The sequence below is a fragment of the Bacillus sp. CCNWLW194 genome, assembly GCF_037120585.1.
Taxonomy (GTDB): domain Bacteria; phylum Bacillota; class Bacilli; order Bacillales; family Bacillaceae_G; genus Bacillus_A; species Bacillus_A basilensis.
In genome coordinates this window covers 57,672-115,342 of record NZ_JBBBBL010000004.1, presented here as the reverse complement: position 1 = coordinate 115,342, position 57,671 = coordinate 57,672, and the positions used below count along the sequence as shown (strand labels likewise).

General features: G+C 32.9%; 60 protein-coding genes (2 of these 60 cut by a window edge). 23 read left to right on the top strand and 37 right to left on the bottom strand.

All coding sequences use genetic code 11. From position 1 onward, the window contains the following. The 5 genes from V7S50_RS09765 to V7S50_RS09745 form a co-directional block, all read right to left on the bottom strand. Window positions 1-34: the beginning of an AIM24 family protein gene (locus V7S50_RS09765; RefSeq protein WP_336376160.1), read on the bottom strand. Its footprint begins 773 nt before the window's first position; 34 of the gene's 807 nt are visible here — the first part of the coding sequence; the start codon lies at window positions 32-34; its stop codon lies off the left edge, out of view. A gap of 95 nt (window positions 35-129) precedes the next feature. After that, the gene (locus tag V7S50_RS09760) at window positions 130-1,710 is read right to left on the bottom strand and encodes an RNA-binding protein (RefSeq protein ID WP_336376161.1); all 1,581 of its coding nucleotides are present in this window, start codon (window positions 1,708-1,710) and stop codon (window positions 130-132) included. A 1,270-nt stretch (window positions 1,711-2,980) separates the two neighbouring features. Then, window positions 2,981-3,745 carry an SDR family NAD(P)-dependent oxidoreductase gene (locus V7S50_RS09755; RefSeq protein ID WP_336376162.1) on the bottom strand — a complete coding sequence of 255 codons (765 nt, stop codon included), beginning with the start codon at window positions 3,743-3,745 and terminating at the stop codon, window positions 2,981-2,983. A gap of 110 nt (window positions 3,746-3,855) precedes the next feature. Next, window positions 3,856-5,190: an APC family permease gene (locus V7S50_RS09750; protein ID WP_061662687.1), complete on the bottom strand. Its 1,335-nt coding sequence runs from the start codon at window positions 5,188-5,190 to the stop codon at window positions 3,856-3,858. A gap of 337 nt (window positions 5,191-5,527) precedes the next feature. Continuing rightward, window positions 5,528-7,495 carry an ATP-dependent DNA helicase RecG gene (locus V7S50_RS09745; protein ID WP_336376905.1) on the bottom strand — a complete coding sequence of 656 codons (1,968 nt, stop codon included), beginning with the start codon at window positions 7,493-7,495 and terminating at the stop codon, window positions 5,528-5,530. Between the two features lie 176 nt (window positions 7,496-7,671). Between V7S50_RS09745 and V7S50_RS09740 the strand changes: the two genes are divergently transcribed. From V7S50_RS09740 to V7S50_RS09695, 10 genes are all read left to right on the top strand, one after another. Beyond that, window positions 7,672-8,637 (top strand): hypothetical protein, encoded by a 966-nt coding sequence (locus V7S50_RS09740; RefSeq protein ID WP_336376163.1) that lies wholly within the window; start codon window positions 7,672-7,674, stop codon window positions 8,635-8,637. Window positions 8,638-8,880: 243 nt separating this feature from the next. Further along, window positions 8,881-10,005, top strand: a complete 1,125-nt coding sequence (locus V7S50_RS09735; protein ID WP_061662689.1) for a ParM/StbA family protein — start codon at window positions 8,881-8,883, stop codon at window positions 10,003-10,005. 44 nt (window positions 10,006-10,049) lie between these two features. After that, window positions 10,050-10,820 (top strand): hypothetical protein, encoded by a 771-nt coding sequence (locus V7S50_RS09730; RefSeq protein WP_336376164.1) that lies wholly within the window; start codon window positions 10,050-10,052, stop codon window positions 10,818-10,820. Window positions 10,821-10,958: 138 nt separating this feature from the next. Beyond that, complete coding sequence (locus V7S50_RS09725; RefSeq protein WP_242299205.1) at window positions 10,959-11,507, top strand: type II toxin-antitoxin system PemK/MazF family toxin; 549 nt, start codon at window positions 10,959-10,961, stop codon at window positions 11,505-11,507. A 49-nt stretch (window positions 11,508-11,556) separates the two neighbouring features. Next, a complete protein-coding gene (locus tag V7S50_RS09720; RefSeq protein WP_336376165.1) occupies window positions 11,557-11,730 on the top strand; it encodes a hypothetical protein in 174 nt (57 codons plus the stop codon). A gap of 207 nt (window positions 11,731-11,937) precedes the next feature. Then, window positions 11,938-12,294 (top strand): hypothetical protein, encoded by a 357-nt coding sequence (locus V7S50_RS09715; protein ID WP_086877521.1) that lies wholly within the window; start codon window positions 11,938-11,940, stop codon window positions 12,292-12,294. Window positions 12,295-12,328: 34 nt separating this feature from the next. Further along, window positions 12,329-12,700 (top strand): hypothetical protein, encoded by a 372-nt coding sequence (locus V7S50_RS09710; RefSeq protein ID WP_319790662.1) that lies wholly within the window; start codon window positions 12,329-12,331, stop codon window positions 12,698-12,700. Window positions 12,701-12,746: 46 nt separating this feature from the next. Further along, window positions 12,747-12,926, top strand: coding sequence for a hypothetical protein (locus V7S50_RS09705; protein WP_061662694.1), 180 nt, complete (start codon window positions 12,747-12,749; stop codon window positions 12,924-12,926). Between the two features lie 82 nt (window positions 12,927-13,008). Beyond that, a complete protein-coding gene (locus V7S50_RS09700; protein WP_242299157.1) occupies window positions 13,009-13,485 on the top strand; it encodes a hypothetical protein in 477 nt (158 codons plus the stop codon). Between the two features lie 27 nt (window positions 13,486-13,512). Beyond that, complete coding sequence (locus V7S50_RS09695; RefSeq protein ID WP_319790660.1) at window positions 13,513-13,686, top strand: hypothetical protein; 174 nt, start codon at window positions 13,513-13,515, stop codon at window positions 13,684-13,686. An 82-nt stretch (window positions 13,687-13,768) separates the two neighbouring features. Here the strand turns inward: V7S50_RS09695 and V7S50_RS09690 are convergent, their stop codons facing one another. The 3 genes from V7S50_RS09690 to V7S50_RS09680 form a co-directional block, all read right to left on the bottom strand. Continuing rightward, on the bottom strand, window positions 13,769-14,314 hold the full coding sequence (locus V7S50_RS09690; protein WP_336376166.1) for a guanylate kinase: 546 nt from the start codon (window positions 14,312-14,314) through the stop codon (window positions 13,769-13,771). A 22-nt stretch (window positions 14,315-14,336) separates the two neighbouring features. Continuing rightward, on the bottom strand, window positions 14,337-14,555 hold the full coding sequence (locus V7S50_RS09685) for a hypothetical protein (protein WP_336376167.1): 219 nt from the start codon (window positions 14,553-14,555) through the stop codon (window positions 14,337-14,339). 82 nt (window positions 14,556-14,637) lie between these two features. Beyond that, the gene (locus V7S50_RS09680) at window positions 14,638-15,216 is read right to left on the bottom strand and encodes an HD-GYP domain-containing protein (protein WP_336376168.1); all 579 of its coding nucleotides are present in this window, start codon (window positions 15,214-15,216) and stop codon (window positions 14,638-14,640) included. Between the two features lie 222 nt (window positions 15,217-15,438). On the opposite strand from V7S50_RS09680, the gene V7S50_RS09675 reads away from it, so the two are divergent. The 7 genes from V7S50_RS09675 to V7S50_RS09645 all read left to right on the top strand — a co-directional run bounded on the left by V7S50_RS09675 (window position 15,439) and on the right by V7S50_RS09645 (window position 19,471). After that, window positions 15,439-15,786, top strand: coding sequence for a hypothetical protein (locus V7S50_RS09675; RefSeq protein WP_336376169.1), 348 nt, complete (start codon window positions 15,439-15,441; stop codon window positions 15,784-15,786). A gap of 98 nt (window positions 15,787-15,884) precedes the next feature. Continuing rightward, a complete protein-coding gene (locus V7S50_RS09670) occupies window positions 15,885-16,421 on the top strand; it encodes an SLOG family protein (protein ID WP_336376170.1) in 537 nt (178 codons plus the stop codon). 63 nt (window positions 16,422-16,484) lie between these two features. Further along, window positions 16,485-16,658, top strand: a complete 174-nt coding sequence (locus tag V7S50_RS09665; RefSeq protein WP_176523841.1) for a hypothetical protein — start codon at window positions 16,485-16,487, stop codon at window positions 16,656-16,658. A 26-nt stretch (window positions 16,659-16,684) separates the two neighbouring features. Continuing rightward, a complete protein-coding gene (locus tag V7S50_RS09660) occupies window positions 16,685-17,050 on the top strand; it encodes a cyclic-phosphate processing receiver domain-containing protein (RefSeq protein WP_336376171.1) in 366 nt (121 codons plus the stop codon). A gap of 89 nt (window positions 17,051-17,139) precedes the next feature. After that, window positions 17,140-17,421 (top strand): hypothetical protein, encoded by a 282-nt coding sequence (locus tag V7S50_RS09655; protein ID WP_242298419.1) that lies wholly within the window; start codon window positions 17,140-17,142, stop codon window positions 17,419-17,421. A gap of 154 nt (window positions 17,422-17,575) precedes the next feature. Beyond that, a complete protein-coding gene (locus V7S50_RS09650; RefSeq protein ID WP_336376172.1) occupies window positions 17,576-18,436 on the top strand; it encodes a hypothetical protein in 861 nt (286 codons plus the stop codon). A gap of 174 nt (window positions 18,437-18,610) precedes the next feature. Continuing rightward, a complete protein-coding gene (locus V7S50_RS09645; RefSeq protein ID WP_336376173.1) occupies window positions 18,611-19,471 on the top strand; it encodes a hypothetical protein in 861 nt (286 codons plus the stop codon). A gap of 55 nt (window positions 19,472-19,526) precedes the next feature. Here V7S50_RS09645 and V7S50_RS09640 read toward each other — a convergent pair whose 3' ends face one another. The 11 genes from V7S50_RS09640 to secA form a co-directional block, all read right to left on the bottom strand. After that, window positions 19,527-20,270, bottom strand: a complete 744-nt coding sequence (locus tag V7S50_RS09640; protein ID WP_176527259.1) for a metallophosphoesterase — start codon at window positions 20,268-20,270, stop codon at window positions 19,527-19,529. A 40-nt stretch (window positions 20,271-20,310) separates the two neighbouring features. Then, window positions 20,311-21,117, bottom strand: coding sequence for an ATP-grasp domain-containing protein (locus tag V7S50_RS09635; protein WP_336376174.1), 807 nt, complete (start codon window positions 21,115-21,117; stop codon window positions 20,311-20,313). Between the two features lie 75 nt (window positions 21,118-21,192). Beyond that, window positions 21,193-21,891 carry a metallophosphoesterase family protein gene (locus V7S50_RS09630; RefSeq protein ID WP_098368942.1) on the bottom strand — a complete coding sequence of 233 codons (699 nt, stop codon included), beginning with the start codon at window positions 21,889-21,891 and terminating at the stop codon, window positions 21,193-21,195. Between the two features lie 51 nt (window positions 21,892-21,942). Beyond that, on the bottom strand, window positions 21,943-22,182 hold the full coding sequence (locus tag V7S50_RS09625; RefSeq protein WP_000700015.1) for a hypothetical protein: 240 nt from the start codon (window positions 22,180-22,182) through the stop codon (window positions 21,943-21,945). A 50-nt stretch (window positions 22,183-22,232) separates the two neighbouring features. Next, entirely contained in the window at window positions 22,233-25,946 is a 3,714-nt protein-coding gene (gene dnaE / locus V7S50_RS09620) for a DNA polymerase III subunit alpha (protein WP_336376175.1), read from the bottom strand. Window positions 25,947-26,093: 147 nt separating this feature from the next. Continuing rightward, a complete protein-coding gene (locus tag V7S50_RS09615) occupies window positions 26,094-28,232 on the bottom strand; it encodes a hypothetical protein (protein WP_336376176.1) in 2,139 nt (712 codons plus the stop codon). Window positions 28,233-28,311: 79 nt separating this feature from the next. Then, window positions 28,312-29,976, bottom strand: coding sequence for an AAA family ATPase (locus tag V7S50_RS09610; RefSeq protein WP_336376177.1), 1,665 nt, complete (start codon window positions 29,974-29,976; stop codon window positions 28,312-28,314). A gap of 137 nt (window positions 29,977-30,113) precedes the next feature. Continuing rightward, window positions 30,114-31,979 (bottom strand): ATP-binding protein, encoded by a 1,866-nt coding sequence (locus tag V7S50_RS09605; protein WP_336376178.1) that lies wholly within the window; start codon window positions 31,977-31,979, stop codon window positions 30,114-30,116. Between the two features lie 76 nt (window positions 31,980-32,055). Next, window positions 32,056-32,706 (bottom strand): hypothetical protein, encoded by a 651-nt coding sequence (locus tag V7S50_RS09600; protein WP_001109581.1) that lies wholly within the window; start codon window positions 32,704-32,706, stop codon window positions 32,056-32,058. A 192-nt stretch (window positions 32,707-32,898) separates the two neighbouring features. Then, window positions 32,899-33,486 (bottom strand): hypothetical protein, encoded by a 588-nt coding sequence (locus tag V7S50_RS09595; protein WP_242298394.1) that lies wholly within the window; start codon window positions 33,484-33,486, stop codon window positions 32,899-32,901. Between the two features lie 105 nt (window positions 33,487-33,591). Then, window positions 33,592-35,988 (bottom strand): preprotein translocase subunit SecA, encoded by a 2,397-nt coding sequence (gene secA / locus V7S50_RS09590; RefSeq protein WP_336376179.1) that lies wholly within the window; start codon window positions 35,986-35,988, stop codon window positions 33,592-33,594. Between the two features lie 155 nt (window positions 35,989-36,143). Between secA and V7S50_RS09585 the strand changes: the two genes are divergently transcribed. Genes V7S50_RS09585 through V7S50_RS09565 form a run of 5 tightly spaced genes read left to right on the top strand, consistent with a single transcriptional unit; the run spans window position 36,144 to window position 37,858 of the window. Next, entirely contained in the window at window positions 36,144-36,356 is a 213-nt protein-coding gene (locus tag V7S50_RS09585) for a hypothetical protein (protein WP_336376180.1), read from the top strand. A gap of 14 nt (window positions 36,357-36,370) precedes the next feature. Beyond that, window positions 36,371-36,622: a hypothetical protein gene (locus V7S50_RS09580; RefSeq protein WP_336376181.1), complete on the top strand. Its 252-nt coding sequence runs from the start codon at window positions 36,371-36,373 to the stop codon at window positions 36,620-36,622. 15 nt (window positions 36,623-36,637) lie between these two features. Continuing rightward, on the top strand, window positions 36,638-36,967 hold the full coding sequence (locus V7S50_RS09575) for a hypothetical protein (RefSeq protein WP_336376182.1): 330 nt from the start codon (window positions 36,638-36,640) through the stop codon (window positions 36,965-36,967). Beyond that, window positions 36,967-37,410, top strand: a complete 444-nt coding sequence (locus V7S50_RS09570) for a YopX family protein (RefSeq protein ID WP_336376183.1) — start codon at window positions 36,967-36,969, stop codon at window positions 37,408-37,410. The genes V7S50_RS09575 and V7S50_RS09570 overlap by 1 nt, the downstream gene beginning before the upstream one ends. Before the next feature lie 22 nt (window positions 37,411-37,432). Then, complete coding sequence (locus V7S50_RS09565) at window positions 37,433-37,858, top strand: hypothetical protein (RefSeq protein ID WP_336376184.1); 426 nt, start codon at window positions 37,433-37,435, stop codon at window positions 37,856-37,858. A gap of 113 nt (window positions 37,859-37,971) precedes the next feature. On the opposite strand, the gene V7S50_RS09560 is transcribed toward V7S50_RS09565, so the two are convergent. From V7S50_RS09560 to V7S50_RS09490, 15 genes are all read right to left on the bottom strand, one after another. Continuing rightward, complete coding sequence (locus V7S50_RS09560) at window positions 37,972-38,250, bottom strand: hypothetical protein (protein ID WP_336376185.1); 279 nt, start codon at window positions 38,248-38,250, stop codon at window positions 37,972-37,974. A gap of 185 nt (window positions 38,251-38,435) precedes the next feature. Further along, entirely contained in the window at window positions 38,436-39,812 is a 1,377-nt protein-coding gene (locus V7S50_RS09555) for a C40 family peptidase (protein WP_336376186.1), read from the bottom strand. Between the two features lie 232 nt (window positions 39,813-40,044). Next, window positions 40,045-40,476 (bottom strand): hypothetical protein, encoded by a 432-nt coding sequence (locus tag V7S50_RS09550; protein WP_242248220.1) that lies wholly within the window; start codon window positions 40,474-40,476, stop codon window positions 40,045-40,047. 133 nt (window positions 40,477-40,609) lie between these two features. Further along, a complete protein-coding gene (locus tag V7S50_RS09545) occupies window positions 40,610-40,927 on the bottom strand; it encodes a hypothetical protein (RefSeq protein ID WP_336376187.1) in 318 nt (105 codons plus the stop codon). 238 nt (window positions 40,928-41,165) lie between these two features. Further along, on the bottom strand, window positions 41,166-41,420 hold the full coding sequence (locus tag V7S50_RS09540) for a hypothetical protein (protein WP_336376188.1): 255 nt from the start codon (window positions 41,418-41,420) through the stop codon (window positions 41,166-41,168). Next, window positions 41,417-41,560 (bottom strand): hypothetical protein, encoded by a 144-nt coding sequence (locus V7S50_RS09535; RefSeq protein WP_242299129.1) that lies wholly within the window; start codon window positions 41,558-41,560, stop codon window positions 41,417-41,419. The genes V7S50_RS09540 and V7S50_RS09535 overlap by 4 nt, the downstream gene beginning before the upstream one ends. A gap of 330 nt (window positions 41,561-41,890) precedes the next feature. After that, a complete protein-coding gene (locus V7S50_RS09530) occupies window positions 41,891-42,091 on the bottom strand; it encodes a hypothetical protein (RefSeq protein ID WP_336376189.1) in 201 nt (66 codons plus the stop codon). A 164-nt stretch (window positions 42,092-42,255) separates the two neighbouring features. Then, window positions 42,256-42,636 carry a hypothetical protein gene (locus V7S50_RS09525; RefSeq protein ID WP_336376190.1) on the bottom strand — a complete coding sequence of 127 codons (381 nt, stop codon included), beginning with the start codon at window positions 42,634-42,636 and terminating at the stop codon, window positions 42,256-42,258. Between the two features lie 47 nt (window positions 42,637-42,683). Then, window positions 42,684-43,136: a hypothetical protein gene (locus V7S50_RS09520; RefSeq protein ID WP_242288892.1), complete on the bottom strand. Its 453-nt coding sequence runs from the start codon at window positions 43,134-43,136 to the stop codon at window positions 42,684-42,686. 273 nt (window positions 43,137-43,409) lie between these two features. Beyond that, a complete protein-coding gene (locus V7S50_RS09515) occupies window positions 43,410-46,787 on the bottom strand; it encodes an NlpC/P60 family protein (RefSeq protein WP_336376191.1) in 3,378 nt (1,125 codons plus the stop codon). A 262-nt stretch (window positions 46,788-47,049) separates the two neighbouring features. Next, a complete protein-coding gene (locus V7S50_RS09510; RefSeq protein ID WP_170951680.1) occupies window positions 47,050-47,205 on the bottom strand; it encodes a hypothetical protein in 156 nt (51 codons plus the stop codon). A 200-nt stretch (window positions 47,206-47,405) separates the two neighbouring features. Then, window positions 47,406-50,162, bottom strand: a complete 2,757-nt coding sequence (locus V7S50_RS09505; RefSeq protein ID WP_336376192.1) for a hypothetical protein — start codon at window positions 50,160-50,162, stop codon at window positions 47,406-47,408. A gap of 17 nt (window positions 50,163-50,179) precedes the next feature. Beyond that, window positions 50,180-52,165, bottom strand: coding sequence for a VirB4 family type IV secretion system protein (locus V7S50_RS09500; protein ID WP_283747726.1), 1,986 nt, complete (start codon window positions 52,163-52,165; stop codon window positions 50,180-50,182). Continuing rightward, window positions 52,152-53,138 carry a hypothetical protein gene (locus tag V7S50_RS09495; protein WP_336376193.1) on the bottom strand — a complete coding sequence of 329 codons (987 nt, stop codon included), beginning with the start codon at window positions 53,136-53,138 and terminating at the stop codon, window positions 52,152-52,154. Before V7S50_RS09495 ends, V7S50_RS09500 begins: the two co-directional genes overlap by 14 nt. Before the next feature lie 2 nt (window positions 53,139-53,140). Further along, on the bottom strand, window positions 53,141-53,446 hold the full coding sequence (locus tag V7S50_RS09490) for a PrgI family mobile element protein (protein ID WP_336376194.1): 306 nt from the start codon (window positions 53,444-53,446) through the stop codon (window positions 53,141-53,143). 181 nt (window positions 53,447-53,627) lie between these two features. Between V7S50_RS09490 and V7S50_RS09485 the strand changes: the two genes are divergently transcribed. Then, a complete protein-coding gene (locus tag V7S50_RS09485) occupies window positions 53,628-53,945 on the top strand; it encodes a hypothetical protein (RefSeq protein WP_336376195.1) in 318 nt (105 codons plus the stop codon). A gap of 26 nt (window positions 53,946-53,971) precedes the next feature. Here V7S50_RS09485 and V7S50_RS09480 read toward each other — a convergent pair whose 3' ends face one another. From V7S50_RS09480 to clpX, 3 genes are all read right to left on the bottom strand, one after another. After that, a complete protein-coding gene (locus V7S50_RS09480) occupies window positions 53,972-55,114 on the bottom strand; it encodes a hypothetical protein (RefSeq protein ID WP_336376196.1) in 1,143 nt (380 codons plus the stop codon). Between the two features lie 990 nt (window positions 55,115-56,104). Beyond that, window positions 56,105-56,548, bottom strand: a complete 444-nt coding sequence (locus V7S50_RS09475; RefSeq protein ID WP_336376197.1) for a hypothetical protein — start codon at window positions 56,546-56,548, stop codon at window positions 56,105-56,107. Between the two features lie 156 nt (window positions 56,549-56,704). Further along, a protein-coding gene (gene clpX / locus V7S50_RS09470) for an ATP-dependent Clp protease ATP-binding subunit ClpX (protein ID WP_283747731.1) crosses the window boundary here: on the bottom strand, window positions 56,705-57,671 show its 3' portion. Its footprint extends 221 nt past the window's final position; the window shows 967 of its 1,188 coding nt (coding positions 222-1,188); its start codon lies off the right edge, out of view — the gene reads right to left on this strand; it ends in the stop codon at window positions 56,705-56,707.

The following is a 57,671-nucleotide window of genomic DNA, read 5'->3' as shown; positions in this document are numbered from 1 at the left end:
GTTCTGTCTCTTCTACTTCTAATACTTTATACATACAACCATCTCCTTTTTTATATGATTGTTGTATTGTAGAAAAAAGATAAATGAACTATTCGATAATAAAAAAAGATGAAGGTTTTACCCCTCACCTTACACTTCCATATTTTCAATGTCTTTCATTTGGTCACCATCAGATTCAATAATTGTTCTTACTAAGTCTAACAGTCTATCAGAATAACCTCGTACATAAATGACAGAGCTATCCTTAGATACTTTATGACCTGATTCAGCTAATTGCCAAATGATTAGCTTTGCTCCCGTTTTTTGGTTAATCTTCAACCATGCACGTTCTAAATTATCAGCAGGTTCATTATCCGTAAAAAGAATGACATAATCTTCATTTTTATACACATCAAGCAACTGACTGAAATTAGTTCCGTATCCCACCTTCGTGGATTTAATTTTATCAGCCATTTCAAAAACGTTATCTTGACTACGAAGCTCTACTTTTTCTGAAGTTGTCGCCACTGCAACGACCTCTGTATTATTATGGGATTTTTTAACCATGGCTCCAAACAGTGTAGCGATTTCCATAGGAGATAACCCTCCAAGCACACCAGAAGTCATAGAGCCAGAAGTATCTACGCCCACTTTCAGGCTTTTGTTCTCATTAATAGAAAACGCTTCTTGTGCTACATCACGAAGTAACTTCCCTAAGGCTTGTTGGAACTCAGGAGTCACAACTTTCTTATTCGCCTGAATTAACGCAAATGGCAACATATGAGAACGTTTATATTCTTCTTTATTTGCAATTTTTGCAGAGACCATATCAACAATTACTGATGGAATGTTCGTTTCAATCACAACATCCTGCATAAAGAACTGACCAATACTTGGATTATAGACTTCTTCTTTACTAACCTCTGTTGCAAATACACGTTCTAAAGCAACTAAGTTTAAAATAAGTGCATTGTAATTTAAACGCTCATAAACGGTTGCATATAAACGTTGCTTATCTTCTGGTAATAACGTAGAAACAGAATGCTTCACTTCTTCTAACTGAATAGAATGCTCTCGGACTAAACTATCCATATATAATGAATACTGTCCTGTTTCCAATCCACTAATAACAATCTTTAATGCTGTAGCTCGTGGGAATGTCAATTCTCCTTTTGAAACATATCTCATCAGCTTTTGAAAATCTTCATCTTTTGCTAAAGGTCTCGTAACTTTAGCAATATCACTAATTTTATTTTTATAACGAGTGGCTTGATATTCATTAATAAGTTGGATAAATCGAGTGTTTACTTCCCTTTTTGCAGAACGCCCTAAACCCTTTCGAATACCGCCTTTTCGTGAAATCTCAACAAAGTTATAGAGCATGTTAAAATTACGAATAACTTGCGGGAATGATTTTTTAAACAAGGACTTGTCTTCTAATGTAGAAATATAGACCATCCAAATTGTTGGGACCAGTTTTAATTTCCCTTCAACAGCTCCATAAATCGCACATTTCGTTGCAAACTCTGGTTCTTCTTTTAAAGCTCGTTGGAATAACTCCCCTGCATTTTTTAATACATCTTCTTGCTTTGTATAAAAAGTTCCATTTAATAATCCTAAGGTAAATAATTCGACCAATCGTTCTTTAAAACTATTATTATATGCCAATGCTCCTTCTTTTGTTAACATCATATCAGGATTCATAGCTTTTACTTTATCAATTGTATTCATCGTAACACGCTCCTTTTGAATATATGGTTTTTTAAATTTAAAACTAAAAGAATGAGCCACAAGAAGATGTATTATCCTCTCATGGCTCATTCTTCTAAAACATGTAACATGTTTATATAAAACATAACGAAGAAGAAGGTGCAAGACAGTGGAGGCTGTAAAGTATCTACTCTTTTAAAAGATTAGATACTTGCACGTTACTTTTATTCACATACAAAACACAAAATTCATTTTAGATTTTAATATCTTTAATCAAATTAATGTAGTCTTGCAAGCACCTCGTTATGATTTTTTCTACGAATGTAGAAAGTATAAGAAATGAGCTTTGAGGGAGAAGTAATAAGACAGGTGTGAATGTTTTTTCGTATGAGTGTACGCATAAACAATCCAAGTTTATTTTTTTAAATTTGTCGTATTTGTATGTAGTCTTATCAGCACCTCAAAATATAAGCAGAAAAAGAGTAGCTTTCACAATTCCTCTTCTGGTATTAAGAAAAGAAGAGCTTCCACAGTTCTTTTCTTAAAAAAAAGTAAGTCATAACCTGAGTAGTCTCCAACCTAATCAACTACCCTTATTAACTCTTCACCTGTTCCGTAAACATGTGGCGAAATTAATAGGAACCATCCATTTATCTTCATGTTCCAACCGTATTTTCGATAAAAATCGAGATAACTCTACTTACAAAAAATAGAATCATTTAGTTATAACCTTGACGACCTCCGACCCAATCATCAACATCAACTCCATAGCAACAAGAACATTGTCTTTTACAATAAGCTGACGGGAATCTATCTACCGATAAAGTTCCAACCACTATTTTTTATGCAAACTCATCATAAGTGTGTTTTACATTCTAACAAGGAAGAAGGTGCAAGACGTTAGTCCTTTTGGTAAGCTGTCAAATGTAGTCTTGCAAGCACCTCATTAACTATATTTAAATTATAAATTAATTATATACTATAGTCAATAAAAATATTATATTTTTTCATTTTATATGGTTTTGTAAAGTGAATTTTTTATTTCAACTTCAATATAATAGATAGTGATTTCTGTTGACCAAGCAACATAACAACTCGATAAGGGAGAATAGAAACCTCATCCCGTCTTTCTGGACTTCGGGTGCCAGTGTCGTTGGCAGACAACATACAAATCTGTTATATACATCTTGAGGTTAGATGGTTGGCGAGCAACATAAAAAAACTTGGTGATTGCATGTTATCTTCCTAACATACAAATAAAAAAGCAGACCCTAAAAGGTCTGCTTTTTTATTATGCTCCTGCTGTAATACCACCATCAGCCATTACTGTACTACCCACCATGCAAGAAGCTTCATCTGATGCTAAGAAGGCAACAATGTTCGCAATCTCTTTTGGTTGAATCGCACGTCCAATTTTCTGAATAGCAGGTAATTCTTTAAGAACTTCTTCACGTCCTCCAAATAATTCAGCATGTGCATCATTAAATGTCGTATCTACCCACCCTGGGCAAACACCATTTACACGGATATTATCTTTTGCAAAGTCAATCGCCATTTGTTTCGTTAACATTTTAATAGCACCTTTAGAGGTTACATATGCAGATAATCGTTGCTCTGCAAACTCACTATTTGCAGAAGCCATATTTACTACGGCTCCACCGCCTACTTTTTGCATATAAGGAAGTACGTATTTCGCCATTAAAAAGTATGATTTAACATTAACATTCATTGTTTTATCCCAATCTTCTTCAGAAAGCTCAATGACCGAACCAGGAATATTTACACCTGCGTTATTTGACAAGATGTCAATTCGTCCAAATTTGTCTACTGTATAATCTGTAACACGTTTTACTGCCTCAGTACTTGAAACATCTGTATAAACAAAGAACACCTCATGCCCTTGTCTGCGTAACTCTACTGCCAATGCATTTCCCTCTTTTTCTAACACATCTGCAATAACTACTTTTGCACCTTCCTCTACGAATTTACGTACAATCGCCTCTCCAATTCCTCGTGCTCCACCAGTTACAATCGCTACTTTATTTTCTAATTTCATATCTATCTACCTTCTCTCTTTTTATTTATGTATTTTATTTATCTGTTTTCTAAAAAATAGAACACAAAGATAAATCATCTATGTGTTCTATGTATTTATTAATTTATTTATTACATATTTTCGATTTTAGGGACGATTTTATAACCTTTTGATTTAATCGCTCCAATTACAATCCCCACGAATACCCATGAGAATCCTGCACCATAAGCAAGCATGTCAAATCCTGTCCATACGTAACCACATACTAAGATACCCACCATAGGAGCCATTACATGTAATAAGAAACCTTTAATACCTCTCTGTTTCTTTTTAAAGAAGAAGTAATAAATAACTGCCATGTTTAAAACTGTAAATGATGTTACTGCTCCAAAGTTAATGAACATTAAAACTGTAGGAATAGAACCTACTAAGATAATAATTGTAGAAATTACACCCGCAGTAATAATTGAGTTAACTGGAGTATCATGTTTCGAATGTAATTTAGCAAAGAAGCCAGAGAACGGTAAAATATTGTCTCGTCCCATTGCATACATGATACGTGATACAGCAGATTGAATGTTTAATGTAGTTGCTACTCCCGCTGATAAAACATTCACAATAATCATAAATTGGAAGAATCCATTCCCACCAATTTCTTTAGCAATATCGAATAATGCCATTTCTTCATTTAAATCTGCATGATTTGGATGAGCTAATGTTGCAACATATGTTAATACTAAGAATAGTAAACCTGTGCAAATTAGTGAGCCAACTGTAGCTAAAGGAATATGCTTTTTAGGATTCTTTGATTCCTCAGATAATGTACTTACACAGTCAAATCCCATGAAGCCCATTACTGTAATAGAAATAACTGTAGCGAAGAATTTCCAATCAATATGTTCTGGTTGGAATAGTGGTGCTAACGAAAATCCACCTGTACCATGACCATCAACAAAGACATATTTAATTGCCAACCCTACGAAAACAACTAATCCAATTAATTGAACGTAAAATAGAATATTATTTACTTTTGCGTTTACTTCAATTCCTTTTACGTTAATGATTGTATTTACAAGAACAAAGAATAAACTCCAAACAACTGGATTTACACCAGGAACTAAACCTGACATCCAAAGACCTGCAAAACTATAAACAAGACCTGGAGCTAAAATATAGTCGGCCAGCAATGTCCAACCTGCCACAAAACCTACATGAGGATTTACCCCTTTCGATACAAAGGTATAAACTGAACCTGCATGTAAAAACTCTTTACTAAACTGTGCATAACTTAATGCGGTAAAGAACATTAAAATCATTCCGATGAAGTACACCAGTGGTGCCATTCCAAAACTTTGATTTGTCACCATCCCATAAACTTGGAATGGAGCAAGCGGTGACATACTTACCATTCCATAAATAATTAATTGTCTCAACGATAGAGACCTGTGCAGATGTTGTTCATTCATACAACTATCAACCTCCAACTTTATAAATTTTTTATACACTCAAATGCAGAATCTATAATAAACATCGTTCAATATGTTTCTATCTACAACTGCTGTCGTGCTTAGTTATATTAGCATGATTCGACAATGTCCGTCAACTATAGTCAATAAAATATTTTTAATTTTATTTTGGTCAATGAATTTTTATACATTTTTTACCACAAGGTAGTAGATTGTATTTTTACTCGTATAATAAAGGTTATAAAAATAATGAAAGGTTACCGAAAAATTGTCCAAAACAAAGAAGTTACCGTTTTAACGGTAACTCATTCAAAAAAAAGTATGCAATATAGAAATCTCATTCTTCTCTCTTCAATAAATGTTTGTAAAAAGCATTACGTATAGGATTTTTCAGAATATCTTTAACCTCCTTTCTAATTGATTCATTTAAATCCGTATTTCCTAACATCAACATGACATACTTATCTTGACCACTTTGGCTTGTCCCGATAAAATCACCTGTTCCCCTCAATTCTAAATCTTTTTCGGCAATAAGGAATCCATCCGTTGTTGCACACATCGTTTCTAATTTCCTTCGCCCCATCTCTGTAGCTTTATCAGATAATAATAAGCAATAGGATTGATAACTACCACGTCCAACTCTTCCTCTTAATTGGTGTAATTGAGCTAACCCAAAACGCTCTGCATTCTTAATAAGAATCACAGTTGCATTCGGCACATTCACACCAACTTCAATAATCGTAGTAGATATAAAAATGTCATATTCTTTATTTGCGAATTTATCTAACTCAGCATCTATATCTTGTTGCTTCATTTTACCTGTAGCCATTCCTACTCGTATTCCTTTTGGTTCAAAATACGTTTTTGCTTTTGCAAATGCTTCTTCTACACTTTCCACCTCTTTTAGCATTTCACTATTACTTTCTTCTACTAAAGGACAAACGACATATGCCTGTCTTCCGCTCTTCACTTCCTCATAAATCCTTCGATAAGAATCTTCTTCCGCAGTTATCAACGTGGTCTCTACTGGCTTCCTTCCTTTCGGTAATGACTTAATATTCATCACATCTATCGAGTCACCATGTATCGTCAGAGCTAAACTACGAGGAATAGGAGTCGCAGACATTGATATGGTATGAACACCTTTACTTGCTTTTAATTGAAGTAACTCCCTTTGTTTGACACCAAAACGATGTTCTTCATCTACAATTGTAAGTGCTAACGATTGAAACTCTACATCTTTGCTTAATACCGCATGAGTTCCTACGACTATATCTACTTCTCCTTCTTTTATGGCTTTAACAACCTTCTTTCGTTCTCTTACCTTCAGGTCTCCCGAAAGATATGCTACCTTAATACCAAAAGAGGAAAATCGTTCCGTTATCTCTTCATAGTGTTGTTTTGCCAACACACTTGTTGGACACATTAAGGCTCCTTGATAGCCATTTTCTACTGCCATTAATAAAGAAAAGATAGCAACCATTGTTTTTCCACACCCTACATCTCCTTGGATTAAGGCATTCACTCTTTCTTTATTTTTCATTTTCTTTGAAATCATTCTTAAAGCATTTCTTTGTCCCTCTGTTAATTCAAAAGGCAATTCTCCCATTAGTTGTTTAGATAATTCGAATTTATCTATTTCAAATGGAGATTGCTTCATCTGATTATTTTCATTTTGTAATAAATTAAGGTTAAAAAAGAATAATTCATCAAATAAAAATCGACTTTTTCCTTCATTTATCTCCTCAGTAGTTTTTGGGAAATGAATATATTGAAGTGCTTTACGAAAATAAATCATATCAAATTTTTTAATGATACTATTTTCAAGATATTCATCTGAACGTACAATCGAATACGCACTATTCATACATCTTTTTAAATAATCGTCACTCATTCCTTTTATTTTTGAATAAACAGGTAGAATTCCAGGATTTAATTCTGAAGATGGTCCATATAAGATAGGATTTGCCATAGAAACAAACTTTCTATATCCATACGTCACTGAGACTCTTCCACAAAATATATAAGACTCATTAATAGTAAACTTCTGAGCAATATAGGATTGATGAAAGAATGTAACATAAATAATAGATGCTTTACTATCTTCCACTTTTAAAATAACTGCATTGGGCTTCGTCTTTATTTCTTTCACAATACCTTTTATAGATTGATATTCATCAGGAATAGCATCTTGTATTAAGGTTATCTCCCTAAAGTCATAATATTTACGTGGAAAAAATCGAATCAAATCCTCTACTGATTCTATTCCCTTCTTTATAAACTGATTTTCTTTTGCTTTTGGTATATTTAATAATTGTAGTTCGATAGCAACCGCCTCCCTTTTATTTTTCTATTATTATGTTATTAACATAACCACAAAAATAAAAAAGGTATGGTGCATAGGTGGTTCTACCATTTTTATTTATACTTCACTTCCATTTTACGTACTATATTCTATACAAAATGAAGGTGGTGGTAGAAATGAAAGACTGGTTTTTAAAACTATTCAATAAAAATCCCAAAGATACGTCTACATATTTAAAATATGAAGATGGTGAAGTCATTCCATTAAAGACGACAAATAAAAGTAAATTAAAAGACGATTTAATAGAAGAAGAAAAACAAAGCCAAACCGTTTTTAGAGAAGATGAGCTCCCTAAGACCCCCTCTTTTGGAGGAAATAGACCAACGCAATCACAAGAAAGGAAAAAGAAATTTTCAAAGGTCATTATGTTGATATTTATCATTGTAATATTCGCTTCTTTTTGCCAGTTATTTTATTATTTCCTATCTAAGAATACGACAGTCATCAATAGCAATCATAAAATCGACAGCATAACAAAGAGTGTAAAAAATCCAAAAGAAGCAGAACCGACTAAAAAAACGGAAACTACTGTAGAGGATAAATCTGTTTCTAAAACTGACCATTCTGAAAAAGAAAATGCAAAAACAATTGACGAGAAACCTATTTTTTCTTTTGGCCAAAAGGACTTAAAAGTTAAGAGCATGACAGATGAAAGAAAATCACTTCTCTCACTCTCTTCAGATACACACAATTTTATTTTAGATTCTTTATTAAACTTAAAATCTGAAGTTATCTTTTATGAAAAAGGGAAATCGAATAAATATATCTTTACGAACGAAACGGACCGATTGGCGCAACGTATAAACAATGCTAAATCATCACTACAAGCAAAAGAAAAAGAACTATCTAATGAAGACATGTCTTCTATCTTTACAAATCTAAATGATAGATTAATTGCTTTAGATACATTAGTTCAAACACTTAGAGTCATTGATAGAGAACAAATTATTGATACGACAAATGACTTCATTGAGAAAGAAAATAATACTTCCACTATTTATCAAGATGAATTCAAGAAGGTATTGGATTCTTATGGTGTTACGTACAAAACAGATGAAGGAAAAATCACATATGCACTCTAAACATGTAGAAAGGAGTTATAATAAACTCCTTTCTATTTTATTTGTTATATAGGTTTATGTTTCGGAGGGGTTTTGTTTTTTGTTGCGTATACAAAACATCATGCACATAATATGTTTTCAAATAAAATACTATTTTCTATTAATATATGAAATATAAAATTTTATACACCTTTTATTGACGTTCTTTAATTTTTCATAGTAAAATCAAGTAAGACGTTAGAAACATTAAGGAGGATTCCTTTCATGACTAAAAACTGCGATAGAATGATTATTGTAGACCCAGGTAAAAATGCAGTAAAAGTATTTTCTGTAAAAGAAGATGGTACTTTAGATAAAGTATTCAGCTTCCCTTCAAAGACAGAGGCTAAACGAAACTTCCGTGGAATTGATGGCTCAAGTGCTCTTCAATTCAAGGTAGAAATTAATGGTCAAAAATACATCGTTGGTGAAGGTGTAAAACGTACATACAACTTTGAAATCACAAAGAACAATGACCATCATAAATTATGTGTTCTTACTGCAATTGCTAATATTGTAGAAAAAGATAACGAAAAAATTGATTTAGTAGTTGGTTACCCTTCAAGTGATTTTGAAAACGAAAAACAACGTAAAGAATTTGAAGAATTACTTTTAGGTGATAAAAAAGGTGAAATTTCTCTTCACTTAAATGATGAAAAGAAAACATTCACAATCAGTTCAATCACTGTAAAACCAGAAGGAATGGCTTTATTCCCTCGTATGCAATCAAAAGAACAAAAAAACTTCCATATCATTGATATCGGTGGACAAAATGTAAACTATCGAGAATACGATGCAAAAGGGAATACTATTAACTCTTGTAGTTTAGACAAAGCAGGTATTAACCACTTAGAGCAATACATTAAAACCGAATTACGTAAAGTTGTACAAGCCGATGAAATTAACGTATCTGAACTTGATGTTTTACAATCCATTTCAGATGGTAGAATTGTAGAGGTTAACAATATTGATGGCTATAAAGATAGTGCTGAATTTATCGAAGATGTTGTATGCAACTTTATCGAAATTCGTATTATTGATGAATTATCTGGTCGTGGAGTTAGTATTGAACAAAAAGGACACTACATCATTTTCACAGGTGGAGGTTCATTACGCTTAGAAAACTATTTAAAAGCTCTATTACCACACAACACTTCCAATATGGACTTTTCTAAAACTGCAAAATGGGATAATTGCATTAGCTATTCAATGAGACATATCCCTGAAGTGCAAAAGGATAAGAAAAAGTTAGTTGCTATGTTTGCTAAAATCGTTTCTCAAGTAAAAGAAAAAGATTTTGAAAAAAGTCGAAATCCTTTCCTTAAAGAAGACGACAAAGTAGCACTTTAAGAAACAGGATATTATCCTGTTTCTTTCCATAAAGGAGAATGCATATGGATAAGAGTAAATATAAGAAACATATAAATGTCTCCCTTCAAAATAAAAAGTATTATGATTCAATTAACCCTATATTATTAAAATGGGCATCTAATAGTGAAAACATGTCAGAAAAGGTTAGTGAGTCTATCCTAATGGCAGTCCGATTAGAATCTTCAATAGGGATAAATAAATTAATGAACACGTTTGAAATGATTGAAAAAACACTTCAAATTTATTTCCCTGAAAAAAATAATACTTATAACGAAGCGGTAGAAAAAGCATTTGAAAAAATCGTTAATGTAAATGGTGCTATGCTATCTGATTTCATAACAAACCCTGTTCAGTTCTCAGAAGCTCAATTACAATCTTCTCAGAAACAAGAACCAGTTACTTCTGCCCCTAAAGCATCTATAACAGAACAAAAGCCTGTTAATAATCCTGTTGTTAAAACAGAAGAAATAACAGACAGTGAAGAAAAACAAGAAGTTACAAATCACAAAAAAGAAGAACCTGTTATGGATGAAGGCGAAACAACTCAAACAAATGAAGAAACGCCTAAAAATGTAAAAGCAGAAGAAAACCCAAAAGACGATATTAAAATTCCTACTCCTAAAGAGTCTAAAGAAGACGAAAAACTTAAAAAAGAAAATCTTCCTGAAGAGCCTAAAGAGGACGAGAACTCTGAAAAAGAAAAACTCCCTGAAGAACATAAGGACGATAATCAAGACGAAAATGAGGAAGTAGAAATAACAGATGCAGATGTGAGTCTATTATTTGGAAATTAATTCCAATAAAAAGAAGCTACTTATTAAAGTAGCTTCTTTTTTTGTGCATTTTATTATAAATCTTTCATTTTCGAATAAAATAAGTAGATTATAAAAAAACAGGTAATTTAACAATTTTATTTCTAAGGAGAGATTATGATGAATCAAACAGTTTCAGGAGATACTCAACAGGTCGGAGAAAATACACAACAAACAAATCAGGTTTACAGTACAGTTTACTACCAAGGAGAAGATGTAGAAAATGCCCTGCTAAATGCAACGGAAACAGATTTACAAATTTTCAAAGGGTTAAAAGAGTTCACACCTAAAGGTATGGTGTATACAGTGAAAGAACGCTATACACAAAAGAAACCTAAACACGGGGAGATTTGGACTGTCGATTTAGGAGTTAACGTTGGTTCTGAAATGAACAAGATTAGACCATGCGTTATCGTTTCACCTGATAGTTATAACGAATCTCAAAAAATAGTAGTTGTTGTACCTATCACTCATGCTGATAAAAGTTTAGATTGTCACATGAAAGTAAACTCTGAGTTACTTATAGATAAAGATTGTTCTATTAATGGGATTATAAAAACAGAACAAATTCGAACTGTTTCTCACGGACGTTTACATAAGTACAAAGGAACATTATCAAAGCCAGGATTAAGTGAATTAAAACTTAAAATGAAAAATTTTTATTGTTAATCAATTCAGTCGTATAAAATGATTTTTAAATTAAGTGGAGGTAACGGAAATGACTTATTCAGAATGGTTAAATAATAACAATATGGTATCTGATACGGTATTAAAGGAAAGATTATTGCAAGACTGCTTTTCTCTTTCTTCTGTCAAAAGAAGAATACAAGAAAATCACGATATGTATGAAGAATATTGTCAGAAAAACAATTTAACACCAATTTATAACTGAATAATTCTTTTATGAAGGGATTGGAGAAAATGGCGAATACATGTAATTGTGGCGAAATATATAATTGTTGCGATTGTGGTGGCAATGATTGTGGTTGTGCTTATTGTTGGTCTTGCAACGCTTGTGAAGATTGTTTGAATGAAGATTGATAAATAGTATATTTTGTTTAATAAAAAGATGTTTACTTATTCTTGGAGGTAATGAAAAATGAATAATAAAAAGTTGATGGCCAAGTTAAATGACTTATATACTCAATTCTTAGCAACCAGAGAGCAGAGCCGAAGAGTAATAATGCAAAGCGGAATTATTAGAAGGGCTTTTGGTGTGAAAGAATATGAGATTGGAAAACCCGTTAAAGATTATGAGCGAGAGCTTGTCTTATCTGATGATGATATTAGACATGAATTTAACGAGCGTATATCTTTTTGGAATTGGGCTAAAAAAGAAAATGATATGGACAGAGCAAAGGAATTCGAAAATATAGTTCATTATTTCATTGATGCTGTAAGATTTTTCAATGAAAGTTTAGCAGATGAATTCCAGAAATCTGTTACTTGTGAATAAAAGGTTCCCTTTTTTACTAATTGGAGGTTTTAAAATGGATTTTAATTATATTCTAAATTACGTTGAACAAAAGGAAAGTTTTGAAGACATTTTAAATTACGTTCAAGCAAACGAAAGTGATTTAACGGTTTTAAATGTTGGTAGTTGTTATTTTACAGCAGAAAACAAAGAAGGTTATAGAGCTGATTTTGAAATAGGGAAATTTGAAATGGCTTTTATAACTTATGAAACTGGTAATGCCTACTCTCTCAGAGACCGATTTATCACTACTGGGAAAAACGCTACAATTCATAAAATTGTGGAATCGTTGTATAAAGCATTAGAAGAAAGTAAACGTAGAACTGATGAAAATAAGAGAATCAGAGCATATAGAAAAGCTCAGAAATGCAAATGTGAATATTTATAAAAATGATATTTTTATAGTAAAAATAAAATGAACAGGTGGAATAGAAATGAAAAAGATATTAAAAGATTTAGCGAATACTTTAGCAGAGGCTAATGAGGAATTAACACAACTCGAAAAGTTAGATGGTAATTTTCATATGGATAAAAATCGTAGAATTTATAAAAAGATAGGTGAAATCAGAGGTCTTGAAAAAGCCATTGAGATAGTTAAAGGTGAGCAACTGTAAATAGTTGCTTTATCTTTTTTTAAATTAATTATATCCAAAATATATATTAGATTAATAAAGAGATTATTTGGGAGGAAAAGAAATGTTAACATATGAAATTACTAATATTAATGTATATAAAAAAGGCGACCTAAAAGGTTATATGGATGGTTTCATCACTTTTAAAGATGGAAATCATGAGAGTACACATGAATTCCTATATAGATTTGATGATATCGAAAATGGAAAAAACTTCACTTTAGTTACCATTGATTATGGTTATACTGTTCCTGGAATAGACAATATTTATGAGAACATAGAAAATAATTTAAAAGGAATTGTAGTAACAGAACAATTAAAATCCACATACCCATTACATTTAATTGAATCTGTTAGACAAAGTTTAGGATTAAACAAAGATGATATATCAATGGACTCTACCATTTTAGAGATGGATAAGTCTGAAGTGTTTGCCTGTGTCGTTCAATGGAACGGTTTATTAGGTGGATATGATGTAACAATTAAGGATTGGATAAAAGATATTTACGATGTTAATTTGGACGATATTGATAAGAAATAAATAACTTTAATCAACGGAGGGTTTAAAATGGAAATCAAAGTAAAATACATAGGTGAAGATTCTTGGGGAAGAAAGTTATATCAAAACATAAAAAACAAACATGTTTATGCAGTTGTAGATGATTGGTATTATACAACAAGCAACGATGGTGAACCTGATTGCCCATTAAGAAAAGATATTTGTATTGTTATAGTTAAATAGATAAGCTAATTTTAATGAGAGGTTTATATACCTCTCATTTTTTTATTTGGATTAATTCAATAATAAAAAAGATAGCTAAATATTAGACTATCTTTTTCGAAACAATCTTATTCAATTCTTGTACAGACCTTTCAAAGTTATTATTTACAACTATATAATCTGCATGTACGTGATTCATTCTCTCTTTATTTTTAATACAATATAGGATTCTCTCTTTTATCTTACTAAAAGAATCCCTTCTTTTAAACATCCTCCACGCCATACGAATCAAGGAGAGAGAAATAAATATAATCGTTACAATTTCACCATATGCCTTTTTAACCTGCATAGCCCCATTAATATCAGTAACAACATAGATTCTATCGTGCATCGTTAATTTACTATCTATCTCTTCCCTACTGACACAATATGAATTCCCTGCATATACAACACTTTCTATTTTATCCAATTCATCAAACGTTTTATTTGAAACGAAATAATAGTCTTTCCCATCTACTTCCCCTGCCCTTGGCTTTCTTGTGGTATGAGAAATTACTTCAGGGATTCCCATTCTTTTTTCTAACGTTTTCCCTAATGTTGTTTTTCCACTTCCTGATGGTCCCACCAAAATAAATATTTCTTTTTCCATCAAATCAATCCCCTGTCGTCTTTCACTTCTTCTTTGGGTTCCAAGGTGTTAAAGTTGCCAATGAAACTTCAATTTCTTCTTCCCTAATCTTCTCTGATGAACGGCTCACAATTCCAATTTTAACACTCGCCATTAACTTCTTTTTATCAATCGAAATAATTCGAGCATTCGCAACAGAACCCTCTATATATTCACACACTACTAAATCACCGACTTTAAAATTAATTTTTTTCTCATTCACGTTTGTTCCTCCCATAATTACACAATTGTTACTATCAGTATAATACCATACATTAACTATAGTCAATAAAAAAAGAAAGGTTTTATAAACCTTCCTTTTCAATATAACTAATGAATCCTTTTAGTAATCCACTATCAAATTGTTTATCTGATTCCGCAACCATTAGCTCGAACACCGCTTCTTTTGTAAATGCTTCTTTATAAGAACGTTTGTGAGATAATGCATCGTATACATCAATTACACTCATGATTTTAGCAAGTGGATGAATTTGTTTTCTCGTTAGCGAGAAAGGATATCCTGTTCCATCCAATCTTTCATGATGTTGTTGAATAATAGCCTTAACATCATCATTAACCATTATATTCGGGATGTTAATTGTATGTGTTTTAATAATCGCAAACTCTTCTTCAGACAATCGTCCTTTTTTATATAAGATTTCATTTGGTAATAAAAATTTACCTATATCATGCAACAAAGCACCTACAATTAAATCATTCAAATTCTTTTTAGTTAATCCTAAATACATACCAAATTTACTTGCCAATACCGCACAACGAATAGAATGTTGCACTGTTTCGTCTTTAATCAGTAATTCCATTTTTTTATTAATATGTAGTAATTTTATAATTTCCTTTTTATATACAGTAAGCAAATAAGTCACTCCTCTTTTATATTTTCGCTTCTGTATTATATAGCGTTTTATTTAGCATATAACCAGATATCCATATAATTCATATTCCGAATTATCATATAATAATTAAGTAAAGTCAATAAAAAAAACAAAATATCATTTACTGATAGTCAAATGATATTATATGTTTTATTGACTATAGTAAATAAACTATGTTATTTTAAGGTGACAGAATATTTGAAGGAGGCTTTTATGGAACAAATAAAATCACATCCAGTTAAAGATGTTTATCGTATATCAGATGGGTTGTTAGTTGAAATCCATAAATACGAACGCATCGGAAATGTATGGATGCAAGAAACAAAGCAAACTAAAGGTGTTCAAGGTTGTAGAGGATTGCGAGTATTAACGGAAGATTACGGAGATAACATTCCTCAAGGAACTTTCATTCTTAATTCTGTCCCTATTCGAGTTGTTACAGATGCTTACTTGTTTAAAGCTGAAATAAAAACAAATGGTAGCGGGTTATACGGAAGTATTCCAGAGTTAGAACGAACATTAAAAACGATTCAAAATATTTTAGACTCCTATAAAGAGTAATTAGAGTTCGAATGAATACCAATCTCAGAATCTATAATAAGTGTATTTATAAAAACAGGTATAGAAAACTATAACATGAAAACGGAGATGTTTGAGCTATGATTATTGTTGTTACAGGTCATCGACCAAAGAAATTAAATAATATCTATGATATTTATCATCCAATGTATGTTTCTATTGGAAGAGAAATGAGAGGTTTTATTTTGAAACAAATCACATTGTTAGAAGATGGCGAAAAGCTAAGGTTAGTAACTGGTATGGCTTTAGGAATTGATACAGTGTTCGCTTTAATTGCATTGAAACTAAAGAAAATGTTTCCTGAACAAATTATTCTGCATTGTGCCGTTCCTTGTGCAAGCCAAGAAGACCCTTGGCGTAAACCTGACAAAGATAGATATCATCGAATTTTGCATGAGGCAGATGAGGTTGTTTTTGTCTCAAGAGAAAAGTATGTAGACGAACAAACTATGTACGATAGAGATGAATATATGGTAGATATGTTAGCTGTTGAACGAGGCTATTTACTTGCAGTTTGGAATGGAATCCCAAATGGAGGTACTTACCATACAATCGAATACGCCCAAGGAAAAAGTGCATCAATCCAAACAATTGACCCAAATCGACACATGCAATGAGACCAATATTAATTGGCCTCATTTTTCTATGTGTTAGATTATATAAGGAAAGGATGGATTTAGATGACTTATGAAGTGATTCATTACTGCCATGTACTACCTACTTTTCACACTGTAGAATCTGGACTTACTTTGAAAGATGCACAAGATAAAGTAAAAGAATTAGCAACAAAACACAAGTACAGTAAACACGCAATGGATTGTTGCAAATTCTATGTTCAACCAGAAATAAAATAATACAATGCATAAAGGATTGAAATAAAATGACTAAAGAAAAAATTAATGTATATTTAGACGATAAAAGAGACTGTCCCAATGGATTTACAATTGCAAGAAATATGGAGAAAGCAATTGAACTCCTTACAAACTATGATGTTCAAATTCTTTCACTTGACCACGACTTAGGAGAGGATGAGAATGGGAAACTACTCCCTACTGGTTATGATTTCGTGAAATATTTCTGCTTACACAATTTATTTGTTGAGCAAATTTATATTCACACTGACAATCCACCAGGTCGTCAAGCTATGTATGAGACGCTGAAAGGTGCTCAAAGACGAGGATTTATTGCTGAAGATATTAAAATACACCATTACTCAATTACAGTGAATAGATACTCTGGCGAATAAAACGTGCTCGCAATAGAATTTAATAATAATGTTCTTCCTTTCTTATTATGATACAGCAGACATTTATTTAAGAGAGGATGAGCATTGCGATGGCAAAACCAAAAACAATAAAAGGAACTGTTGGAGAAAAGACAGTTGAATATAAAGAAATGACTATGAAGGAATATTTTGTAGTTTTCATTACTACATTAGTAGGAATCTCTATCCCTACAGCAATGATTGCATTTTTCTTTGTTAAAATCACAGAACTAAACACATTCATATCAATTGGAATTGGATTAATTATGACAATTTCATTAGTATTTTTATTTGGATGGCACAAACCTGCTTATGCAAATGAAAAGAAATCAGATGAAGATGATGACGAGTAAGAGGTGTATCTATAAGGATGCATCTCTTTTTTATATTCATAAATGTTAAAGCATGATAGTCCCTACTATTTTACATTTTGGTTACATTACCCATATAAATTATATTTATTTGATATAATAATATCCGAAATTAACGAATATAGGAGGTTTTATTTTGGCTAATAAAAATAGAACTAAGCAGAAACAAAATAATAAATCACAAAACACTCATCAAGTACAAGAAACACCTGATTCTGCCTCTACAAAAATCAACAACAATGAAACAAAAAGTAATAATGAATTCTTTAAGATTATAAGTCAAGCAACCCTTATTGTGTTGTTGTTAACAGCACTAACTTATTCGTTTACAGCCCTGTTTAAATCAGGATATCATCATTATTATCAATTAAATGATTACTCCTTATTAACAATTGATACAAGTGATTTTGTTCATTTCTTTTTAGTATCATTTCGTTATCTATTCCCCCTAACAGTAGCTTATGTTGTTGTTAGATACATATTCTTAGCACCTGAATTTTTCCTCAGAAAAGGTGGAGTGAAAAGTATAACAATTGCTTTTGTTATTACACTTTTATTTGTACCTATTTTTATATCTTGGATTTTTAATATAGACAAGTTCGATAACATATATATATTGGCATGGGCACTTGTTACAAATTGTATAGTTTTTTATCAGTTCTTCTCACCTAAAGTCCAATCTATATTACAATTTCTTCTAACACCAATTAGACCTTACAAAGTCTTTTTTATTCTCAGTGCTTTTATATTTTTAGGAATTGGCTCATATAGGTTAGGCGTTGATACAGCAAAAAAACAAGAAGAATATTCAATTGTTACTCAGGGTGAAGAAGACCTTATTGTAATTAGTACCAAAGGCAACAGTTTAATTACAGCCCCTTTCAATAAGGATACAAATACAATAAAATCAACCTTTACTGTTATTCCTATGAAAAATCAAGTAAGTTTAAAGACTACAACACTAACTAAAAATTTAAAAGTAAAATCCGACATATAAACAATATGAATACATAAAAAACACCTTATTTGTCTTTAGGTGTTTTTATGTATTCAGTACTTCCCTATTACTCACTAAAACAATATAATTTCTTTATGCATCCCAACTAAGTCTTATAATAGAATGATATAATCATATTAACAAATCATCTTAAAATGTTTAGGAGGAACACTGTTGATTGAAACATTATTAATAAAATTTTACAAACAAAACCTGAGTAATTATGCATTAGTATACAAACATGTTCTCATTAACATCATCATTGCAGTTATAATAATTTTTCTTTCTGTACTAATTCCAGCCCCCTATATTATTCATAATAACCAAGAGTTTCTATTAATATCTATATTTTTCTTTATTTCATTAATAGTAGCTGTTATGTCACTAAGTTTATTAATTAATCTTCCTGCAATAAATTTTACCAGGAGATTTTATAAAATAAAACTACGTAGTTCAGAGTGGGAACTTTTTCGTTTATATTTATTAAAAGAATATTTAGTTGAAACTAAATTCATAGATGCTGAAAATAAAAATACAAAAGAAAACAAGGAAACAATTGAAATGATTATTTCTTTATTCCAACAAAAACTTGAAAATCGACAAAAGAATAAACCTTTTTCGATTTTGGGTTCATACTTTAACACTACTATTGTATTTTTAATTCCCATTTGGACCGCATTTAACAATCAAGTATACTTTAAAGAAGTTACCCTAAATGAAGCAATTCATAACATAGGAACTATTTTTTGGGTGGTACTACTTTTATTTGTTCTGTTCTGTATGATTAAAATATATAAAATACAATATAAATTTCTTTACCCTGACTACAAATTGCAAGAAATCATATACATGCTTTCACAATTGCAAATCATACATAATAATGACAAGTTTTCACAAAAACATATACCTCAAGACCAAAAGGACAAAATTAAAACCATGGTAAAAGATTACAATTACAAGAAAACAAGGAATAATCAAAAAGAAAGAAATACCACTTCATTTTTAAAAAGATATTCTTATTTCAAATGGAAGTGATAAAAAATAAAAGCACCTATTATTAGGTGCTTTTTTAATACAACTTCTTCCCCTTTTAGACTGAAATCGTCTTATATGTATTCCCGTCAATAACTAATCCATTCAGTTGACCATCAAAGACCGCTCCCCCATCAATTCCAATCTTTGTCTTACATGGAGAAATCCAAACATCATTGGACTTATCTTCATTTAATACTCTTGTAATAGTATGACCAAATACAATTGTTTTTCCTGTTTCATTTATACCATAATGAAATGGTTTTCGAATCCAACTAAAATCCTTTTCGGATGTGTTTTTCCAATCGGATAACGCAAGATTCACTCCTGCATGTACAAATATAAAATATTCTGTTTCATAAAAATAAGGCATGTCTCTTATAAACTGAATGACCTCTGGATATTTCTCTTTCATTAAGTTTGCAAGATGTTCAGGCATATGTCTAATAGATGCCTTTTCTCCTAAAAACGAATCTATTGTAGCATTTCCACCTTGATTCAAGTAAAATTCCCCCTCATTTACAGGGTCATCTATAAAATTCAAAAACAATTCTTCATGGTTACCTTTTAAAAAAATAGCATCATATTGTTTCTTCAAGTACATAGCTAAAATCAATGTTGATTTTGATTTCTTTCCTCTATCGAGCAAATCACCTAATTGTATCAGTCGATGTGTATCTCTATCCCACTTTTTTAACAAGGTTGTAAATTCTAATAAACATCCATGAATATCCCCGACCACAAAGAATCTATCTAATACTTGCTTAACTTGAGTTATCTTCATAACTTCTAAATGGTTCATTTGTGTATCTCCTATCATCTACTTTATATCAAAATAAAGCTTAGTTTGGCATTTCATTTATAGCTTGTACAAGCAAAATTTCATCACAATCATACAAACCTGAAGTATTAATATTGTTGTACTCAACAACTTTAAATCCATTATTCGTCTCTGCAATATCAATTACAAATGCATTTGCTAATGGGAATTGGTTAATCATTTTCATTGTGTAGGAAAGTAATTCATCAGAAGGTTTACGGACAGTGCTCATGACTTTATTTTCTTTATAACAAGAACTGGTCACGATGTTCTGATTGATGACAAAGAAACGATATTCAGCTTGTATTTCTTGTATAGGAGAAATCATTAATTTTTGACCAAGATAAGGACTATCCTCCTTACATTCTCGTTTCTGCCATGCCAAAAATTCTTCTCTTGTCACCGTTTGACCTGTAAATAACTTTGTATTCCCTGTAGGTCGAATAAAGAACTCCTCATCTATCGGATTTAGCTCCCATAAATCACCTACAATAAAATCTTTGTTTAACAGTTCATCTCCCAATACTTGCTGAAATACTTCAAATTCAAATTGGTCATTCATAAAAGAACCAGGCTCCAAATTCATTTCTTTCGCTATATTTGCAAGGGTTTTAGAACCATATACCATTACTTGTTCATTACAAATAAAATCATTTAAGACTCTATCAGAATTATCCCTTGGTATTTTATTTTCCTCATCAATCACTGTTAGTGAATTATCTTTGTCTACTCTTACAATCAAATACTCTATAGAACACTTTTCTAATGCTTTTAGAATCCGTATTGTATTGGGGTTATAATTTAGAAACTCTTGTACTAACCATTTCATTTCCGATTCTCCTTTCTTAGTATCATGTATAAAATGCAGAAGAGATATTGTTTTCCCTTCCACATCTTCTTATTATTACGCTGAAAACCTCAAAGTTTCAGATTCACTAATTTTAAGGGCATGTAAATAGCCACCAAAGACCGCTCCCCCATCAATTCCAATTTTTGTTTTGCACGGAGATACCCAAACATCACAATTATTATCATCATGATGTAGATACGGAGTAGGCGTATGACCAAAAATAATGATTTTTCCTGTTTTGTTTTTTCGTTTATGAAATGGTTCTCGAATCCACAAGAAATCATCTTCCCCTGACTCTCGCCAATCCTGTAGGATTAAATTAACACCTGCATGTACAAAAATATGACTATCTGTTTCATGATAAAGAGGCAGATTTCTAAGGAACTCTACTTCTCTTGAAAACTCTCTTTTTATATAGTCTGCAACTTCTGTCAGATACTTAAATTCATAGCCTGGTAAAAATGTTGAAAGGGTTTCTCTTCCTCCATTTCTGAAATAGGATTCTGCATATGAATGTGGCATGTCTAACCACTGTAAAAACATAGCTTCATGATTTCCTTTTAAAATAATAGCTCCATACTCTTCTTGTAATTTCATGGCAGTTAGAATACACCCTAAACTATCTGGTCCCCTATCAATTAAATCACCTAATAAAATAAGTTGCTCTGTTTCTCGATTCCAAGACTTAAGTACTTCATCTAAATTCTCTTTACACCCATGTAAATCACCCACTACAAAAATACTTTTCTTCATTTCTATCACTCCTCTAAATTTTATATTTTTATTCCTTTATAGATAAATAATTTAATTTTTATTACTGAATTTCTCTTGGTAATCTTTAAATACATTCTCGAAATACGATAAACTTTCGTTTCCTCTTTTAATGAATTTTGATTGCCATCTTAATTCCTCTAATAATTCTTTCCAAAAACGCTCATCTGACTTTGTAGCTCGGTTTTCTACAAATTCCTTTTCTAAATAAATTAATTTACTGATAGTCATTCTATGTAATGCTTTAGCTTTTAACTTTTGCATAATTTTCATTTGTCATGTCTCCTTTTGATAAAAAGAAAGAGAGAATTATCTCCCTCTCTTTAATAGTTCACTCGACAATTTTGTTTCCCTACAATTTCTTGCATCTGTGTAATCATCGTCAAATTAAAATGAGTGAAGTTTACTTTGTAAGTATTGCCCCCAAAGATAAAATAAACAGGCACTGTACTATCTTCTGACTCATATTCCTTCAAATAATCTCTTACTTTTACAAATTGTTTTCGTGCATTATTCACGTTGCGAGACCCTAAAAGAACAATCTCTTTTGGATTCCCATCATTACCAACATCATGGATATCAATCACTCGTTTTACCATGATTTGTGTGCCTCGGTCATCCTCTTCAAATTTACCTTCAACCGCAATGATACTACCTTCATGTAACAGACCTGCACTTTGCTCTAATACGTTAGAGAATGCAACACACTTAATCTCCCCTGTTGTATCTTCTAATTTAAATACATTAAGAGGTTTATTGTCTTTTTTCGTGTAGTACGTTTCAATTTCCGTAATAATACCTGCAACACGAATAGATTTTTTATAAGAACGAACTCTATCCGCTTCATCTTTTTCATCTGTATCTTGCAAGAACCCAATCTCACAAAATTCTTCTTCAGCTAACAATGTTTCATACGAATCAAGAGGATGTGCTGAAATATAAAACCCTGCAAACTCTTTTTCCTTTTCCAATTGAAAATCAATGTTAAACTCTGTTAATGTAGGAGTTAATACCTCTCTGATTTTATCTTGGCTTAATAACGGAATATCAAAGATAGACAATTGTCCTGATTGATAGTCTTTTCGTTCTTGTGAAGCTACCAATAGTAAAGCATCTAACATCATTAATTTCGAATTACGTGTACCTTCAAAGCTATCGACTGCCCCTGAGAAGATTAATGCCTCTAATACCCTTCTATCCACTTTTTGATATTTTGCCATTCGAACCGCACAATCTTGGAAGTTTTGGAAATCTCCTCGGATATCTCTTTCTTCAATCAAACGACCTGAAATTTTACCCATGTTTCGAATACCTTGTAATCCAAAGCGAATAGAATCACCTTCAACTGTAAATACTTCTCTTGATTTATTTACATCTGGTGGTAAAACATCAATTTTTTGTCGTTTACTAACAGCCATGTATGCTTTGATTTTATCTGACTTTGTAATGAATGAATTTAAAGTGGCACACATATATTCTGTTGGATAGTAATACGCTAAGAAACCTGTTTTTATTGCTACATTCGCATAACCTGTTGCATGAGATTTATTGAATGCATAACGTCCGAATTTCTTCATTCGTTCCCATAAAGCAATTGCAATATGTTCATCAATTCCATTTGCAACACAACCTGTAATTCCTTTTTCCTCTGAACCGTGTACAAAGTATTCACCATACTCATTTAAAAGGGCTTCTACTTTCTTTGACATCCCTTTTCGAATGGTATCTGATTGTCCTCGTGTAAAGTTTGCTAATTCACGAACGATAAACATACATTGCTCTTGATATACGATGATGTTGTAAGTCGTTTCTAAAATAGGTTGCAACTGAGGAACATCATATTCAATTCCTTCAGGCTTTAACATGTTTTTAATGTAATTCGGAATTTCATCTAAAGGACCTGGGCGGTATAATGAAATACCTGCAATTAAACGCTCAAACAATTGTTTCCCCATTTCAGCATCTAATGTATGTGCATCTTGGAATAACTCCATCATGAAGTTTGTCATTCCTGCACTCTCTAATTGGAATACTCCTGCCGTATTACCTTTTGCAATGTATTCATAGACTCGTATATCATCGAGTGGAATACTTTCAAGTGTAATGGGTTCTAACCCTAACTCTTTTCGTTTCTTATTAATATCAATAAAGGCTCGTCCCATAACACCCATTGTACGAAGACCTAAGAAGTCCATTTTTAGCAAGCCCATCTCTTCACACTCATCTTTGTTATACTGGGTTGTATGCTCATAGGCTCCTGTATCTGTGTTCTCTAATAGAACCTGAGGAATATGGTCTGTTACGGCACTTGGGGCGATTATGACACCGCAAGCATGTTGTGATACGTTACGAGGTAAACCTTCAATACGAAGAGCAATATCAACAATTTCTTTTACCTCTGCATCAGAATGATACATATTATAGAATTCTGGACTCTCATCCAATGCTTTATTTAATGTCATACCTGGTTTTTCAGGGATGGCGTTTGCAATCATATTTCCTAATGGTTTATCTAATACACGAGCTACATCTCTAACAGATACTTTTGCGGCCAATGTACCGAATGTAATAATTCGAGAGACTGCTTCTTCTCCATATAATTCTTTTACATAATCAATTACTTCTTCACGTCTTGTATCCTCGAAATCAATATCAATATCTGGCATTGAGATTCGGTCAGGGTTTAAGAATCGTTCAAAAATAAGTCCATATGGAATCGGGTCAATATCCGTAATATCTAAGGCATATGCAACTAAAGAACCACAAGCAGAACCACGACCAGGTCCTACTAAAATACCTCTCTCTTTTGCATATCGAATAAAGTCCCATACAATAACGAAATAACCTGGGAACCCCATGGTTTTAATTGTTTCAATCTCAAAGGTTAATCGTTCTCGATATTCTTTACTTTTAAATTCTTTCTGCCCTTTAAATCGTTTCGCAAATCCTTCCCATGCTAAATGTTCAAAGTAATCCGCTTGCGATTCAAATCCTTCTGGTAGAGGGAATTCAGGTAGATAAATTTCTCCAAGTTGAATGTCAATGTTGATTCTTTCTGCAAGGTCAAGTGTATTATCAAGTAGCTCTGGCATGTCCCAAAACAAATCTTCCATTTCTTCAGAAGTGTGAATGTGATAACCACTCCCTGGAAAGACCATACGATTTGGGTCATCCATTGTTGTTTTCGTTCCAATACATAACAGAATTTCATGTACAGAAGCATCCTCAATTTCTGTATAATGGCTATCAGAAGTCGCAATTGCTTTCAAACCAAATTCTTCAGCCAATTGAAGCAACGCAGGATTTACAACCGCTTCCTCTTCACAACCATGTCTTTGGATTTCAATGTAGTAATTCTCCTTACCAAAAATATCAATCATTTTTTGTACTGTTTTACGAGCTAAATCCATGTCTCCCTTAATAATTGCTTGAGGGACAAGCCCCCCTAAACATGAGCTTGTTGAGACAACACCTTCACTATATTTTTCTAACCATTCCAGTTTTACATGAGGTTTATAATACTTATTCTCAAATCCCATACTTGTTAATTTAACAAGGTTACGATAACCCGTTGCATTAATCGCAAGTAACAACTGATGTTTACCTTCTTTTTTGCCATCTAAATTTTCAATATATGCTTCAAAACCTAATATTGGTTTTTTATTTGCTTTTTTCATTTTTTTATAAAAATCTAACGTCCCGTACATAACACCGTGGTCAGTAATCGCACTTGCCCACTCTGTTTTTGCAACCATTTCATGAATTTTTGTTGCACCATCCAATAAAGAATATCCTGTATGTCCATGAAGGCTGACATAACGTACAACATCTAACACATTTCCATTTACAACTGCTCTAAACATTTGTCTGCGTTCGAATAAGTTTCGATTGTTCTTTTCAAATTTATTTAGAGGCAATGTACAGATAAGTTCAAAAGTATCATCTTTATGCTTTTTTACCGCAACTTTATCTCCTTCGAGATGCAGTTCAACGATAGTTCCTTTTTCAATGCTTAAATTAGGAAATACAACTTGCACATTACTCTCTCCTCTCCAAATTTACGTTGACTATAGTTAATATAGATTTATTTTACATTAACTATAGTCAAAAAGTAAAGGAGAAAGAAAACTTCAGATAAAAGAAAAAAGAGCCGATGGATAACTTCCATACGACTCTTCTACTTATTACCTTGTAATTTCTCTTTTTAAAACCCTTGTTAATTCCTTGTTAATATCTGATGGGTCACAAGAAATTACCGATTTTTGATACATATCATTATATACATCTATCGTTTCTTCTCTGTGTCTTTTGCTTCCGAAACAAATAGATACAACCTTTATGCCATTTTTCCTCGCTTCTTTTACAGCATCTTTTACATCTGCTTGTCCTAACTTTTGCGATGGGTAAGCAGATGGTAGACCATCTGAAAGAATCACTAATAAACGATTTCTTTCTGGACGTTGTAGTAACTCCTTAATAGCGATACGAATAGAAAATCCATCCATATTTCCACCATTAGCTTCGAAATACGCATTCCATGATTCATTGAATTTACTATCATTAGAAAACTCACTTACAGTTGTATGCATTACATTTCTTCCACTTGCTCGAAAGATAGTTGATTTAAAGGGAATAAAACCTTTTATCCCTTCTTCAATTACTGCACAAGCCTTTTGAGAACAAGATACTTTATTATTGTTCTCATCCACCCTATCCATCATAGAACCTGAACCATCAACTAACATGTATGCTACATAGTCCGTTGTTTGTGGTTGTCCTTTTTTCAAGAATACATTGTAATCTTTTGTCCCCACTTTCCAAATCGAAGACGTATCAAGTATTCCTTTTCTTCTATGTCTGGAATCATATGTTTTTTTATTTTTAAATATTTCCTCTATTTCTTTTCTAAATCGTTTTCCATCTCTTTTTATATCTTCCGTTAACTCTCTATTTCTCTTTGTGATGGGAGATATAGTAAGTGTTGGCTTTTGTTTTCCGTATTTATTATCACTATATGCCTCCTGTACATCATTTACTTCTTTTTTTGTCACACCTTTATCTATCTTGACCTTTTTCTTAGATTCTTCCTTTTGCTTATCCTCTTCCTTTTTTGCATTTTTTAAAGCAAACTCAGCATCTTTCATTGCATCTTTTCGTACATTTTCAATGATATTTTCTACAATACTATTATCTGAAATTGAATTTGATTTAGATTCATCTTCATTTGAATCTTCTGTAGAATCATCTTGTTTACTTGTATTGTTTACATCGGATTCCTCTTCTGTTCCTTCTTGTGTTTCTTCATTTTCAGCAGAATCTTCACCTTCCGTAGAATCCTCATTACTTTCACTTGTTGAGTTAGCTTCACCTAAACGCTCTTCTTGTTTTGGGTCGCCTTCCTCTCCCTTCATATCACCTAAAATACCATTACCAGCCCCCTCATTTTGTTCCTGTTCTTGAGAAGAATCATCCTTATTTTCTTCCTCGGATTTAAAATGAACTGAAATTGCATTTCCTGGATTTTCAGATGATGTTGTATCAGGATTTTCACAAGTATATTGTGTGTAATCTGACATGTCATCTACAGACATTTGATTTCCTTCATCCTTTAACAACTCTGCAAGATAAGGAGCTGTGATTTCAATAATTCTCATGCATCTATTTGCACAACCTTGTGCCGTAGATTCATTGATGCCTTTAATCGTCATTGTTTTTATCTTATTTAATTCTTTTTCCATTCTTGTATTTTTATAATGTACCTCAAAATCTTTTGGGAATAGACCTGTTACAGAATAGCTTGTAATGGAATATAAAAAATCTTGTAATTCATTTTCTTTTCTTATAGGCTGTTCTTTCCAAAGAGTAGCATTTAAGAATTGAATATGTTTTTTATATCCTTTTTTTCTATTACACAGGCGTTTTTCGATACGACCATCCTCTACCGAGTTTAGTACATGTTTCGCAATTTTCATCCCATGATTTTGATGGATTTGAAATTTTTCATTTAAATACTCAGAACCATCTTTTAAGAACATTTTTAGAACCCTGTAGTCAGAGGATTTTATATGCTCTGCTTCATGTCCTGTTAGAGCCTTTAATGCTGAAAAAATCTCTTCATATGAAAATGATTTCTCTACAAAAATTTCAGGAAGTCCCACCACGATTTTCTTAAAATCGGTATAACTACTTCCCCCAACATTTAAACTAAATGGAATGTCTGTTCTTCCTAATAAATTGAAAATAACCATGTTGAGTTGATTATAAATGGATTTTCTGTTAAAATAATCTATGATGTTTTTTGTTTTGTTACTATGTTGTATCATAACGAAAAATATCTCCTTTTTAATTGATTTTTTGAATACCTGTTGAAGACGGAGTGACGGAAATCACTCCGTTTTCTTTTTATGCAAGTTCATTATCAATTACATTCATCACGTAATATCTATAGTCCTCATCTTCAATTCGGTTTGCCACATTATCAATGATTGCTTCTTTTAATCCTAAATCCTCTGCTACTTCTAATGCAGAAATAAACCCTCGAATTGTTAAGCAATTTTTTGAGATTTGACCAACTTCTACCATTGCGAAAATATTTTTATAAATCTTATCAGCATCTTGAATATCAATTAACGTTGCAGATGGAACACGTACTCGTAGCGTTTCAAGAATACTATTCTTAGAAGGGAATAAAATCGGTGTAAATCTATCCATAGTCGCCTCATTCAAAGGATTGGTTCCTATGTAATCTTTGTTCATTGTTAGCATGACACCAAAGTTTTGTTCTGCTTCTACCCAACCATATCCAGGTACTTGCATCGCTTCACGGTCATCAACTGCTGAGTGAATTTGTACTAACACAGATGGGTCAACAGTATTCACCTCATCTAAGTTTATAAAAGCTCCTACCTCCATTGCTTCAACAAATGCTTCTTTCTCAAAAATTACATTTGAAAATGGTTTTCCGTCTTCAGTTGTTCCTTGTTCAAAAGACTTAGAACCCAGCAAATCCATCTTATCGAATTGACTATTTAAAGACACTTCAAACAATGGTCTTTGATAAACCCACGCTAATGTTCGAACAAAAACGTTCTTTCCAGTACCTTTTTCTCCTTCTAAACGCAAATGCTTCCCTTTATTTGTATACACAACAGCTTTTTTCACTGCTCCAAATGTATCTTCGAATAAAGTCTCAGGTTTTTCAGGAATACGTTTTGCCACATCCTCTTCATACTTTCTATATGTTTCAAAAGTAAGAGCAATATGCTTTTCAGAAACATCATTACTTCGAAGATATGATTCAATTGCTTCTAACTCTTCTTTTTCTATTCCAACTCTATTCATCACTTCTTCTTTTATATCTTGGAGTGTATTTATATCTTCTACTTGATTAAAAATGTTTTCCAAAATAACTTCGTCGATTTTAAATGAAACTGTATACGTAGATGTTGTAATCTCAACGACTTTCCCCACTACTTCATCCAACATTTGCAGTCCTTTTGTTAAATCTTTAATTGATTCATCATTAGCATCCATGTTCACTTCACCTGCGGGCTCTCCGTTGAACAATGTAATGATTTTATCGTCATCTTTCTTGAAGGAGACTAATGTTGTATTATCTTCTTGGAAAGATTTCATAACTTTTGATTTCCCTGTATATTTTCGAATGCTTCCTTTTACACTTACCTTACGTCCCAACGTCTTAGCATAATGACTCATATCTTTATCTACATCTCCTTCTTCATTCTCCTCGTTAATCATCACACCTATATTCAATCCAATTTTACTCATCCCCATTCCATTACTTAATTGAATGGATGGATGAGATTCTACTCTACCTTCAATGCTATCATTAGTCATTTTAGCATGTAATTCTTTATTTGATATGCCTGTATGTAATGAAAGAATGTTTCCTAATACGTGACCTAATTTATTACCTCTTGAATCTACACATTTTACTGCTAATTTATCTTTTGGATGATTTGGGTCTTTTATCAATTCTACCTTTGTACCCACTCTAACATAATCCAAATTCTTTGCTCCTACCACTGCTACATGTACCTTTTTCATTTTCATTCTCTCCTTTTTATACAATTTATAAAAATACCTGTTTCTTATAATCTCTTTATTATAGTAATATGAAACGTTTTTTACTAAAAGTTATGAAGGTAACTTTTATTTGAATTACAAAAGAGAAAGGCAGGATTTTACCCTACCTTTTTCTCCATATATTCACTTCCAAATGATGTTTTTTTCTCTACTACAATACCTAAACGAGTCATCTTAGTTAATTCGTTAGCAATATCAACCATTGATACACTTCTTCCTGCTTTTTCGTTAATATCTTCATGAATTTTTGGAAGTTTCCCCATTTTAATAGGTAAAAACTCTTTTAATACTTTACTTAAATCATTCTTTTCCATATCCTCGATAAACATATGAAACTCGTCAAATGGGTCAAGCATATGTGGTGATTTTGTAAAGGTTGTACGGAATCGAACCGCAAATGTTTTAGGTAATGTTGCAGAGGAGACAAAACAATGACCTGATGGTAACTCTGGTAAACGTTTCATTTCATCTTCTGTCAAATTCGTTTCTTTTCGAACCATTTCCATATCGTCTGCTGTATTTAAACGATAGATAAATTTTGTATTCAACTGTGCCACAATTGTCGGGTCTAAAGCATCTGGTTTTTGTGTACAGAAAATCTCAAACACACCATATTTACGAGCTTCTTGTGCAATCTTTTTCAACACCTTTTTCGTAGGTGAAGAATGACGTGGTGCAAAGTTATGTGCTTCATCAACAATAACGAAAAACATTGGAAAGAACTCAGGTCTCTCTCCACCATGTTCTTGATAATCTTGATAGTCTCTACGTTTTTTATAGAGTTTTTTTAGAATATATGAAGCTACCATTTGTTGTCGTAACATATCTCCTCGAATCACTGCAATTTTCCCTTGCTTCATCGAAGATTCTACACCATCAACATCGCCTACAAAAATATTTGTAGATTCTAAAGCATCCAATTTCCAAGATAATGCTTGTAAGGTTTTACTTCCTGAAACCCTATTTTTATTTCTTGTGTAAAGTAACACTTGCTCATCTGTTAATTCATCTTCAGGTGATGTTTGTTTTCCAAATTTAGTACTTGGTTTGGGGTTTTCATGTACTTCAAAAGCTACTTTTAAATTGATAACTTTGTTTTTCAAATGTGCTAACGTATCTCCTTTTTCATATAAAACTTCTAATGCCCCTCGTTGTGGTTCTGTTAATTCTCCCACGAAATCAAATAGACTCATCAGTTCATCCAATTTTAATTCATGGAAATTAATCCCCACATCTCTTCCAATATAAAAAATTTGGTTTCTATCTTGAAAATTATGAACAAGATTACTATCTAAACCATTTAATCCATCCATTGGCTCCACAAAATTCATTTCATTATGAGGGTCAAATGCTACACCTGGAATACGAATCTTTTGAATCTCCTCTTCAATTACTCGTAATCCAAATGTTTTACCTGAACCTGATGTTCCAAATACACCAATATGGGGATATTCTCGGAATTTGCGATAGTTCAACACAAAAGGAACACCCTCTTGATGAACGGCTCCACCGCCCTTCCACAGAGGCGAAATATTTGTTAATTCTTGCGGTAAATTGGATTGCATTTCTTCTGTACCTAAGATAACTCCTAAAGTTAAAGCATCTGATGTTTTTGCATGAATTAATATTTTCTCCATTTCCTTAAATGTGGTATCTCGAACAATTTCATTTGGCGTTACTGGTTTTGTTAAAGTCTTCAAAACTTTTACTCTTGCAATGTGAGTCTTTCTATCATTTACAATCTCTTTTGATAACCCTTTTACAATATCCAATGCAAATCCTTCAGGCATGATAGACTCTGATAAAAATGGAACTGTAGTTGTATTTAAAACTTCAACAGGTAAATCCCCATGTAATTCATCATTAATCATTAAATATTCATTTTGAATAAATGGCTTATCTTGTGAAACAATGTAAACTTCTCGTACTGTGGTTTTCCCCATTACAAATCCTCTATTTGCCACGTAAAAACCTCTCCTTTTCTATTTGTCGTGTCTTACTCTACTTTTAATTCTATTTTTCTTAAAGGAAGCAGGAAGATTAATCTATCTTCTCTGCTATTGTTGTTCCGTTTTCATCTAACTCCATACGAAATACACTGTCAGACACAAGAGGCATATACGTATCCTCATGTGACACGAGGAATGTTTGCCTTCCTGTATAGTCAACTAACTCCCTAATAAGATGGGCTGTATTCTCTGATGGCTCTTTGGAAACATATTTGGTAGGCTCATCTAAGAAGAATCCCGCTTTATTATTGTCTCCTACAAGTAAATTGACTGATGCAAAAGTAGCTAATGAAACAATATCCGCTCTTCCCCCACCATCTTCTTGAGCAGGGTCTGTTTCCACTACTTCATTTGGATACTGTGCTTTTACTAATACATCTGCAACGGGAACACCACGGGCACTATCTAACTGAATATCTACTGAAAGATTGTCACCCATAACCATTTGCAAGGATGATGTGGCTGTTTGCGAAAGAATCTCTTTTCCGTTCTCTCTTGCTTCTTTTGATGCCCTTTCTAACAACTCTTTCATCATCGCATGATGTTCTTGTTTCCCCTTTAAACTCTCTAAAAGACTTTCATTTTCTGCGAACTGCTTTTTATGTAAATTTAATGTACCTAAATCGGTATGATATTTGTCTTTCATATTACCCAATTCCTTGATAATGTCAGAATAATTCATGTCATCAACTCCCTTTTGTTAAAAATACAAAATCTTTAAAATATGCTTCATCTATTGTTATTGATGAGATTTTTGTCTCTTTATCACATACAGTACATATTGTTTTATTAGCGATTAGCTGATAAGCCATCGAAGAAGAGTTGTCCTTGAAAAACGAGAGTCCAAGCTTCCCCCCACATTCACATTTCGTAATCATACTGATACTGGATATTTTTCTTTTATATATGTAATCACCTTATTTGCATCTACTTTGGCAAAATCCGAATCAATATCAGGTAACTTCGCTTTGGCACCATCATTTACGTTCACGTCTAAAGGAATCATACTTGGTACATTATCTAAACTTTCAGCATACACAACATAAGCCATTAAGCTAAACGATTTCTCAATACCATTGAGGTCTACAACCATCTCATGATTTCGAATCATATTTCGATTATCCTTGGTTTCTGACCAAACTTCCCCATCTCGTGAGATAAATCCACTCTTTCTAAGTTCGCCTGTAAATACACAGTTAATGCTATCAATGTAATTACTCTCATCGGCTTTATACCATACACGAATTCTTTCATTTTTCTTAAACCCTTTTACTATTTCATACAGGTATTTATAGTTTTCGATGATAATCCAATTCTCTATCAATTCTTTTACTGACATACCTAATGTTTTGCAACGTGTATACTCACCGTTTTTAAATGTTTTATAATGAACACTGTATCCGAAACTTGAAGGAGTTAAATGCCCTACAACATCACTGTTCCTATTTTTTGCATATACCATATCCACCACTCCATTTTATCATTGACTATAGTATATAACATATATACTTTTAAGTAAAATATTTTTTATGCAAAAAGGAGCTCTTTTTGAGCTCCCTTTCCTTATTTATGCTATTTCCTTCACATTTTCAATGATTTCTTCCTCTACAAAGCGAATTCTCATAAGAGCTTGTACCATTTCAACTTGGATTTTTTCTCCTAATTCATTGAATAATTTACTACTTGCAAACAAGAATTCTTCTATTGGTTTCTTCTGATTGTACACTGCTAATTTAACATCTTGTTTCAAATCTGTTAAAGAATCAATATGATGAATCCAATTTTTATCCACGATTTCTAATAGAATTTGCTTCATTTGTTCTTGAATTTCATTTTGAACCACAAGCTCTTTTTTCACTTCAAAGGCATCCATACAATTCTGTAATACAGATTCTTTGATTTCTTCAATATCCTTCTGTAATGCATCATCCACATTGACTACACCAATCATTGAATATTTCATTTCTAAAGTACGTTTCATTTCTTCCAATGCAGGTTGTAAATCTTCATCTTGTCCAAATTCTTCATACTTGTGGAGTTTTTCAGCAATTACTGATTCAAAGGCATCTCTGGCCATACTTTCTAACTGTCCTACGATATCAAAGTTTGGTTCTAATACATCGTCCCTTTGTTGATAAATGACTTTTCGTTGTTCGTTAATAATAGAATCGTATTTCATCGTTTCCTTACGAGCATCATAATGCATTGCTTCTAAATTTCGTTGGCACTTACCAATCGCTTTTGTAAGGAATTTATTTTCCACTGCATCATTATCATCTTTAGGCATAAGTGAAATCATTTCCTTAATTTTATCTGATGCAAATACTCGCATTAAATCATCTTCAAAAGAAACATAGAAACGACTAATCCCTTTATCACCCTGACGACCAGAACGACCTCTTAACTGGTTATCAATTCGTCTATTATCATGACGTTCAGAACCAATAACTTTTAAGCCACCAACCTCTGTAACACCTTCACCTAACTTAATATCTGTACCACGACCTGCCATGTTAGTAGCAATTGTAACTGCTCCTTTTTGTCCTGCATTCATAATGATTTCAGCTTCAATATCATGAAACTTTGCATTTAAAACTTGATGAGGGATTCCCTCTTTTGTTAATAAGTCTGATAACTCCTCTGATTTTTCAATTGTCGAAGTACCAACTAATACAGGCTGTCCTTTTGCGTGTGATTTTTTAATATCTTCCACAATAGCAATAAATTTTGCTTTCTCTGTAAAATACAACTTATCTTGCTTATCTTTTCGTTGCACAGGCTGATTTGTAGGAATGACAACAACCTCTAAACCATATGTTTCACGAAATTCAACTTCTTCCGTTTCTGCTGTACCTGTCATACCTGATAATCGCTTATATAGTAAAAAGAAGTTTTGATAGGTAATAGAAGCTAATGTCTTATTTTCTTCTTGAATTCGAACACCTTCTTTTGCTTCCATCGCTTGGTGTAATCCATTCGAATATCGTCTTCCTTCTGACACACGTCCTGTATGCTCATCAATAATAAAGACCTCTCCATCTTTCACTAAGTAATCTTTATCTCTTTTAAAGAAGTAGTGAGCTTGTAGCGATTGGTCTACATGATGACGAATTGTAGTATTCTCTAAATCCGCATAGTTTTTCATACGGAACATCTTTTCTGCTTTTTCCATACCGCTATCAGTCAACATAACAACTCGAATCTTTTCATCTACTGTATAGTCATCCTCATGTAAAGAACGGACAAACATATCTACAATTGCATACCATTGAGAAGGTTCTTCGCCTGGTCCTGAAATGATAAGCGGTGTACGTGCTTCATCTAATAGAATGCTATCCACTTCATCGACAATACAGAAATGTAGAGGTCTTTGCATCTTATCTACTTTTCTCTTCACCATATTGTCTCGTAAATAATCAAATCCAAGTTCTGAATTGGTAATATAGGTAATGTCTGAATGGTAAGCTTCTCGCTTTTCTTCCATTGTTAACTCACCTGTAATTACAGAACTACTTAGTTGTAAGAAATCATATAGTGGCTTCATAATACCTAAATCTCGTGTTGCTAAGTAATCATTTACTGTTACAACATGTACTCCTTCACCACTAAGAGCATTCAAATAAACAGGTAGTGTGGCAACCAATGTCTTCCCTTCACCTGTCTTCATTTCTGCTACATTTCCTTCATGTAAGATAATTCCACCAATTAATTGAACCTCGTAATGCCTCATTCCTAACACTCGACTGGAAGCCTCACGACATACAGCAAACGCTTCTGGCAATAGGTCGTCAACCGTTTCTCCCTTTTGGAGACGATTTTTAAACTCTGCTGTTTTCCCCTGCAATTCTTCATCTGACAAGGATTTCATTTCATCTTCTAATGCAACAATACTTTTGATTTGTTTTGTTACTTTCTTCACTTTACGTTCAGAATTTGTTCCGATTATTTTATATAAAAGATTCATTATATCCGCTCCTAACTACGTTCTTTATTCCTTTATAGTATCACCATTTATAGACTTTAGTCAACGAATCATCTATTTTAAGTAAAAAATATTTTACATTATACATTGACTATAGTAAAATCTAATTATAAATAATGATGAAGGAAGTGCAATGTATGATGAGACCTCGAAAATTCGAATATTTATTAAGTATTCGAGCTTTTTACAAAAGCAATTTTGAAGATTTAAATGTAAACGTTAATAGTTCAAGAAGATTACATAGTGGAAAGGCAATTCAAGATATACATAACATGATAAAAAAAGACCTTAACGCAGAAAAAGTAATAATCAATCATATTCATCTCATACGAGAAAAACGTGCTTTATAAAGGTGAATAGCCCCATGAAATCAAAAAGAATACGAGCTATTTTGAAAGCAACAGGATATAACCAAAAAGGGAACTTATATATAAAACCTTGCATTTGCTTAAATTGTAACGGTTCAGGTGTTTGGCATGGGTGGATATCAAAAGGAATGTATCCTCATGTTGAAACTTGGTATGAACCACCAGAGACTTGTTCTTGGTGTAAAGGAACAGGTACAGATACTGAAGTGACATGCGTTGAAGCTGAAAGAGACATACCATTTCAATAGAAACGAGGAACAATCATGGACAAATCAAAATTAGCATTAGAAGGAATTATTCAAGTGTATCAAAATGAATTTTTAGCAGAATACAAAGAAGATGATAAAAAAGAAATGAGAATCATTCTTTTAGAATTAATCTTAGAGATTACTCGTGTTCAAAATGACTTTCGTTATTGTAGCAAAAAAAATTGCCCTTGTTGTCCTGATGTACATATTGCAAAAATGGTAAAGCAGTACAATGACCAATTAAAGAAAATTTTTAATCCATATATCCTATCAGATGTAAGTCCTATCTTAATTTTGGACTACTTAGATAGCTTTAATTTAGAAAACAGTAAGGAGATTTCATAATGAAAGAACCAAAGTTCAAAGGATTTAGCACGGAAACAAATCAATGGCATTTCGGATTTGGATATTACATTAACAATTACACTGATAAATTCAAAGCAGAGAAAGGTATAACTGATAACATCACTCTCTACACTGAATGTAGTCCTGTCATTGTTGAAATGGAATCTGTAGGTCAATATGCCACTACGGTAACAGATATTAACCGTACCCCTCAAGAATTGTTTGCAGGAGATATTATTCGTTTTCGATACAAAGGTGAATGGAACCCTTGGTCTAAACCTATGGTAATTGAATGGGGTGGTGATAAGTATCCTGCATTTGATGTAAAAGGTCATTCATATGATTGCAATTTACTATCACTATTCGTCAAAAGCGGTGAATATGAAATTGAGTATTTGGGAACTGCTTATGAAAATCCCGAACTACTAACCTCTTATAAATAAAAAAAGTAAAGGATGAAGAAAAATGTTAAACACGAAATCAATTCAAGATATGGCAGATAGATATACAGCATACCAACAATGTTTTCAACATGGAGAATCAGAGAACCCTTGGGATAAAGCTTACGAAAAAGCAGTAGAGTGCATGGATGATATTCCTAAATTAATTGATGACGTAACCTACTTGCGAAGTCTAATTAAAGGATTGCAACGGGTGAAAGTTCATACATGCACAGTTCCATCATCTGACTGTTGGTATAAAAATAGAATAAACGAAGAGTTCTTTTTATGTCCTTTAACAGAAGGACATTCCGATAGATATCATGTACTTGTAAACGTTGAAGGTCAAATAAAAATTTGTCCAATTAAAAAAGAAGATGTTTCGTTAGTTGGACAACTACTATTACTTGATGAAGCTCATTTTCCACTTATTAATCACAACCGTAAATAATATATAAATCAGAACAAAGACCTATTGTCTATTACAATAGGTCTTTCTCACTTATATGTAACATATACAAACTGTAAGAGGTGTATACACTATAAGTTATCATTTATGAATTTTTAAAACCCAAAGAACATTGCCCCTCCTATCATCCATATAAATGGTGTGAAAAATAAAACGGCATTTAATATCATTCCAAATTTCGACCATGAACTTTTCTCGTTTTTAAAAGAAAAATGAGCTAAAGCAAATCCAATTGGACAAAGTATCAGTGGAAAGAAAATAGGTAGTCCTTCCAAAATAGTTGGGATAACCTCACATAAAAAATTAATAATGAGCATCGTTAATACAAGGGGTATCAATATGGATATAATCGTTCTTATCTTTTTTACATTCACCGTAGCATCCCTCCTTTCACCATGAAAAGTATAATTATTGTTATTGTACATGTTTTAGAATCTACCTATAACCTTCTTATATACAATAGCAACCATAAATTAAAATTCATTTTATATTAGTCATCGTTATACCCATCAAAAAATCCCATACTCCTAAAAGTAAGGGATTCTATTAATCTACAATATTAGAACCGTTTAAATCCTAATAAGTGTTTCTTCCAATATGGACTATTAATATCTGAAATTGCGATTGTTGGTTCTTTCGCATTAATAAATTCATGGTCATTTAGCATGATGCCAATATGAGAAGGGCCCGCTTTGTACGTGCCTTGGAAGAATACAATATCACCCGCTTGAGGTGTTGCAACTTGTGTGAATCTATTAGAGTTCCAATATCCAGTTACATTCGTTCTACCAATACTAAATCCTGATTGATTCAATACATAGTAAATGAATCCACTACAATCCATTCCACCTACACTTGGATTTGAGCCACCCCATACATACTTCATTCCTAAGAATTTCTTAGAGAACTCTAACATTTGTTGTTTATTTCGACTTACTGGCTGTGTTACTTGTCCACCATTTCCAGATGTTATGTTCCCTTGATTTGGAGATTCATTTGTTTGAACTGTAAGACTCTTGCTAATAAATCCTTTTTGTCCATTAAATGAGATTTCTAACCAACCATTCACTTCTGATGTAGAGGTTACAACTTGTCCCATATGTAATTTTCCAATGATTGCAGACGCTGTTGTTCCACTTGCACGTACATTTAGTGTAGTTGTATTAACCTTGTAATCACTTGTTTTTGAAACTTGATTAGGAGTTTTCTTATGAATAGTATCTGTACCAATCTTCACAAAATCCTTACTTACAAATCCTGATGTATTATCAAATGAAATTTGATACCAATTCCCTGATTCTCCAGTAATTGTTACATTTTTCCCTCTTGTTAATCGACCAACCTTTCCAAATTGTGTACCTGCTCCTTCTCGAACATTTAACACGTCTGCCGTTACAATACCTTTTTTACCACCTGTTGTAGCCGTAGGATTTGTTGTAGCAGGTTTATTAGGCTGATTAGGTTGATTGTTACCTTTGTTTTGTGATTGGCGATTAGAGACAAATTGAGAGCTTACAAATCCCGCTTTTCCATAATAGTTAATTTTGTACCATTCTCCTTCTTTACCTGTCACACTAAGAGGATTCCCTTCAAATAAGCGACCAATCTGTTCAAACTGTGTACCTGCTCCACTTCGCACTTTTAACACATCTGCTGTTACTACATAACTACCATTTGAAGATACTTGAGTTTGCGTATTACCTCCTGTGTGAGGGTCTGAAACAACTAACTTATCTCCAACATGTAGTACGTTCGATTGCAAACCACTCCACTCCCGAACTTTGTTGTAATCTACACCATATTTATTGCCAACATCCCAAAGTGTATCCCCTTTTTGAACAGTGTGAGTCATCGCTTCTGCATTTACTGTTTGACCAAACATCCCTAAAGCACCTACAACCACGCACGTACCTAATCCTACAATTGACTTTTTCATTTATTACAGCTCCTTAATTCATTTCGTTCATTGACTATAGTGAATATGTTAACACGTACAAATACTATAGGCAATGTATTTTTTAAAAAATAACAGACGAATAGTCAATGGATTTAAAAACAAAACCCCTCCGAAACATAAACCTATATACACAAAAAAAGAAAAGACCTTCTTTTACAAAAAAATAAACAATAAAAAAGATAGTAGAACATATTGTCTACTACCCTAAAATTTATGATGCTAACCAACGAGAGAAGAAGTTTAGCAGTTCTGGAGCGAATAACACACCAGTATATACGAAAACGGAAATCCCCATTCCAAGAAGACCTTTTCCTACGAATCCAACTAAAGCCACGATAGCAAAAACGATAAATGCAATTACAGCTAATGGCTGAATAAAGGTTTGCAAGAACTTAACTACGTCATATCCTTTTCTTTCAGCCCAATTACTTGCTTGGTCAATAGAAACTGATGGCACTTCTTTATCTGGGGCATAATCAAATTTCCTACTATTTGTTTTAATAGCATCTCTATTGATTGCCTCTACCTTATTAGTTGTCACGCTCTCTTCTGCGTGAGCCTGTATTTGGACAAGTGGTAAAATGAGTAATACCGCAATCCAAAATGCAAAGAAGAGATTTTTTGGTTTTTCAATAACATGCATAGTTGCCACCACCTTTTCATTAAAATCTATATATTATAGATATAAAGATGGGCTTTCATAACCATGCATTGTCGAATTAACTCAAAAAAGAGTATGAAATTTTACATCTCATACTCTTTGCGTTTCAGTATTCTTAATCCATATTTTCTGGTATTAATCCCTCCACTGTTTCATCAACTAACTTCCACAAATAATCATTTGAGAATCCCCATTGTTTATAAATAATTTCCTGACACCTATTGCTTAATACAGCTCTATTACTCTCTTTATTTGAGAAACTCATTTTTTTGAATTCCTCTTTTACTAAAGCTATTACTCTCATATCTAATTCTGTATTATTTACTTCTCTTTGCTGTTCTTTTTCCAGAATCTCAACTAATCGTTCTTTTTCAGTAGTTGTTAAAGACAATAATTGACCACCTTTGATTTTATTAATCATTTTAGTTATCATAATATTCTCTCCTCTTTAAATTTAATTTATAAATTATAAATACCTAATTTTATTCTACTCATGTATTTTAGATTAATAAATCGGAATTTATAATTCATATCCTTTAACAAATAAAAAAGAAGTACAAGCCCCTATTTCTACGGATTCTTAGCACTTCTTAGTTGCTCTCATTTTTACAATGCGTTAAGCGTTTCATCTATTTGCACGTCTAAAATCACCATTCCATAAATAGAAAGTATTATCTCTTATAAGGAGGTAATTCTTCTTCCAGTTCCTCTACATCATTCATTAAGTCATCTATCCTATTTCTTAATCTCTTTGTTCTTTCTTTTTCTAATTTAAGTGCTGTTTCAAGTTCTTTTGTAATAAAAATAAACCTCTTAGCCAATTCTCGCAAGGCATCTTCTGTATATTTCTCACTTCTTAGTAATTCATCTAATTCTTCCATAGATAAATTTGTCAACTTTTTTGTATCAAAAATGACTTCGTTCATTCTTTCACACCTTCCTGCTTTAAATCGACTTTTTCTTTACTCTCTTCTTTAGGATTTTCAGATTTTTCACCATAAACATTTTTGATAGTGGTATTCCAACTCTCAAACCAAGTATCAGATTTCTTTTTTTCATCTTTCATGTTATCAACACTCCAATCAGTAAATCTCTACTTAATTTCTTCATTTTCTTTTATATATTATCATTTCTCATTGCAATATGAGATTCCTATATAATTTCCGTTCTTTTTCCGCACCTTCCACAGGTAACTATCATACCATCAGGCATGGGTACTGCTTTGAAATTATTATCATAAATTTCATCCGTTAAATCTATAAACGTGTCATGGCTTTCGCTATGATATTTTTCTTCCACTTTATAAGATTTCTCATTCTTGCAGTTACAAGTTAATGTAAACGATAGATTAATAATGTATCCTCCTTGTAGTATGACATTCTAACACTCATATACTTTAGATAATTTCTACTTTTTTCGTAAGCTTTGACCAATACGTTTTATCTTCTTCATTTCCAGGATGTCTATACTGTGTTGTTGGATTTGTTGCACTAAACCCTTGTTTTCGATATTTATTGATTTCTTTATTAACAACATCATATTCTTTGTCTTCAACATACATTTCTGTAAATTCAAATTTTTTAATTTCTACTTTCATAGTAATTCCTCCTTTCATACTCCTTTATCACAAATATCCTATGTGGAGAGATTTATAACGATTCCCTTAAGTACAGAAGAACCCCCACAGCTAAAGCGGTGGGAGTGGTTAGGTTACTATTTTTAATCTTAAATCTTTTCATTTCTTTTTACAATCTATTGCGACTAATTCCATTCTTTACACAAGTCATCATCATCTACTTCTTTATGTATTTTATTTTCTACACAAATCAATTGTGTACCCGTAGTCATGGAATGCGAACACGACAAACAAGAATAGTCTGGCTTTCCAATCCAACGAGAATCATTTTCTTTTTTCAATTCTTTGATTAACTCATTCTTATTCATTTTTGCATTTTCTTTTCTTCCTGTTATTTCCCATTTTACATCACTATACTTCCCCTCGCCTCGAATGATTGAAGGGGCTTCAGGTTGTGTCGCATCAAACTCTGCCATTTGTTCAATTGTCATACCTTCATCATAATCTTCCTTATTAGGCTCATATTCCCATGTTACAGTCATGGTTAACTTAATCTTCTCTGTCATTACATTCCCTGCTTTCACTATTTATTCTTGTTTTATTTGTCCTTTAATTATTTTTCTTCTGTTTTTTTGTTATACAGCATGACATACAATCCACTATCTTCTGGATTTCCTATCCCATGTAAAATAATTGATGTCCAATAACCATCTAAAATCATACGTTTGATAAAAAGTCTATCAAGACCACCATTTTGAGGGAATCCACTATACTCAAACTCTTGCTCATCCAATGCATGTGAGCAATTCTCCTCGAATCCATAGCCTCCAAATATTCCTTGAAAGACATCTTCTGTATCACTATTTTCTTCGAATCCATTTTCAAAGATAACTGTTACTTTGTCCGTAGAACAAATCTTTTGGAACATTTCTCTATATTCACCTTGAAAATCAATCAAACATGTCATTTTTCTGTTAGGATTACTATTTCTTGTAAGGGACGAAACAATCTCCCACGCTTCCTTTGGTAACACATAATTTAAATCATTATTTGTATAAGAAATCATAATACATTCTCCTCCATTTAAATAAATCTTAATATTTTCATTAACAATAGTCAATTAAATATATACATATATTATTACTCAATCTCTCCTCTTTTAATTATTTCAATGTAAAATACCTGTTTTTTAGATTTGTATTATTATATGTGATTAAAATGTAGACATTCTATAGAGAAGTAAAGGTTATCTTCATAACTTTAAGTTGTTTCTTATTTTGAAACAAAACATACTTTTATTACAATAAAAAAAGAGGGAGAATGTCTCCCTCTTACTTTATTATTTCAATGCACGTCCCACGCTTGTAACACTGCCCCAATTGTTAATTTTAGAAACTTTGATTGTATCGTTTGATTGAGGAGCATGAATGTACTCATTATTACCAATATACATACCTACGTGGTGAGCAGGTTGTCCCCAGAATACTAAATCCCCTGGTTGAGCTTGGTCTTTTGCGATATTTGTAGCCCATGCTTGCTGTTCTCTTGCAGTACGAGGAATATTCACTCCTGCTTTTTTATATCCATATTGCATGAATCCTGAACAGTCAAACCCTGGATATTCTACTGGATATCCTCCAATCCAAGCACCTGTTTTCTTAGCAGGTTCCCACTCTCCATTTGACAATTTCTTAGGTGGTGTTGTTCCACCCCATGCATACCAAGAACCAATAAATTCTTTTAAGTATCCATAAATTTCTTGAGCTTTTTGACTACCTTCAATACTCATAGGACCTGAGCCACCAGGAGTAGAAGTACCATCTCCATTTCCTTGCGTACCTGTCGTATCAAATAAAGATGAAGGGTCAATTGGAGCTTTTGTTTTTTCTGTGTACAATTCAAAGTGAACAACTTCTCCCTCTTCTGTTGTACCACCTGCTGTACCTAATTTCTCTCCCTTTTTAATTTCTTTTCCTTTTTTCACATCTACAGAACCTAAGTTTCCGTAAATTACTGTGGTATTTTTGTATCGAACTTCAACAAACTTACCATGAACACCACCCTCATGTTCACTTAAACCTACCACAATTCCATCTGAAACAGATTTCACTTCTGTTCCCTGCGGAGCTAAAATATCAATCCCTTTATGGAATTCTTGTGTCTCTTCTTTTTTCACTAACCCAAATTGTTTTACAATGGTTGCAGGTTCGACATCAATAGGTTTGTCAAATCCATCAGGGAATAACTTACCTACATCTAACTTTTTACCATCTTTTTTACCACCCCATGCAGAACCAAGTGGGTTTTTGAATAATTGAGCATATTTTTCTTTCCATACTTCATCTGTCATTTCATCAAATTCAGATAAGTATTTTTTCTCTTCCATTACAAACATCATATTGATAACATCTTGAGAACGATTTTCTGGAATTAAGTTTTTGTAATGCACAGCATCACTTTCCACTTGTTTAAGTGGGTCGTGTTTTGGTTTGTCAGGGAATAATTCGTTCCAATGTTCTTTTAATTTATCAAAGATACCTTTGATTAAAGAACTGAAGCCAAAGTCTCCACCGCCACCTTTCACTTCTAATCCACTTGCTGAACCAACTTCAAGATTTCCATCAGCCATTACTTTTGTTCCATCTTCTTTCATTACCCAAGGTGCTTTACTTTCAGGAGATGCATAGTAACGTAATACATGTTCAATATATTTTGCGTCACCGTAAGTGCTACCACTCCATTTAAAGTATTTAGAAGGGTTATTATGAACCTCGTCACGGAACTTCATCCATCCAGTGTCTCCCGTATTCTGTCTGATTTCATCAGATGTTTTCCCTGTTTCTTGTGCATACAAGTCAATAATTGCATTTGTACCACCAGGTCCATAGTTGTACGCTTGAATAGACAGTAATACATTGTAGAAATTACCTTTTAATCGTGAAGCAAATTCCATTGTACCTGCTTTAATATTCGCATCCACATCCGTTACATCACCAGGACCACTTATGTTCATCGTTTCTTCTTGCTTTGTTTGGAAGTTAAATGCAGTTACACCTTTGATAACCTCTCCAGGTTTTTCAACCTGCATTAATCCAACCGCCGCACCATTGTATCCTCTACCACCTGGTAAGCTTCCTTCATGGTCACCACCAGATTCTTGGGATGCTTTAGCAACTAATAAATACGGGTCTACACCAAACATTTCTCCATATTTTTTAAATATCTCAATATATTGAAGTGATTTCTTGTAGTTTTCAGAGTCAGCTCCTTCACCTAACTTAAACTCACCCATATCTACCTGACCACCGCCTTGAATAGCTTGTTTTTCTTTATCATCGTGACTTTTCAATAGGGCTTCTAACTCTTTTATATCTTTATTTGTTCTACTTCTGACATCAAAAGCGAATCTTGCATCTTTAGGAACTTGAGATTCAAAGTTTTCAACATAGTCTCTGAAATACCTATTCCCTGTAACACCTGATGTATCAGGGTCTCCATCGTATGTAGGTGCTTGTTCCCACATTGTTCCCTCTGCGTATCTAAACATAGTTACTTCTTCTTCATACCATTCTTTTTCCTCATATGATTCTGTGACTGGAGTTAAGCTTGGAATATTTGTTTCTTTTCCATCAGTCCCTTTGAATAAAGGAAGACCTTTGTCATCCGTTTTAATACGAGTTTTCTTTACCATCTTCCATTTCTTCACTTTTTGTTTAAATGGTATTTTTTCTTCGTATTTTTCACCAGTGTCTTTCCATTCGTTCGTAATTTTGTTTGTAATATTACCCGCAGGTGAAGCTACTTTATCAATCATCCAAGTTTTCTTTGGATAACCTTCTACTTCTTTCTTATGCTCTGCTTGTTGGCCTTCAGGAAGATTCTGCTTTTGAACAACTTGTTGTTTTTCTTCATCCCAAGTATCTTGATAAAGAACTTTTCCTCTTCCTTCTTTTTGTTCTTCATACTCTTGGTAGTGAAGAATTGGAGCAAATCCATAATCCCATACAGCACGTTCCTTTTTGTCTTTTATTAAATTACCATCTTTATCATAACTATTGCTTTCAGCAACTAAACGACCTTTATCATCTGTTAATGGTTTTGATTCCATTGTCTCAGGGTCATGATAAACTGGTTTTAAAAATTGCTCTGGATATCTGAACTTATCATCAAATAGAAACTCATCCAGTGTCCACAACGTATTAGGACTTAAGTAGAACATCTTTTCTCGCTCAAACTTATCCTTAATATTCTTTTGTTTAATAATAGGGTCATCTGCTGTATATAGCTTTTTCTCATCACCAACAGTAATGTAATACGAGCGGTCTGAAAAATACGTGTAAAAGGCTTTAATGACCTTATTACCAGGCGATAGATTCATAGCCTCCCAGATACCAGCTATTGTTTTCACAAGTGGATTATCATGTTCTTTATCATCCATTTGATACCCCTGTTCTTTCCCCCTACTTTCGAAAACTGTATCAAAAATAATTGTAAATAAAGAAAAGATTAAAATCGCAATTAATATATATGGAAGGGCCGCAATTACAAGTGATTTAATCGCAGAAAAAACTGCCTTCATAATCATTTTTGCACCTTTTTTTAATGCCTTCATTGCCATTTTACCTGTCTTCTTTGCACCTTTTTGAACAGCTTTATTCATTTGCTCTTCAGCTATTTTCGAGGTGGCATCTGTACCATTTTTATTCTCTTCATTCATCGAATTCTCCCCCTTTCAAAGCTTTATCTTTATTCTATTCTTTTACTATTATTGTTATCTATATATAACGAGTTCTACCGAGTTTTAACTATAGTAAAAAAGAAAATAAATAAAAAAGGATAGACATTAGCAAATACAAATAGCCATTGTCTATCCCTTCCTTATTCTTTTTTAAAACACAAAAGGGCTCCATTACCACATCGGTAACAGAACCCTTCTATGTTAAAATCTATGTTTATTTGAACCGCATGAAAAGGGAATCTTAATCTTTTAATCTTCCCATTTCTCGCAAGTATTGTTCTCTATTTCGTTTTAATTTCGGTCTCTCTTTCAAATGGTATATACCTGCATCAATAATTTTGTACAGAGAGTACGCAACTAAAAATATTAAATAACCATCAAGTAATTCTTGTAACATACTATCATCTCCTTTTTTTGTAGAGTTATCACAAACCCTTCCTGTTTTTAATATTCATTTATATAATTATATTATAAATCTTTAATACTTATTCGTCAATTATTTTTTTCTAAAATAAACTAATTATTTAATAAAATGAACATAAAAAAGAGACTCATCGTTTTTCATACGACAAATCTCTCTTCCTAAATTCGTTGTTTCTATTTTTTAACCTTTCTGTAATTTGGTAATTGATGAAGCATTTCATTATTGGAGAAGTTCGCATTCATATCTTTTTGAATAATATAATTCTTTCCAGATTTTGATACGTTTTTATATCCAAATGCTTCTTTATCTACCCACATACCAACAGTTCCTTTTTCCTTATTAACTGACGCATGGAGAATACCTTTTGATTTATAATAATCCATTGCATGCTTATCATTGTTTTTGAATGATTCCATCACAGTTGCAAGATTTTGTTCTTCTTGCGTTCCTTTCAGATTTGAATTATTAAATTGTTGAGTCGCTTCATCAAAGTCGTATTCTACATACATTTTGTTGTCACCCACATCAACCATTTGTTTAATACCAGTATCTTCTTCTAACCCTTTTGCATCATGGTAGCGAGTGATATTCCCATTATTTGCAAGTTCTTCTTTCATATATCCTTCTGCCTGTTTTTTATAAGAGTCTAAGCTGTCAGGCGAACTACCTGTAGCCATATCTTTCATTACGCCAAATGCAGATTTAACACTTCCATCTCCATTATTCTTACGGGAAGTAAAGCTATCATTTGCTTTATTAAATGTTTGCATCCCTTTTTGTTTTGCAAGGTCAGTAGCTAATCCCATACCTGCTCTATCACCAACAGCACTTGAACCTGCCATGACACCACCAATTGTTCCTACCTTTGCGGTTGCCATTGCGACTCTCCCCATTCCTTTCGCACCTTCTTTAAGGATTGATTTTTTCTTTAAGCTTGGTGCAGGGCTATTGCTACCTGCTTTTCCTTTCATTTCTCTCATCTGACTGTTCATTGCATGAGTTTGTTTACTATCTACATCTGCCATAGAACTCGCTCCCATATTGGCACCTCCAGGACCTCCTCCTCCATTGAAGTTTTGAGCTCCTTTTTTGTTCATTTGTGAACCACCACTTACAGATTCCATTGTTTTCTTACGGTTACGTTGCTCCATAAATCCTGCGGTAGCTCCTCCTACCATACCCATACCCATACTTAATGCTTGACCACCAATTTGACCTGAAATACCACCGCCAGAAAGTCCCATTAGGTTTTGACGGAACCATTGTGTCATTGGTACAAACGCAATAAGTAAGATAATACTTTCTATTAATCTTGTTTGTCCTAATGTTGTTACATTCGCAAAGAACGCTATCATTAAGGCATGGAATGTTTGCATATATATGTTTGATGTTAATTCTTTCATATAGTTACCAAACAATTGTTTGTATTTACCACCAAATGCAATGGATACAACAAATAATGGTGCTGTTGCATATAATAACGCAACTGTAATTGCTCTCATGATATACACAAAGTTAAAGTAAATCATGATGATAAAGAATGCAATGTTGATTAAAATCGCACCTACTAAACCTGAACTCATTGTATTTGCTGTTCCAAATGATTGAGAATAATTCGACGCACTTCCAAATATAGCGACTAACTTAAAGTTAATAACTGCTAATATGTGGAATAAAGGTCCAATCAACGCTAACATAAATCCTGTCATTAACAGGTTTTGAATGCCATCAATTAAATTTACTCGCATCATTGGATTTACTGCGGATAAGTTTCGAGAAACTAATAACTTAACAATTGCTCCAATGATAAGTGCCCAAGCAAGACATTGACACACCCAGAATAGTGATTGAGCTGAATCAAACCAGTTTAAAGGCATAAGACCTTGGTAAGTAGTTGTTGCTCTTGCTCCATCATTTAGCATTAATTCTTGGAAACTATATAGTCCAAGTAATTGACGAACAACACCTAATACACTACTGATAAACTCACTGAAATATTGTTCGATTTTACCTGGTTTTACTAACTCATCAATTTGAGAAAATGAAATTCCATCTTTTAGATAGTTTGTATTCCCTTGTAATACGATTCTTTTCCAGTCTAAGTTTTTAACTTCTTTATCTTCTACTTTATCCCTGTAATCTTCAGGAATTGTGTTTGCTAATTCCTGTCCAGGATAGTATCCTTTTGGAACCATAGCAACGAAATAAGATGGTTCTCCACCAGAAACTTTAATTTTTATGTAGTGACCTTTCTCAATTCCCTTTAAAGGATGTTCAATGTCATTACCAGGAGAAAACGTAAATGATTTTCCATTAAAGCTAACTTCTGTAGAACTACCATCCATTGCACTATCAGATGCATTTGCTACGTCTACTGCCAGTTCCATAAATTCTGTTCTTGTACTTGTTTTTTCCTTGTCAGAACTTTTATAGTCTGACGCAGATAAAATATATGCAATCGCATCATTAAAGCTATTAACCAAGTTATCAGCAACCCAATATGCACGTTCCCTATCTAATCCCGTTGCATCATGGTTACTTTGTGTTTTTCCTTGGTGATACCCTGGGAATGTATAAAGAAGAGCCCAATCTTTACCAGTTAGATGTGATTTAGGAACAAATTCTTCATATTCTTTCTTTAGTTTATCCGCTTCACCAGAAACAGGTGGTAATGTAAAATTACTTGTTTTTGCGTGTTCTGCAAAAATACCAATTTCTGATTCTTTGTGATTTGATAACTTCCAATCATTATCCTCTTGTGTCACAACCGCATTGTAACGATATGAACCAAAATCAATAGCAATCCCCATAAAATACGCATCGTGAGCGTATGCTTTAATAGGTGACATTAACAAGGTGGTTGCCGTTACAGCAGTTAAAGCAAATTTAGAGAGGGTTTTAAAAAACCCTCCTTTTTTTCGGTCACTCATAAGTATCCCTCCTTACATTAAGCGATTTTTTTCTTTATTTGAATGTGGTTATGATTCTCTTCTACTTCATCCAAAGGTTTCGCTTGATGTGCTTTTTTAATTAAGTCCACTTCAAATTCAAATGGCATTACATAAGCAACAGAGCTTTCTCCATTCATACGAATCAGTAACTCGCCTCGTTGAGCTTGTAGTAAGAAGTTTCTTTCTCCATCAGATAATTTGAATGTGTCTTGTAATAAATCAATATCCGTACTATCTTGACGTAGGAATATATTGACTACAGCATTCGTTAATACCGCTTTACCTTGCTCATTATTCGCAAATTCGATAAAGTTTTGAGATGCTACTAACAATCCACCGTTACGTTTACGGATACGTCTTGAACAGTTTTCTAAGAATTGAGATGTATATTCAAATCCTGCCATATTTTTATTTACTAACATCCATGCTTCATCACAGACAATACGTTTTTTGATATGTGGATTTTTCTTGGCAAATTTCTCCCAAGTCCAACTCATTGAAACGAACATGCCAATTGGTCGAAGTACACTTTCTTCTAATCTACTAATATCGAAAGTAACAATTGGTGCATCTTTAAAGTTTGCTAATTCTTCAGATGTATAACAGTCGAACATGTCATACACGCCACCCTCTTTAAAGATTTTTAGTGCATTTGCTAAACTTTCTAATTCTTTATTCTGTTCTTTTCTTGCATAAGACTCGAATTCATCATGGAAATCTGTAAATCTTGGCATTTGACGTTTACGACCTGTTTCTGAGAACTCACCAGTTAACTCATCAAAGTATGGTTCATTGTCATATAACGAATCAGGGTCTGCTGTAAAGCCTTTATCCTTATATACTTTTGCAAGAATGTGACCTACAATAGAACGTTGTTCAGGTGTTAATCCCCCTGCCATAACCGCTACAAGGTTTAACAAGTCGGCAACTTTCGATTTTAAATCAATCTCCTCTTTACCAGTGTCCACATTATATTCTGTCTCTACATCAAACGGATTAAGGAAGTGTTTAGAGTCAGGTGCTACATAAATATGTGCTCCTCCTAATGCTCTTGTAAGTGGTTTGTACTCTCCCTCAGGGTCAATAATTACTGTACGTACACCACGTAATGCACTTCTCATTGTTAATAAGGACACGAAGAATGTTTTACCAGAACCCGCTTGACCAAATACCGTAATATTCGAGTTATTTAATTTATTTCTATCATAAAAATCAATTAATACAGGTGTAGACGTTGATAAATTCACTCCACAGAAAATACCTGTTTCATGAGAGATTTCAGAATTATAGAATGGGAAACATGCTGTTAGGGCTCCAGAGTTGAAGTTTCTGAATGAATCTAATATATATGTTTTCCCAAATGGAAGAGCTGATTTATAGCCATCATCTTGTCTTAAATAGGTAGGCATCATATAAACCTTTCTACCCTTTAATTTGTTGTCTAACTTTTGGGATTCCTTATTCAATTCCTCTTTAGAATCCGCATATAAATTCGATGTGATTTGGATGTAAAAAAGGTTTTCATAGTTTTGCTCTAATTTTTCACGTTGGTTATATAATTGAACAATCGTATTTCTTAATCGTGTAATATCACGAATATTCCCCTTTTCTGTTTCGATTTGTAATTGCGATTCGAATTGCGTAAGTTTATGCGTTAATTCATCAAGAGCTGTTCTATCATCAGCAGGTTCGATATATAACGCTGTATCTAAATCACCTTCATAGCTATATAACAAATCAAGCCAACCCACAGATACATTTGTAGGAAATCCTTGCATAACCATATTACGCACGTATTTATTTCCTACTTTTAAACAATCATCAAAACTTCTATCAAAAGAAGGAGGAGCAACAAAATCCTTCATACTCCTTGTCCCTCTTTCTAATGTATCTGTTTGTTCTTCTTTATGATTGGCATTTAAATCAATAATTGCATCTCCGTTTATTTTATTTTTTGATTTTTTCTTCTTAAAGAATGACATCTTTATCAGCCTCCATCTCAGGAATATTTGGAATTTCTACAGATGGTGTTTTGTAGTACCCTGCAACAGCTTCTCGAATTTTATTGATTTCTTGAATCGCTTGATTTGCTGAAGATTTTACATCTGCATCTACTCCGTTACTCTCTAATAATTCTTTTTCTAAGCGAATTTGAGATTCATATAAAATCCAATCCAATTTCCCTTCTGGTAATACCTCTTGTAATGGATTCTTCTTACCTTCCACCATAAGGTTTAAGTATTCACCACTTACAACACCTTCAGCATGTGAATGGTTTTGTCTGTGATATACACCAAATATTACTTCTGCAACTTCATTCGTTTCTAAAATGTTTCCCTTTACACCAATACCTGCTAATCCATCAATTAACATTTGGCAACGTGTATAAAGTTCTTTTGCAGAATAATCGTATTTTTCCTCATCCGTAGCTGTCGTTAACTCATTCGCTTCCATATAAGGTACGATGATATATTTTTTCTTTTGTTTGTTATTACCAATAATTGTTGGTAAATTTGCCATTTCTGAATAATAAGCGTCTCCATAACTTTCTAAATTTGGATAGTCTTTTATTGTAGTCAGAATGTCATCTTCTAATAACTTCAATGTTTTTGCATTATCAACTGTTCTTGTATGAACAAAGAATGTGATTGGATGCGATAATGAATTTAAGAAACGTTGGAAAGATAAATCAATAATTTCTTTTTCTTTTTCTGTTTTTAAATCATAGTTAATAGAGTTGCATTCAATAATCGCTCTATAGTGATGTTGACCTAAATCAATCATTGAATCGGCAACATCTTTATACGGCAGGAATTCTTGTGCATTTTGAATGTCCTCCCTTGCAGATGTATCCGCTTGTTTTGGGTCTGTTTTCTTCAATTGATACATAACAGCCCATCCCATACCACCAAATAGAGCAAGTAATAAAAAGGTTCCTATAATTACTCCTGTCATTCTTACACTTCCCTTCTACGGTTTATTAGTTTTGTTGTTTTTCTTTTTAAAGCACGTTTTCGACTGATATACTCCCATAATGTCATGTCCAATTTTTTCTTAAAGGCAAATGGTGTTCCTGATAGTAAACCAATAAGCCCTAAGAAACAGGCTATAATTCCGTTTCCAATTGTGACAAAGCTCAAAATGAAGAATAGTGCTCCAAGACCGAAGCCACCTAATAACCAGAAAAATTGATTCAAATTTAATACGCCCCCGATAACTTTTTCCTTCTCTTTCATATCAGGAGGAACTGGATAAATCTTCATGGGAACTCACCCCTTCCATTGACTATAGTTAATGTTATATGATATATAATAGATAGTCTACGGATTACTATTCCTATATGGTTCGACTATATGGGAGAAGCTGTTCTACTAAATACATAAACGAAACACAATATAAACGAATGAGAAACGAGAGGGTTTTATGAATAAAAAGATAGTAATTATGGAGTATAGTGATGGGCAACTCGCCGTATTGTTTGAGGATAAAACGAGAAGGTTTATTAGTAGAGGCGAATTAGGTCTAATTCAATTAACTCAACAACATCGTAAGAATCCTAAAATAGAATATATGGAGTTAACTGAGCTTGAGGTTGTTATTAGATTAAGCTTTATTAGAAGATTTATAGAAAATAATGCATTAGATGGTTCTGTGGATGAAGTTCAACTAAAACATCACATTGATAAATTGAATTTTTACCATCAGTATGGAATCATTTCTGATGAAGATTTTGAGGATTATATGAATCGAATAAAGGCATAAAAAATAAAGTACCTAAAATAGGTACTTTATTTCATGAGAGGCAATAGTTTTTCGTTTAAAATGCGTTCAATGTTTTTAGGATTTTTATTGAACTCTTTATAACTTATCCTGATTAGTAAAAGCTCATTTGATATACAATATTCATCCTTTATTCTATCTTTTATTTGTCTTTTTCTAAACGATTCCTCTCCCCCAAAATGTTCAACAGGCTTCATATGTTGTATTCCATCAAATTCAATGAGGGTTACAATTTTATTTTCTTTAGAAACCGCAAAATCAAATCTAAGTTTCCCTTTATAAATACAATCATCAAAAGTGTATTCCTTTTCATATTCAATGTTCTTACTTTCAAGATAGTTCATTATAAGCTGTTCACCTTTACTGGAGTTGCATTTTATACAAACCGAGCCTACCAATAAACTATCAGGATTCAAATCAAATATATGATTGCACTTCTTATGCCTAACTGTTATTTTCACTCTACTCCCCTGATACTCACTTAATAAGGTGTATCCATCACCATAGATATCCGCTATTTCTCTTTTGAATTCTTGATGTGTTTTTAATTTATTTAACCTTCTTCTTTGTTTTGTACATTCAGGGCATGTTGCTTTTCTTTGAAGAAATCCATCTGCTCTTGGACTCCATTCGTACTCACACTGATTGTGTCTGATTTTAATCTTATTTGAATTACTTTTATACTGTCCTATCACACTGTATTCAGAGCCATAAATACTATCTATTTCTCCTACATAGTCTTCATGACTTTTTCTAATATTACCTGCACAAAAAGAACATCTCGCCCCTAATGAAATGAAATCATTTGGTCGAATACCATATTCCCTTCCACACATATTATGCTTTACCGTTAGAGGGGTTTTACTATTTTTATACTCTCCTAAAACCTCATACTCATCACCTACTAAATTTTTCACCTCTTCTTTAAATGATTTTGTTGTCCTTTTTATTTTTCCATAACAATTTGGACATCGTTTGCTTTTTAAAAATACCCGTGGCTGTACATCCCATTCATAGTCACAAGCATCATGTCTTATACGAATTGATTCACTTGACGTCTTATAAACACCTAATACAGTGTATTCGTTCCCCCTTTTCTCTTTCACCTCTTTTAAAAAATCTTCATGTGTTTTTTGATAACCTCTTGGCATTTTTATCCCCCCTTTCTTATCATGTATCAATAGATACAACTGTTTTATATATGCTATGTATTCTATGTTTTTTATCCAAAAGAAAAAACGCACCTGGAAAATATCCAAGTACGTTTTTTGGCTTGTTCTTTGCTTATTTGAATGCACTGTAGAAAACACTGTACCCTGTCTTTCGACATATTTCATAAGGGGTTAGACTATATCATATACCTCAGTTTTTTACTGTTAGGCATGTTGGCACTTCGGAGGAAGGATTTTCACCTTCTTTCTCCTACTCTACTCACTCTGTTTTTTAACAGGTTTTCGATAGTCGTTACACTTGCTACTATGTTATATAGTAGATTAGCACGGTATTATCAAGCTATCTACATCTCTGTAGACCTTAGAGTCTCTTACGAAGCGTATTCGCCTATGGTCATTTCTCTTTTTGAGAGAAAGGCTTGTAATTGTCATACAAGCAGTCTTATTTAACTTCTACCGTTAGCATGATTGCATCATCACACACCCTGCATTTACAGGTTCACCAACTTTTTCCTTACACCATTTCTGGCATAGGGGACTTTTCCTTTCGGATAATCCTACGATGATTGTTACGGCACCTACTTTCCTTTTTTGTCTTTCGACACATATCTTAAGGAAAAGACTATATCATACTCCACAGCTTCATCTGTTTGGAGTGTTGGCACTTCGAAGGGGGAGTTTCACCACAACCTCCTACTCTACTAACTCTATACTGTTATAGGTTTTCGATAGTCGTTACACTTTCAATCATAAATATATATAGATAATACATTTATAATCACTTAGCACGGTATTAACAGCTATCTACATCTCTGTAGACCTTAGTATCTCTTACGAAGCTCATTCGCCTATGGTCATTTCTCTTTTTTTGAGAGAAAGGCTTGTAATTGTCGTACAAGCAGTCTTATTTCACTTCTACCGTTAGCATAATAATAGATATCTATTATTACACACCCTGCATTTACAGGTTCACCAACTGTTTCCTTTCGTCATCTCTGACGCAGGGGACCATTTAGTTAATCCAGCGGCCGCAACACCACTCCAAATTAAGCCTGTTAACGCTTGAGAACGAGCTTGTGGGTTACCCGCAGATGCACCAAGTTTCATGAATTGGAAAATGAAGAACATAATCATTGAAACCGCACCGATACCAGAGATACCAACGATGAAGTTACGGTATTTGTTGATAAAATTAGTCCAAGCAGAACCACTGTTAGAAGTATTGCTCATACCTCCACCCTTAAGTTCTAATTTACCGTCACTACCAACTTTAACTTCAACATCACCGATTTGTCCCTCAGCATGTGCTTGCATCACAGGTAGTCCAAAGCCCATCATCATCACAAGAGTTAAGAAGAAAGCCATAATTCCGTTTTTCACGGAAAGGTGTTTTCTTTCGATAGCTTCTGTCATGGCGATGCACCTCCTACTATTCTGTTTTTAGTCAAAATATTTTTGACTTTTTTTATTTTGTATAGTCAACATCTTTAATGTTGATTATGTTATATAGTAGTATTTATCTCTCGATTTAATAACTAAAAATGAAGAAAATATGTCGTATCCCCTGTTCTACCCCCTAATAAAGGTTTTAGTAGCTACAAACCCCGTCATATCCTCATTTATAAGCATGTCATATAACAAATCATTCATCTTTTTCGCCACAATTCCCTTCATCCCTCGTGCTCCTAAACCTTTATGTAAAGCTTCTGTAGCAATATATTCAATCGCTTCATCTGTAAAACGCAAATCTTTTTGTTCTTCTTTGAATAGCTTTATATATTCAGGAATAATAGCCCCATTAGGCTTCACTAAAATATCCATTAAGTTTTCTTTCGTTAATGGGTTTAGTGTAAGTATTAGAGGAATACGACCAATGAATTCAGGAATCATTCCAAACTGTATTAAGTCCTCAATCCTTATAGGACTCATTTCAGAATCATCTTTACTTATCTCTACTGTATCTACATTCATAAATCCAATCGTTTTTTTATGCTTATTCATTCGTTTATCTACAATCTCTTGCAATCCATCAAAAGCTCCTCCAAATATAAATAGAATATTAGAAGTGTTAATGGTTACAGTTGTTCGTTTAATAGATTGTCTATTTTGTTCGATTGTAAAGTTTGTACCCTCAATCATTTTTAATAATGCTTGTTGAACACCCTCACCTTGCGGGTCTTTTTTACTTGTATTTGATGTACGTTTTGCTATTTTATCGACTTCATCAATAAATACAATGCCCTGTTCAGCAGAGGCAACATCTCCATTTGCTTCTTGTATTAAAGATGATAGAATACTATCTACATCTTTTCCGCTATATCCTGTTTCTGTAATTGTAGTAGCATCTACGATTGTCATGGGAATATTAATGATTTTTGAAATCGTTTCTACTAAATGCGTTTTTCCACAACCACTCTCACCAATTAGTAATATGTTGTTCTTAGGAATGCTTGTTTTTACTTTGCTATAAATTCGTTTGTAATGATTATAAATTTCGACTGTCAAAACCTTCTTTGCATCGTCTTGTCCAATCACA

Excerpts from the sequence above, each read along its gene's own strand:
- V7S50_RS09715 (WP_086877521.1), top strand. The coding sequence starts at position 11,938 with ATGAATAATAAAAAGTTGATGGCCAAGTTAAATGACTTATATACTCAA.
- V7S50_RS09515 (WP_336376191.1), bottom strand. The coding sequence starts at position 46,787 with ATGAATGAAGAGAATAAAAATGGTACAGATGCCACCTCGAAAATAGCT.
- V7S50_RS09485 (WP_336376195.1), top strand. The coding sequence starts at position 53,628 with ATGGAGTATAGTGATGGGCAACTCGCCGTATTGTTTGAGGATAAAACG.
- V7S50_RS09720 (WP_336376165.1), top strand. The coding sequence starts at position 11,557 with ATGACTTATTCAGAATGGTTAAATAATAACAATATGGTATCTGATACG.
- V7S50_RS09520 (WP_242288892.1), bottom strand. The coding sequence starts at position 43,136 with ATGATTTCTTATACAAATAATGATTTAAATTATGTGTTACCAAAGGAA.
- V7S50_RS09655 (WP_242298419.1), top strand. The coding sequence starts at position 17,140 with ATGGCAAAACCAAAAACAATAAAAGGAACTGTTGGAGAAAAGACAGTT.
- V7S50_RS09525 (WP_336376190.1), bottom strand. The coding sequence starts at position 42,636 with ATGACAGAGAAGATTAAGTTAACCATGACTGTAACATGGGAATATGAG.
- V7S50_RS09475 (WP_336376197.1), bottom strand. The coding sequence starts at position 56,548 with ATGACAGAAGCTATCGAAAGAAAACACCTTTCCGTGAAAAACGGAATT.
- V7S50_RS09700 (WP_242299157.1), top strand. The coding sequence starts at position 13,009 with ATGTTAACATATGAAATTACTAATATTAATGTATATAAAAAAGGCGAC.
- V7S50_RS09615 (WP_336376176.1), bottom strand. The coding sequence starts at position 28,232 with ATGATACAACATAGTAACAAAACAAAAAACATCATAGATTATTTTAAC.
- V7S50_RS09535 (WP_242299129.1), bottom strand. The coding sequence starts at position 41,560 with ATGAAAGATGAAAAAAAGAAATCTGATACTTGGTTTGAGAGTTGGAAT.
- V7S50_RS09670 (WP_336376170.1), top strand. The coding sequence starts at position 15,885 with ATGATTATTGTTGTTACAGGTCATCGACCAAAGAAATTAAATAATATC.
- V7S50_RS09635 (WP_336376174.1), bottom strand. The coding sequence starts at position 21,117 with ATGAAATGGTTAGTACAAGAGTTTCTAAATTATAACCCCAATACAATA.
- V7S50_RS09570 (WP_336376183.1), top strand. The coding sequence starts at position 36,967 with ATGAAAGAACCAAAGTTCAAAGGATTTAGCACGGAAACAAATCAATGG.
- V7S50_RS09665 (WP_176523841.1), top strand. The coding sequence starts at position 16,485 with ATGACTTATGAAGTGATTCATTACTGCCATGTACTACCTACTTTTCAC.
- V7S50_RS09495 (WP_336376193.1), bottom strand. The coding sequence starts at position 53,138 with ATGACAGGAGTAATTATAGGAACCTTTTTATTACTTGCTCTATTTGGT.
- V7S50_RS09500 (WP_283747726.1), bottom strand. The coding sequence starts at position 52,165 with ATGTCATTCTTTAAGAAGAAAAAATCAAAAAATAAAATAAACGGAGAT.
- V7S50_RS09600 (WP_001109581.1), bottom strand. The coding sequence starts at position 32,706 with ATGAATTATTCTGACATTATCAAGGAATTGGGTAATATGAAAGACAAA.
- V7S50_RS09545 (WP_336376187.1), bottom strand. The coding sequence starts at position 40,927 with ATGATAACTAAAATGATTAATAAAATCAAAGGTGGTCAATTATTGTCT.
- V7S50_RS09505 (WP_336376192.1), bottom strand. The coding sequence starts at position 50,162 with ATGAGTGACCGAAAAAAAGGAGGGTTTTTTAAAACCCTCTCTAAATTT.
- V7S50_RS09750 (WP_061662687.1), bottom strand. The coding sequence starts at position 5,190 with ATGAATGAACAACATCTGCACAGGTCTCTATCGTTGAGACAATTAATT.
- V7S50_RS09760 (WP_336376161.1), bottom strand. The coding sequence starts at position 1,710 with ATGAATACAATTGATAAAGTAAAAGCTATGAATCCTGATATGATGTTA.
- V7S50_RS09675 (WP_336376169.1), top strand. The coding sequence starts at position 15,439 with ATGGAACAAATAAAATCACATCCAGTTAAAGATGTTTATCGTATATCA.
- V7S50_RS09510 (WP_170951680.1), bottom strand. The coding sequence starts at position 47,205 with ATGTTACAAGAATTACTTGATGGTTATTTAATATTTTTAGTTGCGTAC.
- V7S50_RS09735 (WP_061662689.1), top strand. The coding sequence starts at position 8,881 with ATGACTAAAAACTGCGATAGAATGATTATTGTAGACCCAGGTAAAAAT.
- V7S50_RS09690 (WP_336376166.1), bottom strand. The coding sequence starts at position 14,314 with ATGGAAAAAGAAATATTTATTTTGGTGGGACCATCAGGAAGTGGAAAA.
- V7S50_RS09755 (WP_336376162.1), bottom strand. The coding sequence starts at position 3,745 with ATGAAATTAGAAAATAAAGTAGCGATTGTAACTGGTGGAGCACGAGGA.
- V7S50_RS09555 (WP_336376186.1), bottom strand. The coding sequence starts at position 39,812 with ATGAAAAAGTCAATTGTAGGATTAGGTACGTGCGTGGTTGTAGGTGCT.
- V7S50_RS09660 (WP_336376171.1), top strand. The coding sequence starts at position 16,685 with ATGACTAAAGAAAAAATTAATGTATATTTAGACGATAAAAGAGACTGT.
- V7S50_RS09595 (WP_242298394.1), bottom strand. The coding sequence starts at position 33,486 with ATGGTATATGCAAAAAATAGGAACAGTGATGTTGTAGGGCATTTAACT.
- V7S50_RS09550 (WP_242248220.1), bottom strand. The coding sequence starts at position 40,476 with ATGCATGTTATTGAAAAACCAAAAAATCTCTTCTTTGCATTTTGGATT.
- V7S50_RS09740 (WP_336376163.1), top strand. The coding sequence starts at position 7,672 with ATGAAAGACTGGTTTTTAAAACTATTCAATAAAAATCCCAAAGATACG.
- V7S50_RS09625 (WP_000700015.1), bottom strand. The coding sequence starts at position 22,182 with ATGAAAATTATGCAAAAGTTAAAAGCTAAAGCATTACATAGAATGACT.
- V7S50_RS09630 (WP_098368942.1), bottom strand. The coding sequence starts at position 21,891 with ATGAAGAAAAGTATTTTTGTAGTGGGTGATTTACATGGGTGTAAAGAG.
- V7S50_RS09730 (WP_336376164.1), top strand. The coding sequence starts at position 10,050 with ATGGATAAGAGTAAATATAAGAAACATATAAATGTCTCCCTTCAAAAT.
- V7S50_RS09575 (WP_336376182.1), top strand. The coding sequence starts at position 36,638 with ATGGACAAATCAAAATTAGCATTAGAAGGAATTATTCAAGTGTATCAA.
- V7S50_RS09490 (WP_336376194.1), bottom strand. The coding sequence starts at position 53,446 with ATGAAGATTTATCCAGTTCCTCCTGATATGAAAGAGAAGGAAAAAGTT.
- V7S50_RS09705 (WP_061662694.1), top strand. The coding sequence starts at position 12,747 with ATGAAAAAGATATTAAAAGATTTAGCGAATACTTTAGCAGAGGCTAAT.
- V7S50_RS09530 (WP_336376189.1), bottom strand. The coding sequence starts at position 42,091 with ATGAAAGTAGAAATTAAAAAATTTGAATTTACAGAAATGTATGTTGAA.
- V7S50_RS09540 (WP_336376188.1), bottom strand. The coding sequence starts at position 41,420 with ATGAACGAAGTCATTTTTGATACAAAAAAGTTGACAAATTTATCTATG.
- V7S50_RS09480 (WP_336376196.1), bottom strand. The coding sequence starts at position 55,114 with ATGCCAAGAGGTTATCAAAAAACACATGAAGATTTTTTAAAAGAGGTG.
- V7S50_RS09710 (WP_319790662.1), top strand. The coding sequence starts at position 12,329 with ATGGATTTTAATTATATTCTAAATTACGTTGAACAAAAGGAAAGTTTT.
- V7S50_RS09580 (WP_336376181.1), top strand. The coding sequence starts at position 36,371 with ATGAAATCAAAAAGAATACGAGCTATTTTGAAAGCAACAGGATATAAC.
- V7S50_RS09610 (WP_336376177.1), bottom strand. The coding sequence starts at position 29,976 with ATGAAAAAGGTACATGTAGCAGTGGTAGGAGCAAAGAATTTGGATTAT.
- V7S50_RS09725 (WP_242299205.1), top strand. The coding sequence starts at position 10,959 with ATGAATCAAACAGTTTCAGGAGATACTCAACAGGTCGGAGAAAATACA.
- secA (WP_336376179.1), bottom strand. The coding sequence starts at position 35,988 with ATGAATCTTTTATATAAAATAATCGGAACAAATTCTGAACGTAAAGTG.
- V7S50_RS09695 (WP_319790660.1), top strand. The coding sequence starts at position 13,513 with ATGGAAATCAAAGTAAAATACATAGGTGAAGATTCTTGGGGAAGAAAG.
- V7S50_RS09585 (WP_336376180.1), top strand. The coding sequence starts at position 36,144 with ATGATGAGACCTCGAAAATTCGAATATTTATTAAGTATTCGAGCTTTT.
- V7S50_RS09640 (WP_176527259.1), bottom strand. The coding sequence starts at position 20,270 with ATGAACCATTTAGAAGTTATGAAGATAACTCAAGTTAAGCAAGTATTA.
- V7S50_RS09565 (WP_336376184.1), top strand. The coding sequence starts at position 37,433 with ATGTTAAACACGAAATCAATTCAAGATATGGCAGATAGATATACAGCA.